The sequence below is a fragment of the Synechococcus sp. UW106 genome, assembly GCF_900474015.1.
Lineage (GTDB): Bacteria > Cyanobacteriota > Cyanobacteriia > PCC-6307 > Cyanobiaceae > Parasynechococcus.
Map to the genome: position 1 here is coordinate 1 of NZ_UCNV01000011.1, position 52,774 is coordinate 52,774.

Genomic DNA, 52,774 nt, shown 5'->3' on the forward strand with positions numbered 1-52,774 from the left:
AACAAACGATTCAGATCAACTGAATCGGAAAGCCCCCTCTCACGAGGGGGCTTTTTGTTGGGCATTGACCGGTCAAAGGATCAGGCCAACAGCCTTAAAGCACGACACGATCACTCCCTCTATTGCCAGTGAGTTTGGCGATGCAGGATGTTTTGAAGGATGATTTTTTGTTAATCGCTGGGTCTTCTGGTTAGGACTCCTTGTGCAGTGGACCCTAAGGCTCAACATTGTGTTGTCTTTGTCCATGCCTGGTGTGGCATGCGTGGTTAGTCAGGAGCGCGAGCTGCTTCGCTCTCGGTGGTGATTGCTAAGACAAGAGAACTTGCATGATCCTTCCCATGACCTGCGGCGATATCTTTCGGATCATCATTGCTCTGCTCATCCCACCTCTGGGGGTGTTTACCCAGGTGGGGCTTTCACGGGCCTTCTGGATCAACCTTGTGATCTATCTGTTTGCTGTGGGCGGCCTTGGTTTCCCTGTCTTGTTCGGCATGTGGCCAGCCGCAGTGATCCATGCCTTGTTTGTGATCCTGACACGCAAGTGAATAGGGCGTCAGCAGTTTGGCTCTGAACAGATCTCTGCTTCGCTGGGATCTTCCAGTTCCTCCTCATCTACTTGCATTGGTGCAAGTGCAGTGTCGACTTCGTTGAAAATCTGCTCCAGGTCAAAGAGGCTTTCGTCCACCTCATTGCCTTGCACCACACTTACGTTGATGCGTTGCACCTGCATCTGCAGTTCAAGGCCCTGGAACTGCCATGAAAGCTTGGAGTTGATGTGGTCTTGAATTTCTTGAACCTGTTTGTAGCTCGGCGTCGTCGGATCGGTCACACGCACAACCACCTGAAGGGTTGGGGCCTGGTTTTGTTCCCAATAATTAGGCCAGTCGAAGACGATTTTTTCGAGTTCTAGTGCTTCGTTAGCACCAAAGGTCAACGTCTCATTCTTGAGGTAGTAGCGGATATCTGATTCAATCTGTTCTTTGGCTGCCTCCTGCTTGAGTTTGAACAGGTGTCGCTCATACCTCTCATAGAGTTTTTGACCCACCAGAACGGCCAAGCCCACGGCTAACAGCACTGGCAGGCGTGAGCGTCGCCGGCGTCTGAGTTTCTCGCGGAAATACGGCTCTCGAATCGCCAGCACACTGATTCCACCAATCAGAATTCCCAGCAGGTTGGCGGCATAGAGAAGTGCAGCCCCTTGAGCGCCGCTCATATCCTGGGCGGAGAGCATCAATCCCATCACGCACACCGGTGGAACCAGAGCTACGGCGATGGCTGTGCCCGCCATGGAACTCACGGCACCAGGATTCACCTTGGCGTAAGTCGCGACAGCACCCGCTGCCAGCGCGATCCCCAAATCGAGAATATTGGGTTCCAGTCGAGCTGTGACCTGTTCAGGCAGGGCCTCCGCTAAAAGCAACCCTTGGCTTCGTGCGATGAGGCCCAATCCCATCGACAGGAGCAGGGTGATACCTGCACCAGCTGCAAGGGTGATCAGGGATCGGGACAGCAGCCTGGCTTGCCCGATCAGAACAGCAAACACCGCCACTCGCAGCGGCAGGATCCAGGGGGCAACGACCATGGCCCCGATGACCACAGCGGCGTTGTTGGCAAGCACCCCCAAGCTGGCGATCAGGCTGGCGCCAATGGTCAGAACGATGAAGGATTCGTTCAGCCGTGCTTCGCCGTCGTAACTGCGGAGCAGTGCGTCAAGACGATCTTCCTCTTCGAGAAGCGATTGTTGATCAACCACCACGGCTGTCGTTCCATCAGCTGCGACGCCCCACAATTACTGGAGGCGTGCTGCCGTTGCTGCCCGGAAGTGCCGGTACCACTTCCGTTTGCCCATCCCATTTGTCGAGGAACAGTTTGTAGAGCACTTGGTCGTCAAGGCTGCGATTGAGCGTGTCGTAACGGAGGGCTTCCTGTTCAGCGATCTTGACTTCGGTCTGGGCGCGGAGCAGTTGCTGCTCTGCAATCTGCTTCTGCTCAATGGCGGCGCGATATTCCTCGGCGATCTGCAGGCCTGTGAGGTCCAGACCGCGGACTTCCACGTAATCAAATTTGTCGAGCTCTTCCGCCACAGTTCTCTCTACCAATGCGGAGATGTCGTTCCATTCGGTGGCAATGGTGACGAGCTCGTATTGGGAGAACACTGACTTCAGTGCTTTCAGCAATGACGGCTGGATGATGCGGGGGTAGATCTCACGGTCGTTACCGGCGATTGTCCGGTAAATCCGTCCGGCTTCATTGGGACGAACGGCGTATTTCACGGTCGCGGTGGCCTCAATGACTTGGAGGTCCTTAGTGAGGGTGGCGAATTCTTCTGGTTTGACCTGGGTGCGCACATCAAAGGGGTACACCGCTTGAACAAACGGGACCTTGAGATTGAGACCAGGCAGACGCGATCCTCCGCTCACCTTGCCCAAGGTGGTGACCACGGCAACTTTGCCGGCCGGAACGATGAACAGGGCCTGCCCCATTAACAACAATGTGCTGAGAACGACGGCGACCAGAACGGCGAGGCTGTTGGCGGGGTCGTTGATCCGTCTAGGGCTTTGCATCCTTAGGCATGTACTTGTGCTGATGATGTCGGGTTTGGGCGTGCATCGTTGCCTCAGTGCCTGGTTTTCCACTGAATCGACACCGTCTGGAATTGACTTTCAGGATTCATTGAATCAGCAACCTTCCCAAGACTGGAGAAATTTGGAGAGGATGAAAATACTCAAGATTGTTGATATTGGTGCTGACTCTGATGGTATAATTAATACTCTGTGTGATCAGCATGTTTGATGAATTTGAGTTCACCGCTTCTGATGGTGGTGCGCTTAATGCCTGATTTAGTCCATTCATCTCAAGTATTGGCCTGGTGCCTGACTGCTTCTTAGTTCATCCAGAGTGATTTGAATGCGCTTGGATATGCATCGCGCATGGTGATGGAGGTTTCACGGATGAATGTGATGCACGCCTTTGATCCGTCAAACACTTTTGCTTTGATCATCATCTCTATGGTTTGTTGGAGTGTTTTTCCTTCTCCGAGCGCACCATCGATGATCTTCACCGCCTTGGTGGGTTCACAACGACCGAGCTCCTCAGCGCGGGAGGCAGACGAGAGAACACTTAGGGCAATCGACAGCAGCAGCAATCCGATGAGTGCCCGCATTTTGCCTGAATGTTGTACTGGCTGGATGGAGCCTATGGGGTGTAGATGGATTGATCTGACTCCTTTCTGGTGGAGTTGTCTCAGGATGTCACTGGATTGCTTCAGTGCTGAAGCGGTAGTCGGCTCATTGAGCTCAGATCGCCAAACACGGTGATCATCTCAACGCCCTGCATGCTGGCCAGGACAAGCTCCTTGGACTTGAAGGCCGTTAACACTGTGTTGGTTTGTCGTTGAACAAGCCATAAAAAAACCTCCGTTGAACGGAGGAATAGACCAAGTAATCCCCATCACCTGGCGTTTCCATAAGTGTAGTGCTTCTCGTTAAGTTTGTGCAGCTGATCCACCACACCTAGTGGGATCAACCTCACGGCGCGCCACCTCTTGGGGGATTTATCCACAGGTTGGTGGAAAAGTCTGTAGAATTTTGTTGTCGCCGATTCTTTAAATGGCCTGCAATTACTAGGCCGTTCAGCTAAGCTGTGGATATCCCCATCACCCGGCCGCCCGTTCGAGGCGGCTTTTTTGTGTCTGCCCTGTCAGTCTGGGCCTGTATTCCACAAGCCCCATGACGGTGAACCGTGAGCAGGCCAGGGACGCACTGGCGACACTTCTCGAGGTTTTCGCAGGGCCGAACTACTCCGGTGCTTTGCGCGATGGCGATCTCACGACCCGACTCGAGCGATGCACAGGCTGGGTTAAAGCTGAAGCATCAGAGGCAGCATCCCTGATCGAATCTTGCGTTCCCCATGGCAAGCCGATGCTTGCTCAGGCCAAGCAACGACTTGCTGCTCTTCAATCGTTGAAGACTCTGCAGGAGGTTGCTATCCATCATTTCGGCTCGCTGGACGATTCCTGTTGATGGTCGTCAGTCGCGACGCAGCCAAGGGGAAGCATTGCTGAACCAGTCTCCGAGATCATCTTCTGGGTGCTCGGGATCTTCTGGATGGCGTTGCCCCAGGTCGAGGTCGGCGATCAAACCGTCGAGCCCGTGTTGTGCACCTTCCCGTTGAAAACGTTGCGCTCTGTTCACCCATGTGCTCACGCTGCGATCGCGCTCGGCAAATTTTTGAAGGTAAACACGTTCCTGGAGAGACACGAATTGTCCCTGGGCCAATCGACTGCAGATGTCTTGAAGTTTTAATCGTGTTGATGTGGTCAGCATGATCAGTTCACCTTTCTCAGGTGATAGGGAGTTCCTTTGTTGGCTTCAGTGACTCAAGACACCCTTTCTGGCACTGGGGAAGGACCTGGTTTTCATATCCTGACGGGATGGATCACGATGAAATCCCGAGCCTGACGCCGATCCCATCGCATACGTCCTGCTTGGAACGATGTGGAACTCTCTTGTGTCCTCAGGACGATCCAGCATTGTTTGGCTCAGCAGATGCTGACCTGTATTTCGATCCCGTAGGTCGGCCGCGTTTTTATGTGATGCGGATCCGCCGCCGTCCGCCTTTTCTCAAGGCGATGACGCGACATCATCGCGTGAGTCAGTGTTTGGGGTCTGCAGATGCACAACCCTGGTGGCTGGCGATGGCCCCCTCAACGGATCCTGGCTGTCCGCCTTCTGCGACCTCCATTGCCCTGATCAAGTTCCAACCTGGTGAAGCATTCAAGCTTCATCCGGGAACTTGGCATGCCGGACCCTTTATTCATGAGCGATCGGCTTTGTTTTTCAACCTCGAATTAAGAACGACCAACGAAGACGATCACAATTCTCTGTTGTTGGGGCAGTCGTTGCATTTGAAGTTGATTTGATCGCCCAGAGCTGTAACAGGGTGAACAGCAGAAAAGAGCCTCCATGGCCTAATATTTATTTGTAGCTACTGCTACAAACGTTCACTTCGCTGCACGGCGAAGCGCAGTTCGACTCAGGGCATGGAACGGGGCCTGAGCTTTCTACGAGGAACACCATGAATGCTCTTCAGCTCCTGAAAGAGCGCGAGCTACGCGCGCAGCTCCGCAACTACTCCAAAAAGGCAGTGGCCCGCGGATCTGAATCAAGTGATTACACCTCCGCTCATCTCTCTCCGGTCAAGCTGGCTAAAGAGAAAGCCTTCTCAACCCAGTTGAAATACAGAGGGGTTTCTTACGAAGCGATGCGTGCCAATTGGCTTTGATCCTTGTTTCATTCAAGGAATGACGCCCCGCCTCGGCGGGGCTTTTTGTTTGGATGGTCAGACTTCGAATTCAAGTTGACAGTGCCATTTGATGTCGCGACCACAGGATCAATGTCCTATCTGGATGTCAGAGATCAATTGCCATCGATTGATCCCGAAAATCTCTCTCCGCAAGATGTTCTGACCATTCTTCTTCATCTTTTCCATCAACAGCCCGGTTTTGTTGATCGTGGCCATGAGGTGAACAACAAAGAGACGGCGTGGGTCAATGGTTTTCTTTTTCGCCTTCATAATGATGCTGCTACTGAACGGCTCTCCATCGAAGAGCTTGGCTCAAGCGTTGACAAAATCTCTGCTTTGCGCTGATTACAACAGCTGATCAAGCGATCCCAACGAGTTTCTGTTGATCCTGCTCATGATCGGCATGGCCCTCGAAGCTTTGTGAAGTTCGAATGGATGTCATGTTTGCGGTTCAGGAGTTGACAGTGGATGGTTGGTCGAATCGTGCGGAGCATTCCTCCAAAGACAATGCGTTTTGGCATGCACGTGCCCGTAGTGATGCTGATGGGCACACGTATAGATTGATCAGCGAGGAGAAGCATGTCGTTTGCCTGCTCACCAGCCGCGGTTCCGAGTGCTGGGAGCTCGACTGACGTCGTCCTCAGGCTGTCGGGTGCTGTTAGGTGTCGTCAGTACTTCGATCTGATGTGCTGCTTTGATCGCTCTGCTCGGGCATGATCGTTGCATGACTGACGACACCCAACAGACGCATCCGCTCTACGCCATTGATCGTGACCAAATCGATGCTGTGTTGGGTCACGATGGCGAGCCAGGCCCTCAGCAGCTGACGACAATCGCTTCATTATTTTCACGGTATGCGGAATTTCCTGGAGCGGATGACATCCGCGATGACCTGCAGAAATGCCTCACGCTTTGGGGGCTGACTCGCGAAGACCTAAACATCAAGACACGAGAGATCTGGAGAAGTGGGTGGCGTCCAGGGCAGGACCCTGTCGCTGAGGGTGTTGGCTCGGGGGCGGATGTTGAAGATACGGAGACTTGATGTATCAAGCATGAGAATATGATTCATTCATGTCTATGGGCCGTTGTTATCAAACCCTGCGTGCTGGTTTGGTAATCGAAACAAGAATGTGCTCTAAAAATCTCTTGTTGTTGTGAAATGAATTTTCCAAACTCATTGTTTGAAGTTGTGCTCAGTATTTGGATCGCGAATGTATTCTGATGGCCCCATGAGTCATGCAACTCGACGGGATGTGTTCCTGTCTGCAATGTTGATGGAATACTTTTGATGATATCTGCGTGGAAGGTGCTGTCGGATTTGCCAAGATTTAGTTCGGGAGTGCGATTTAAGGCGCCCCTGCGATTTTTCTTGAATTGAAACTGGCCTATCATTGAAGAGTGACTGGTGCAGTAGAAAAATAATTTTCCAGATGATGCGAATTTTTGGCGATGCTTTTTCTCGAAGGACAGTGTGAAATCCTCTTTTCCGGTGATTCCGTTGTCAAATCTTCCGTCACCTTTGAGCTTGATCTTGTTCGAGGCTGGCTGCTTAAAGCCCTGGTCGCTGATATAAAAAGAGTGGGATGACGGGTTGTTCACTCTTCTGAAGCAATATTTTTTATTTGGGTTCAATTTAAATGTCTCGATTGCCCTCTCTTTTGCCTTCAAAATTGTAGAATGGGTCAGAAAAGCTGCCTCCGCTAACGAAGATATTTACGGTTTTTTGCGACTTGACTGCAAAGAATTGACTGTAGATTTAGCTCCTGGGTTTGACTGTTCTTTCATGTATCTGTATCTGTTGCAGTGACTTTAAAGGGCTGGGACGTCCGACTGCTTGGTTGTATTTTTGACTTGTATGAGCGTGCCGGGTGGGGAGATAGGGCCAAAGAGGAAGGCCGCCCTTCCCGATGGAAAGACGGCCTGGCTCGCTCGTTTGTGCATGGTTCAACCCATCACTTCAGAAAAGAGAGAGGGTCGAAGCTTCTGGCTCGAGGCGCCCTGGGGCCATGTGCTCTAGGTGTTGGGTCGTTTTCTCCGAGGGCACCTAAGGCGGTGCAAGTGGAGCGTCGATTGGCGTGGCGGACCATTGCGCGCCTACCAAAGGACCAACCCAGGTCATGGGTGAGACTGTTGGAGCAGGGGCCAGAAAGTCAGTCTGCTTCTGAAAACTGCTCGGTTGGACCGTCGTCTTTCATGAACGCCTCCGATCTCGATGCACTCAGTTTTGTGCTTTGAGGGCACAAAGTCATCGGCATTAAGGCGCATTGCCTTGATGGGGTGGGTCATCGATTGTTGGGGTGGCATGCCTAAGCAGGCGTTCCCTAGGTTTTTCAGTGTGGGCGGGGACGCCTTCAGCTCTGTCTCGAGACCCCAAGCAAGCTTGATTTGCCATGGCGAGGGTTGATTGATCAAGGGACTGGGTGTTGAAGAGCGATCAGTCGCTTAAGGCATTTCCCTTGTTTTTGTTTAATCCTGGTTTGCTTGTCGTTGCGTTCTTGCTGCCTGGTTTTGTTGCAGCTTTGACGGCGAGAGAGGCTTCGAGGTGCTGCAGGTGGGCTTCGCGCAATGCAGCTGAGATGTCCAGGGTGTGGTCAGTCATCGATTGGCGTTCCAGGCAGCATGCGCGGAGCACGTGGCTGCCTTGAGTGGGCCTACAGGGCTGAATGATCTAAACGTTAGGAAAGCGTCAATGGAGCACAAGCTGTCGACAGACCTCGGTCTGGACTTCGACACATCACTGGGCTCGACCTGTTGATCTACCAGGCCTCTCAGCGTTGTATCGAGGCCTGTTCTGATTCTGTGAGGTACTCCTCGATGAGGGGCGAGCAATCGCCACGCTGAATGGCTGCGATCTCACGTTCGATGTTCTGGATGAAGAGCTGGTTCCCGTTCTTCTTGGCCACCGCAAGCACACGGTTTAGGCGTTCCAGTTCGCTCTGCTGCTCGTCGTTCATGTTTTGGCTCATCATCCCGACCCTCAACCTGACAGAGATTGCTCAAGCCATCTGTGCGCATTGGCTTGATGTGTTGCTGATCTCTACAGATCTTCAGGCCGGTTGCTTACGTCAAGAGCCGCCGCTCATGCCGCCTCTGATGCCGTGTCGTCATACAACGCTTTGAGTTGGTCGAGCTCAACCATCAGATATTGAATTTCCAGCCAGTCTGTCGAAAGGTCAATGGCGGTTTCCAGGCGGTCAATTTGACGCTTGAGAAGCTCCGGCATCGCGCCAAGTTGCTGAATGGTTCTCATGTAACCGTGCTTCACGCTTGACGCAAGATGACCTGCTGACAAGTCATCTTGCGCTGTCTTGCTTCGGACTCGAAACCGTTGATTTGTCGATTCAAGATCGACCAGCTCTTGTTTTGTCGCTGGTGCGGTAGTGGTCTCCACGAGCTTCTTCGCGTCAGGTGCAGCTTTTGCGGTAGTTGGTTGCGTAGGGGAAGACATATCCACATTCCATCCCCTTGAGTTTCTCCACCGCCAGGTAAAGGCTGTGCGTCAAGTGGCACTGATTTTCGGCATCGCACACCAGGAATTGGCCTGCTTCAGTTTTTTGATGGATGAGCCTCGTGGTGTCTGCACATTCAGATCTGCTGGGGGCATCGCACTTGATTAAGATGCTCTTGTGTCATGGCCTTGGTGGCTCTCGTCTTGGGGTAGTGAATGCAACGTTTTCAGGCCTTCGTCGCTTCGCACTCTGCAAACACGCCGTCACGACCGCAGAGGAAACCCTGGAGTGGGCAAGTGCTGTTGCCGTTAAATCTTCATTTAACTCATCGACTACCCAGTTTTAAAAGCTTTTCTAGCTTCAGTGCTTTTAATAGTTTTAATCCCCATACTGCTGGAGCAGGTCGGACTATTGCCTGCTCAACTTGTAATTGATTGCGGTTGTTTTTTGAGTCAGTCATGATTACTAAAAGGAGCTGTGATGGCAGCTCCCCTATGGATCCCGATAGACCAAAGCAAAGCTATGCGATTTCTCGAATTAACACTGATCAATGTATAAAAGTTCAGCGAGAGAGACTTGCCTTCATGAAGCTGGGTAAGCAAGCTCGCATCGATGTTGACGCCGTGGCGCAGCACTGGGATGCCGGACCTTAGTCATGCAATGCTTCGGACATCTCTTGTTGAGCGAAATGGCCAAGGGCTACTGGAGCGTTTCTGGCGCAATCACCAACCCTGAAGGAATGGGGGCGTACATCTCAGCTGCCGAGCCCTATCTGGCTAATTGCGGAGCGCGATTTCTCTGCAGAGATCTCCAGACGGATGTTCGCGAAGGCAATGCAGGACATCTGACCGTGATCATCGAGTTCGAATCACTGGCCGCAGCGAAAGCTGCCTATGAGGCGCCCGAATATCAAGAGATGCTCCAGCTTCGTCAACCCCACAGCAATGTGTCGCTTTCGATCCTTGAAGAAGGTGATCGCGCCGCTCACTAATGAGAGGCGTCGTCGGGGAGGCAGGACTTTCTTTCAGTTCTGTTGCAACCGCGACAGGCGGTAGGGACGGGGAACGGGAATGATCCTCTTAGTCACCTCAAACCGATGGGATTCCTCGCTGTTGCAGGCTGCATGCTCCTAGCCACTGCCATGTCCGCAGCTTTAACCAGCAAGCCTTCTAAAGCCTGAGGTTGGGAGGGGGCGAGCTTGGCGGCGGCCCCCAACAGATCAGGCCAGCTTCACAACGAAGCGCTGAACAGACCTAGGACCAGCCTAGGTTTTTTTGTGCTCATACGTACCAAGCATTAACGCCTAATTGGGCGTCGAGTGGATGCAGCGCAACGCCATTGAGGCGTTGAACAAGATGTTGAACAGGCTGGCGACGGTGTTCACCACCAGTGAGATGGAGCTCTTCTACGGCGTCAGAATGGCGGCATGGACACGACCAACAATCTGCATTCATGGCATGAGGGCCTGCGTCAGCCAATGGGAGGTGACCCTCTGCATGAACCCGTCATGGCGGCGATCCACGGCTACAGGTTCAACGATGAGTTCTGGCGTCTTAACGACCAGGGCTATCCAGAGCCTTTGTTGGAGCCCATCCTCGGCCGATGGGAACAGCTGCACGATCCAGAGGATTGAACCTGGCGCAAGTGCTCACTACACAGTGCTCACTAAAAAGTGCCATAACGCCAACCTGACTCCCCCCGTTCAGAAGAGGAGTCAGCTTTTGCTTCGGCGCCCAATGGCAAGGGTTAGGCCATTGGATGGAGGTTTCCTGCGGCGGGAACTTCCTTTAGCAGCTTGGGTTGAAGCAAGGGGGCGTTGGCTTCAGATGACGCGGAGACGCGGTTCAAATGAGCAACGGCAAGGTTGCGAAGTGAGATTGCGCTGATCTGACTCCTCCCCTTCATAAGAGGAGTCAGGCTGTGCATTGCTGTGTCGGCGTTTAGGACGCTGTTCTGACTCCTCCGGTTGAGAAGAAGAGTCAGCTGACACTCAGCGCCCAATGGTTATTGGAGGAACCATTGGATGGAGAGCTCGAAGCTCCAAAGTCACCATCACCCCGGTCATGGTTTAGGTGCCGTTCGAATGAGGCGATGGCAGCGACCAAATGAGCGGCAACGACGTTGTGGCGTTGGTTTTCACCCCCAGTCCGATCGGCACAAAAAAGCCGGGTTGTCACACCCCGGCTCATGCGCAGATGAACCTTTTGATCGGCTGACATCCGACGCTCTGCTGGTTCGTGTCTGCTCCCTCAGCCTGATGGTCGATTAGTTGAGGAGTTCCGTCTCGTCGGCCAGCCTCTTATTGATGTGGCGGCGAGTTTCTGCAACGTGGCGATGCTGCGCCCACAACTCCATCACGAACTTGGCGAGCCGTTCCTGTCGCTTCCCTGGCTGCTCAGGCAGCGAAGGGTCCTGCTCTGTCACTTCTGGAAATCCAGCGTTCATCTAGATCGGCTGCTCGTACTCAACCCCTAGCTAGATCCTCCATTCAGGACCACATTCCAATGAGAAGCCCCCGCCAAAGGCAGGGGCCACGGAACGCGTTCAGGAGTGTCACCTTGTTTCCACTCCCGTGAGGCGATCCTCCTCACAACTTCAAGCTGGCAAAGCTACTGGCACTGTGACAACAAAAGTGGACAGCTGCTGACTCGTCCAGGCCATCAGCCCTGCTGGTCCGCCGCCTCTTCCTCTGATCGCAGAAATCTCTTGCGTTGAGCCGATTCCAGGCCGGATGTCTCTGCTGTTTCGCGATTAGGTGTGTTGGTGCTGCTCTTCTCGTCCTGCTGCGCAGGTTTGTCGAGCCCCATCAACAGGGGGTGAATTCCTCTTCGGCTCATTTGTCGTTGGTCGTTATTCAGATCTCGCGTGGTGGCGTTCCGGCCCAACCGCGTGGGATGACGCTATCGACACTTGCGTCGTTCTGTTGGCCTCTGTCTGTTGGCCTTGGGCGGGTGCTGGTCAAGGGGGGGGCGCTTGCACGATCCCGGTGCGACGAGGTCGCCTCAGAGAGTTGCTCGCTATGAGCCCCTAGTTCGTTGGGGGGAGCGACGGAATTTGCAGCGACTTTTCAGGCAGTTTTCGGTATCCGGAAAATCTGCTGAGAGTCAGTCCATTGGTATCGCTGGCAACTAACGAGATGCCTGCCGACCCATAAGTGGGAGAACTCCCAACTGCTCACAAATGTCGATCACGGTGAGCTGTTCTTTCTGTTTGACGAAGGCCGCGAAGCTCTCTACTGGTGGCCGACGAATTAACTCTCAGTGCTATCTGCGATCTTGTCGCGCCAATCAGGCCCCAGCTCTGTGGCCAGATCCTGCTCAACAGAACGGAGGTAACGCTTCCGTTGAGCTGACTCCCAACCCAACCATTTGGGAGCTTGCTTTCGCTGTGTACTTGTCATGCTCAGAGAATCTCAGATCGTTAACCCCATGTGGGTTAAGAGCAGGTTCTTGCCTGGGGAAGCTTTGTCAGCCACTTGCCAACCAGCTCAGCAGCACCCATCACACCCTTAAGTGCATAGGAGGGGGCAGCTCCTCAGGAAGACAATGTCGGCTCGCCATTGGCAGATGTACTCCAGCTTCACCCGCAGCCCATCCAGGTCAACCAAATGCTGTCGCATGTGCTGCTGAACATGGACATGCTTTTGAAGCAGCCTTATCCCCCGCCCAAAAAAAATTGGGTTGAAGCGCCCGCACTATTAGCCATTGCTCTGCTTGCAAGGGCTTTCACCCCGCTTCAACTTCACCCACATCGCCTTTTCAAGAGCCGTGAGTTTTGGACAGGTTTCATTGAGCACTTCGAGGGCACGAGACTTGGCATCCCGGATGTATCGCGTCGTCCGGTCGAGTTCGTCAAAGGCCATAGCTATTTAATAGGTGTGGCTATCAAGTTAAAAACTCTGAATAATGCGACTTGCATCAAGTGACACAGAATTGACTCCCCCTGGAGGGATGCTGTGGAAGATCACCTTAAGAAGATGCTATCGATGTGCTGCTAACAAAAGCTTCGCCGCGAATGCTCGACGTTGATGAATTCAAGAAGACCCTTCAGGGTTCATGCCAGTGGCATGCTGATAGTGTTTCCCTAAGGCGTCACTGGCCCGGTGGTAAGTCGGTTTTGCAGTCAATTTGCAGCCATGTTTAAGCGGCTATACGTTGTTCAATGGGTGTGAAGTCCCATCCAATCGGTGACTGCATTTGATTCAGCTTTCGGTGCTCTTCGAATAGATCTTCAATTTCCCTGCAAGCTGTGCAGTATGCCGCCCAACCAATCATTCTTCGTGGATTTGCTCGCCCACGCTTGTCAATTGCTTGGTCAACGGTGACTCCTTCTGTTTCTGCTTGTTCAAATGCGCTAAGCAATGGAATTTGTGCATCTAGAACCTTTATGTCGAATCCTTGAAGCAATTCTTTGGCTTTTTCTGCTGCAGCTTCCTTGCGTGAATCAACTTTCACAAGTAGTGCAGCGTAGGGGATCTTGTATTGCCTCAGCATCTGTGACATTTCAACAGTTAATTCGATTGATCTGCTCTGCGTAGTAGTGGGCAGCAGAATGAAATCGGCTCCCTCTACTAAATTTTTCATTTCTTCTTCGTTGCTGCTTGCTTGTCCATCTGTGACAATAATCTCTGCCAATCGAGTGGCTTTGGCTGCTGCTTCAATTGGCACGACTGGGCAGGGCAAAAGTCCTCTTGCGCCATAAGCAGTGGCCGATCTATTGCGGTCGGCATCAACCAGGACTACCCGTTTTTGTTGATGGCTCCAGGTTGCTGCTATGTGAACGCTGCTACACGTTTTGGCAACACCACCTTTCTGGCCAAAAACAGTGATGAACATCACGCAGCGACTAATGACTCCTTAAAGGATCGCGTTTTTTTTCTGGAAGGCAATACGTGGGTTGTTGCTGCTTCCGCGATGAAAGCGTCAGTCAGATTCGGCTCCCCAAGTCATTTTCAGACAACACAACGGCCTTCCTTAAGAGGTATGGGCGACTGTGGGCTTCGTCTGCGAACTGCCAAAAAAAAGGAGAGGTCCCACCCTCTCCCTTCACGACGCATCACCCCCTCGCCAAAAGGGAGCGATTACACATTGACGTAAGAAATACCTATTAGTGGTTGCCATGACGACCAAAAGAGTACTGAGGTCAGGAACCCACGAAAAAGGAGGCTCCCCATGCCCTCCTCTGGTGACCTATTCGCTCCTCCTTGAAGGGGGGGGCTGACGGTCGCTATTCAACGGCTCCTATCCCATCGGTAGAAGAGTCCATTGGTTAGTCGTTCCGGAGATTCCTCTCAGGTGAAACCACCGGTCAATTGACCATGTCGTTCCTGGGGCAATGACGTCGTAACCCTGGGCTTGATCGGCTAAACGTGTGTCTTTTTCCTGAACTGATCGATTTCTTCGCGGTTTGGTCAGAACAACCAGGCCCCCAACAGCACGCCGATTACCAGACCTTTCAGCCAGACCAATGCAGCCATCTGGTACTCAGAGAGACCGAGCTTTCCCTTGATCCAGAAGAAGACCTTCTTATCTGCGAAGACGACAGCGCGGACCGGTTTCCACGGAGCAAGACCATTCAGACGCCAGCTCATCAGTATTTGAAAGCAGTTAATCGGTATATAGCGACGGCCCTCATCAATCAACCAGTTGAGGGAAGGCATTCACCGCCAACACCTCAAGAAGCGGTGCAAGCTCTGGGCACCCACTTGGCAGAAGGAGATTTGCTGGGCTCCAGAAGCGGGATGAAGCCAGGAAGCTGATCAATGAGTTGCTGGGTTGTTGAAAAACTGACAACCACCTGAGGTTCAGCTCGACAGATTGCATGGACGAGCCATGCAAAACAAACCGAGCGAATCTTTGGAAGTTCTTGCCGCAATCGTCGTCACTGCGGGGCTGCTTGGCGGAAATATGCTGCTGTTTGCACCCCTCCGGACAGACAACAGGGTTACGCCTCCAGCTCCTCCAGCGCGCACTGCTCCCGAAGCTCTTTCAGTGTTTTGGTGAACAGCCGTAGACGTTGTGGGCTCTATGGCTGAGACCAATAGGCAGGAGCAGCACCTGAAGAAGCGGCGCAAGCTTTGAGCACTGATGTGGCAGAAGGAAGGGGCTTGTCTCCTGCGCCGCGATGCTGCTGAGCAACGCCGGAAAGAGCTTTTGCGGTTGGGCTGGTCAGCTAATGACCTTGCATGGGGTGCAGAGGTTGAGCCCTAACTCCCCGGAATAAATAAACCCCGCCATTGCTGACGGGGTGGAGTGTGTGTGAGGTTTTATAGGGAGATAGATAGCGACATCACCACTCCGTCAATCTCCAATCCAGACCTGTCGTCATCACATGACGCCAGCCCAAATTCAGCCTGCGCCTGATCTGCGCTAATCGCACCGTGTCGCCCTTCTGCAGCTAAATCACCACACACCAAGGCAACGAGATTTCATAGCCATTGATAATCCGCTGAAAAAAAGATTTGAACTATCAGGTCGACGTGTTGCGACACCTGCTTCGAATCGCAGTATTTGGATGTTTTTTACCCATTCATCATTGAATGCTGATATTGATTTTTTTATTGGCCTCGTCACCCCGATCACAGTGAAGTTGCAGAAGTTCTGGGTCTCCCTCTAAGAAGTCATCTCTGACTTCTTGCCACCCTTTTTGCTCGGCCCTGACAACGCTTATGGGCATTGCCATCAAGATCACTTCAAAAACGAGCAGGGAGGACTTCCAATAGCCGCGCTTGAAATCTTCGATAGGGGCTTTCATGTGGTCTATTCCGAATGGCTGACTGCTCTCATCGTGAGCAGAGATTTCAGGCCAGGCCACAATTTTCACCACACCCTCGGGCCCTTGCCCACCTTCCACTTGGCTCGCCACCACTGCACCCCATACCTCACCGCATCCAATGAGTTGTTCTCGCAATCGTCAGCAATGCGTTCCACATCTCGCGGATGACGGGGCAATGTCGGCCAGGTCGCCATTAACCCCTCACAGGCCTTCGTCCACAGCAGCCACGGCGTCTCCAGATCACGCCCCGCGGCCTGCAACATCGTCCTGACCAATGCCAATCCATTGGCCTCCCGTTGGTTCATCTTTCACGCCCTCACCAACGGACACCCAGCAGCCTTGAAGTCGCCCGTCGTTGACCCCCGATCACTCAGTGCAAGGTGAGTGCAAATGCCTGAGCGCATGAAAAAACGGACCCCGGAAAGCCCGAGATCTCTTGGTTTAACTGACGCCCCCTGATGGATTCGAACCATCGACCGACTGCTTAGAAGGCGTTGGATTGCTTCGCCCAAATCCATCGCAATGACTGAGTTTTAAGTGGTGCTGGTTGGGTTGTTAGAGCCAGATCTAGAGCTGGATTGGCGACGGTTGAGCAAGCAGCTCTAAATCCAGTGAGAGCAGCTGCCTTGGCCGCGTCTGGCTGGGATGTTCGGTGTGAGGCACTGCCTGGAAAGAAGTCGGTCTATCCATTGCGTAGGGGGCCTTCCATGCCAAAACTGGAAGCCTGCAGCGGGGCGCCCATGCTTTCAACTGAGCCAATGATCGACGCGATGGATGCGGTCATGGATGAGTTGGAAGTGCATTTCGGCCACCTGAGCAACCCGGAGCTGTCCCTGCTCGATCGCGATGCCATCGGCCGGGATGCTGCTGAGGGGGTGCGCCGGGGGCTGACCGTGATCGGAATCCACCAGTTCGTGCTCAAAGTTCAGTTGGATGATCTGCTGGTGGCGAGCTTCCCAGTGGCGAGCTGATGGCTGAACCGAGCAAGCCAGCTGTTTCGAAAGCCAAGACAAGCCTTGGGCAGGCTGGCCTGATCGTCCTGCTGATCCTTGCGATAGGGACTGGGATATGGCTCAACAGGACGGCATGGCGCCATCGACGTCTGATGTGGCAGATGCAGGCTGCTGTCATCGCTGGCGGGGTTGGCTTCGTCGCTGGACGCTTGACCGCTGGTAAAGGGTCTGATGACTAACCCCGCAGAACCCGCCCAAGCGAAGCCGAGCAGGCCCCGGGCTCTGACCTGCACCGAGATGATGAACGGCGGCCGTCAGCAGATGGATGAGGCCGAGCACGCCCGTGAGCAACAATTGCAGCAGCGGGTCGAAGACCTGGAGAAGGACGTTGATCGGCTGGAGCAGTCCCTGGCGGATGAGGGCACTAACTCCACTCAGCTGGGTAAAGCCGTGTTTTAGTCGCACTCAATCCGGGAGTGCTCTCAACGAGGTGCTGTGCAGCCCACATTCCTCTGACGACGCGGCAGACGCCTTCTTGGTCGCAGACCCTGTAGTACTCGAAGCCATGTGGAGCTGTGGTGAGTTTGGTGGCTCTCATGTTCTTTATCCCGCTAACCCAATAAGTAGGCGGCAAGGCGGGTCTTGGTTCAGTAGCTCGAGACAGGATGTTCTACTCGTAATAAAACCTTGGTTGGCTTAACGATCGCGCCTGGCTGAAGTAAAGCTCTTAAGCCGTTGCTTTAGAAACGAAAGTCATGACATGGACTGCAATTGCGACGGCGCCGCTGAAGTAGGCGACCTTCGCGTGGAGTCCTTTCATTCAGCCTCGATCTGTCGTGTGAGTCAGCTGATTTTTCTCTGGCCGATGGCTAAGGCTTAATGCCTAAATCCGCCCCAAAGAGAAAGGCCGCCCCTCCCGATGGAGAGACGGCCTAACTGGCTCGTTTATGCATTGCAGTCGACCTAGTCAGTACGTGTTGCCTTTGGGGATCTCCTTGGCAATGGGACTGAAAGAGGTAGGTCGAAGCATCTGGCTTAAGGCAACCCTGGGGCCATTTGGACCAGGTGTGAAGCGTGACTCCTACGGGGCACTTAGACGAACGATGCAGAGGAGTGTCGACTGATCAGACGCACATCAGTGTCGTCAAAGACGAGGCGCTCACGGTTGGGTTGAAAAGTTGGAGCAGGGGCCAGAAAAGTCAGGCTGCTTCTGCGATTTGCTCAGGTGGAGTGTCGGCGGTCATGGGCTCCTCCGATCTCGATGCACACACTCTCGGCAGCCGTGGATCACCCGGCAATCAGCTGTCGTGCTCATTGCCTTCTGGGGCGAATCGGTCGATTGTGGGACCGGCGTGCTGACTGCTGGCTGTGTTTCGTCTCAGTACAGCGGAAAGGCGTTTCGCCCTGACTTCCTTTGCCGTAAAGGTGGCGATCTTCTGGCTTGCTCAGTTGGTGGTCTGCGTGTTGGATCCACGGCGGCTGGTATGCGGTGTCGTGGAGAAGGGGTTTTTGCCCTGCCTCATCAGCTTTGCGGTGATGGATTTTCTGGTGATCCCGCAACTAAGGCGTCGCTGGGACCACTAGCCCCGTTGCCAGATCAAAAACTACCTGGCTAGTGCGTAAGTACTTGTATGGGTTGCCATGCAGGATGGCTTGCTCATCGACCGGGATGGGTTCTTGATCTGCCGATTTCACCGTGACGAGAAGGCTTGGATCCGCGATCCACGGGTGTTCGTCGATCACGGCCGGGAGATGCCTAACGGCCAGCCCGCCCTGCTTAAGCGGCGGGAATACCTGCGCCGCGATGCTGCAGAGCAACGCTGGAAAGAGCTTTTGCGGTTGGGCTGGTCAGCCACTAACCCTGCCTGTGGTGCTGAGGTTGAGCCGTGATGGTTCAGACCTGCTGTGAACGTATTGCCCTGGTCAAGTCTCGGTATCCCGACAGTGCTTCAGCCAGGCAAAAAACATCTGACAATCCCCCCGAGCTTTAAATGAAAGTGGCGCGTTTTCTTCTAAGGGACGGGAACAAGGTTGGTGCGGAGGTTTCCCCTGAAGGGCTAGAGGTCTTCACCTACACGGATCAGAAGGGACATCAGGTCCACGCATTGGCAACGGTCAAAGCCGAAAAGGAGTTCCTTAAGCAGATCCCCTCAAAGCTGCTGCCCTTGTACTTGCGCATGGAGCAAGCTCTCGCGAGAACCGTTGGTCGGAGCTGATTCCTCCGGGTGGGATAAGCCCTTGAGTTGCACCTGGTCATCAACGTCAGGAGCGCTGATCACAGCCTGGTCACACAAGTGCATCAACTTGAGGTCGGCGAGAGGAGCTCAGCCCCTGGGACTGACACCACCAGGGGTCTTTCTTGCCGCAGCGGAGGGGAGGCTTACGGCTGCCTCCTTCTCCCTGGCCACTGACCCTGCATGGGGTGCTGAGGTTGAGCCCTGACTCCCCGGATATAAATAAACCCCGCCTTTTCTGGCGGGGTGGAGGGTATGAGGTTTTGTCGGAAGATGGATGGCGATAATCGCTGTTTCCTACTTAACCTCAATTCCAGGACGTAGTGAACCTGATGATGAGCCTCGGTAGACTAAATCTTCTGCTTCGAGCTCTGTAGTTTCTAGGCTTGTTGAGAAAGGGAACTTTTCCATTGCCGCTGCAGTGCTAATAGTGATTCCGAGCATTACAAAGCAGGAAATTATTAGTGCTGGATGGATGTCATTATTTTTAGCCATTATGAGTCAAGTGTTTAGTGGAGAACCATGGCCCCGCCTCGCTGAAGGGGCGGTTATCAATGGTGTGGCTGTCGGAGCTGTTCCAGGTGGTCCAGCCGTTCTCGAGCCTCTAAATCGGGCATTGACATCACCCGCTTCATCAGGCTGTGTCTGTAGACGTTTAGCCTTCTGCAGCCCCTGAGGGGTTCCATCAGTCGGTCATAGAGATGGGCTTTTGCGGTGGTTCCTGTCATAGTGTTTTCGTTCGTAGTTATCTAGAAGTTCGAAGAGCAGTTCTGTGGTCCCAATCACTGCTGCAATAACGGCAATGGAGATCATGACTATCTTGATGGTGGATAAGGTTTTGTCGGGAGATGGATAGCGACAGCATCAGCGCCCCTTGCTTTTCCCTGGCTGGTCTCGTATCGCTTTCAGCCTTTGAGACCAGGCATCAGGCTTCCTAACGATTAACCCTGATCAATAGCAAGTTGTCCGGACACCACCCAACCCATCACTCCTGGCTCTACAGCGCGTACTCGTGTCGTTACTTCGAATCCTGTAGCCGCCCAATCCATCATCTTTGATGCGCATGCCTCCGGAACATTGATAACCACCAATACCGTCCGACCTGCAGTTTTGACTTGATGCAATGCCAGGATTAGCAGCAATAAATGCTGCACCAAGTGCTGCAGTAATACCAGCAGTCAGAAGTTTTTCAAATTTGAGGTTCATTTGATTCATGTGATGTCTGGGACTCTCGACCCGTGAACACACCATCTCCGTTTCAGCTGGGAATCAACTCCCCCAGCCGAGGGATTAATTCGGCGGGCTTTCTCCCCCATTAGGGTTGAGCAGGGCACCCGCCCGAAAGAGGTGCCCTCCCCTGCAGGAGATTCCCTCAGGATCACGGATTTAGGAACCGGCCCCCTGCTGTGGTTTGGTTTTTTCCTGACGCCCCCTGATGGATTCGAACCATCGACCGACTGCTTAGAAGGCAGTTGCTCTATCCAGCTGAGCTAAGGGAGCAAGCGATCTCATTTTGGCAGGCTGCTTCAGGCGGGCTGGATTTCCATGCCTTGTGCCTCCTAAGGTGATGAGCTGTTGGTCGGCATCAATGGCGCCGCGTCGTCTCAGCAACAGCGAAAAGCAGGATCTGGTCGGTCGCTACAAGGCCGGCGAGTCAACAGCTGCTTTGGCTGAGGCCTTCGGCTGCAGCCCCAATACCGTCAGCCGTACGGTGAAGTCACTGCTGCCAGCTGATGCTTATGCCGCGCTGAAAGCCAATCGCCTCAAGGGATCGACGGCCTCTTCCCAGGTATTCCCCGTCATTCAGGCTGAACCTGAGCCCCCTGCTGTTGCATCCCCACAGAAGGAGCTCGAGGATGACTCCCTCACAGGTGATGAAAGCAGTCTGGCCCTGGATGATGCTGATGATTTCGGCGAGGACGCTGAAGAAGAGCTCAACGAAGATGACGACATCGGCATCACTGAGACCTTCACAGAGCTCGTGCCCCTCGTCGGTGTTGGCGACCTCAGTGATCGACCGCTGAATCAGGCGCAACCGTTCAGTGTCGATTTGCTTCCTGACAGCGCCTACATGCTCGTCGACAAGGTGGTTGAGCTGGATGCCCGGCCCCTCAAGGAGTTTCCAGAGTTGGGCTTCTTGGATGACGCCGAGCAGACACGCCAGGGGCTTTGTCTGTTTGCGAGTCCTCGAGAGGCCAAACGCCAGTGCGGTCGGAGCCAACGGGTGATCAAGGTCCCCGATACCGCTGTCTTTCAGCGCACCAGTAGCTATCTGCTTGCCCGAGGCATCACACGGCTGGTGTTGGATGGAACGCTGATCGCGCTTGACGCCTGAGCGATCCAGCTGAACACCACTAATCGAATCGATCGCGTTGATCGGGAAGCAAGACAGCGGTGCTTGTTCCGCCACTGATCACGCCAATCACCAGGGCTATCCCCACGAGAAAACCGGTGGGAAGAGGAACGGAGCGCTGACCCCCAAGCTGCAGCGCTTGGCGATCCTGAAGGTTCTGCGCTCCAAGGCAGAGCAGCAGCAGCAGCAGCAGACCACTCCCCAGGCTGATCAGCAGAAGACGCAGGCGAATCAACACAGCACAACCGTCGACAGGCTCAGTTTGACGTGCCCTGGTGCAGGAGGGAATACAGCCGTCGTCTTGACAGGCCTGTGGCCTGGGCCAGTTGCCGTGCCGCGTCACTGGCGGTTGCGCCGGCATCCTGCAACGCCTGTAGTTGCTTGAGCAGGTCACTGTCGTCGGGTTCCTCCGGCTCTGCCGGTTGTGCCCCCCCCAGTACAACAGTGCATTCCCCCTGGGGAGGATGATGCTGAAAGTGCTGCAGGGCTTGTTCCACCGTCGGCCCTACCTGCTCTTCGTGGCGTTTGGTCAGTTCTCGTGCCACCTGAAGGGCACGGCTCCCTCCGCAGTGTTGCTGAAGTTCCTCGAGCAGCGTGATCAGTCGGTGTGGTGCTTCGTACAGCACGGTGGTTCGGCTTTCGTTGCTGATGGCTTCGAGGCGGGCCCGTCGCTCCTTCCCCTTGGCAGGCAGAAATCCTTCAAAGCAAAAGCGTCCGCTTGGCAATCCACTGCTTACAAGAGCAGTGGTGGCTGCGCAGGGGCCTGGAATACAGATCACCGGATGGCCGGCCTGGTGCGCAGCGGCCACCAGTTCTTCACCGGGGTCGCTGATGCCAGGCAGGCCTGCATCACTGATCAAGGCGAGGCTTTGCCCTTCAGCTAGAACATCCAGAAGTTGGGGCAAGCGTGTGCGGGTGTTGTGCTGATGAAAGGACACCTTGCGGGCGCTGGCGCCAAGGTTGCTCAGCAGCTGTCCGCTGTGCCGCGTGTCCTCACAGGCGATCACATCGACGTTCCTGAGCAGATCGCGGGCTCGCGGGGATAGATCCCCCAGATGACCAATGGGGGTGCCCACCAGATAGAGGCTGCCGCCGCTTGGTTCATCCCGCTGCATCACAATGGCGAGCGCCTGCATTGATCATGATGCCCAGCTCTGCCGTTCTCCCCTCCGGCGTCAACCAGGAGGCTCTGCTGACGGAACTTCGTCGCCTCAGCTGGGGAGCAGCCGACATCTTGCGGGCCTATGCCCGCGGTGAGCAGCCCCCTCACGGTTTTCCCAAAGCTTTGAGTGTTGATGACGGCGGAGAGGGGCCGGTTTCTGCGGCTGACCTGGCCGTGAACAAGTGGTTGCTGGATGGTCTGTCCAGTTCCTTTGCGGATGCTGACTGGACGCTATTGAGTGAGGAGACTGCTAAAGAGCAGCTCACTGAAGGCCAACCACTGCCTGCAGAGTGGCTCTGGATCCTCGACCCCCTGGACGGCACCAAGGATTTCCTGCAGGGCACAGGCGAATACGCCGTTCATCTGGCTCTGGTGCGGGGGCGGCGCCCCGTTCTTGGGGTTGTGCTGCTGCCGGAAGCCGACGAACTCTGGATCGGTATCGTCGGCGAAGGAGCATGGTGTGAAGACCGCCAGGGTGAGCGGTCGCCGGTTCGCTTCAGCGACAGAACCGCGGTTTCGGATCTGATCCTGGTGGCCAGCCGCAGCCACCGCGACGACCGTCTGGTGAAGCTGATTGATGCCCTCAATCTCGGCGGTTCCAAAGCAGTGGGCAGCGTTGGCTACAAGGTGGCCACGATCCTCAGGGGCGAGACCGACCTTTACGTCTCCCTATCCGGTAAGAGCGCTCCCAAGGATTGGGACATGGCGGCTCCGGAAGCGGTGCTGCTGGCGGCCGGTGGTCGCTTCACCCATGCGGATCAGGCCGACCTCACTTACAACACCGGCGATGTTCGGCAGGCCGGCTGCCTGATCGCCAGCCATGGAAAAGCCCACGCCGAGCTCGGAGAGCGTGCGACGCGGGCCATGGACGAGATTGATCCCGGCTTTCAGGTCTGAGACCTGATCAGCTGAGCGGTGCTACCGGGGTGGGCTGAGGCTCCACCTCGGAGGTTTCTCCGGCCTGGGGCACACCGCGCAGGGTGAGGTTGATGCGTCCGCGGTTGTCGATTTCTCGTACCCGCACGGTGACTTCGTCGCCCACCTTCACGACATCCTCGACCTTTTCCACCCGCGCTTCGGACAGCTGGGAGATGTGAATCATGCCTTCCTTGCCAGGAAGGATCTCCACAAAGGCACCAATGGGGATGATGCGGGTGATCGACCTGGAGAACACTTCGCCTTCGTTGACCTTGCGCGTCAGGCCTTCGATGATCTTCTGGGCTTCCTCAGCTGCAGCACCATCGTGGGACGCTATGGTCACGATGCCGCCGTCCTCGATGTCGATTTTGGTGTTCGTGCGTTCGGTGATGCCCTTGATGGTGCGTCCGCCGGGACCGATCACGGTGCCGATCAGCTCAGGATCAATCCTGAAGCTGAGCAGGCGTGGGGCGTGAGGAGAGAGGTTGTCCCGCGGAGTGTCGATCGCCTCGAGCATCTTCTCGAGGATGTGGAGTCGCGCCGGGCGTGCCTGGTTGACGGCTTCGGCCACCGTCTTCACTGGCAGGCCGGTGATCTTCATGTCCATCTGCAGGGCTGTGATGCCCTTTTCGCTTCCGGCCACCTTGAAGTCCATGTCGCCGAGGAAATCCTCGATTCCCTGGATGTCGGTGAGGATCCGCACCTCATCGCCCTCCTTGATCAGACCCATGGCAGCGCCACTCACAGGGGCCTTCAAAGGCACACCAGCGTCCATCAGGGACAGGGTGCTGCCGCAAACAGAACCCATGGAGGTGGAGCCATTGGAGCTGAGCACTTCGCTCACCACTCGCACCACATAGGGGAAGGTGTCCTTCTCAGGTAGAACCGGAAGAATGGCCCGCTCGGCCAAAGCTCCGTGGCCAATTTCACGACGACCGGGTGAGCGCATCGGCCGGGTCTCACCGACGGAGTAGGGAGGGAAGTTGTAATGGTGCAGATACAGCTTCTCGGTGTTGGGATGGAGGTCGTCCATCTCCTGGGCATCGCTGGGAGTGCCCAGCGTTGCGGTGGACAGCACCTGGGTCAGTCCGCGCTGGAACAGACCTGAGCCGTGCACTCGGCGCGGCAGGACTCCGGCCATGGCACTGATCTGACGCACTTCGTCGAGGCCGCGTCCATCGACGCGCTTGCCGTCCTTGAGGATCTGTTGACGCATCAAGGTCTTGGTCAGCGCCTTGAAGCTGTTGCCGAGCAACTTCGAGCTGCTGGCCAGAGCCTGGCGGACGGCATGGTCGTCCTTGAGGGCTGCGATGGCTTCTGAAACCTCGCTCTTCACTTTCTCAAGGGCTGTATCCCGTTCCTCCTTGCTCTGATCAAATTTGCTGAGGACAGCGCTGATGGCTTTCGTGCACTGCTTTGCCAGATAGGCGGGAACTGTGCTGTCCTGTTCGGGGGTCTCCGGCTTCACCTGGGTGATGCCCAGATCCTTGAGGAGTTGCTCCTGAGCCTTGATGAGTTCGCAGATCGCTTCGTAGCCGAAATCAATCGCTTCGATCACGTCCTGTTCCGGCAGTTGGTTGGCACCGGCCTCGACCATCACCACGCCGTCAGGGGTTCCGGCGACCACGAGGTCCAGATCACCCCGTTCAATCTCCCGGTAACTCGGATTGAGGACGAAATCGTCCCCCAGCAGACCCACGCGCACCGCCGCCATTGGGCCGTTGAAAGGGATGCCTGCCAGAAGTGTGGCAATGGAAGCGCCCGTTACCGCCAGAACATCGGCGGGGACCCTTTCATCGAGAGACAAGCAAGTGGCCACCACCTGCAGGTCATCACGCATCCAGCTGGGGAACAAGGGCCGCATGGGGCGGTCAATCAGCCGAGCCGTGAGGGTGGCCCGTTCTGGTGGGCGGCTTTCACGACGCATGTAGCTGCCGGGAATGCGTCCAGCCGCATAGAGGCGCTCTTCGTAGTCGCAGATCAGTGGCAGGAAATCAATGCCCTCACGGCCCCCGGAACGGGTTGCTGTGACAAGCACGGCGGTGTCGCCACACTCCACCAAGACGGATCCTCCCGCCTGAGGGGCAAAGCGCCCGGTGGTCAGTCGAATCTCACGTCCGTCAAAGGAGATCGACTGGGTTTGTCCTTGCACGACGTCTTATGTCCTTTTGTCAATCCCAAGTCTGACATTTCATGGCTGCTCTTCACAAGAAAGGGGAGGTCAAACCTCCCCGTGACAACGCCATGGCGAGAAATGGATCACCAGCTGGACTTGACCACGCCGGGCAGTTCTCCTTTATGGGCGCGCTCACGAAGCTGGTTACGGCAAAGGCCGAAATCCCTGTAAACACCGCGGGGCTTGCCAGTAGCCCAGCAGCGGTTGCGAACACGGATGCGTGCACTGTTGCGGGGGAGAGCCTGAATCTTGCGGTGGATCTCCAAACGATCCATCGGATCTTCGGCTGCATTAAACGCTGCCATCAGTGCTGCGCGCTTCGCCGCATAGCGCTCAACCATTTTCTTGCGCTTCACATCGCGAGCGATCATCGACTTCTTGGCCATGCAGCGGGGGCAGCGAGCGATTGAATCGTCAACGATACACGGGCGCCCTCTCTGCCTCAGCGACCTATCAATTGCTGAACCACGGGCAGCTGACTGGTGTCACGCACGATCAGCACAAGGGTGAGACCCACCAGAAGAAGAAAACCAGATTGTGCAAAGGCCATTTGAATCCGTTCCGAAACAGGACGACCGCGAACGGATTGGATCGCAAGCATCATCATCTGCCAGCCATCGAGCAGTGGCAGAGGGAGCGAATTGAGCACCGCCAGATTGATCGAAATGAGTGCTGAGAAGAGCACCAACCCCGATCCCCCCTGCTGACTGAGCTGAGCCCCCATTTCAACGATCTTCACCGGACCACTCACCTGGCCTGCTGTGGCTCTGAAGTTGGTGAACAGACCGGCGTAGCCACGCACGGTTTGCTGCAGCAGTTGGGTGAACTGCGAGCCGGTGGTGAGAAGGAGTTCCCCGGGATGATGCACTGGGCGCATCGCTCCGCTGATATTGGCCTGCAGTTGGGCCCCGATTTTCCCCATGCCCTGCTGATCGTCGGGGATCAGTTGAACGGTGGTCGTCTCGTCCCCCCGTTTTCGCTCCACACGGATGGATTGTTGCGGTGCTGCTTTCACATCCCGCACCATTGCCTCGACGCCGCGTTGCCCTGCAGTGAGGGGTTTGGTGTTCAGACTGAGGATCTGGTCGCCGGCACGGAGGCCGGAGCGGGCGGCGGCCCCACCGGGTTGCACCTGAACCACCAGGACCCCCGGTTCCGGCGCGGCAGGGACACCGACAAAAGCTGCCTGACCCAACAGCACCACCAGAGCCAATGCCAGATTGGCCATCACTCCCGCTGCAACCACCAGGGCTTGCTGGGGGATCGGCCGGTTGCGCAGCAGATCCGGATCATCCGCCTGGATCGTGCTGTCCTCGTCGTCGTCAGGGAAGGCGACGAAGCCACCCAGGGGAAACAGCCGCAGGGCATAGGTCACACCGCGCCGCTGCCTCTTGAGCAGTGCAGGCCCGAAGCCGATCGAGAAGCCGCTGACGCGGATGCCCTGGAGCGTGGCTGCAAGGAAATGTCCTGCTTCATGCACCACGATCAGCAGAGCAAGGACCAGGAGGGCCGCCAATACGTTCATATCCCCGTCAGGATTCTGATCGGATCATTCTGGCTGGAGTCGCTCGCGGCCGACGTAAGGCACTAGGGCTTTGGGCAGTAGAACGCTGCCGTCTGTCTGTTGGCCGTTCTCCAGCAGGGCCGCCATGGTTCTGCCGATGGCCAGACCGCTGCCGTTCAGGGTGTGGACCAGTTTCGTTGCCTTGCCTTCTTTGGTGCGGATGGAGGAACGTCGCGCCTGGAAATCGCCACAGACGCTGCAACTCGAGATTTCCCGGTAGGCACCCGCCCCAGGCAGCCAGACCTCGAGGTCGTAGGTCCGGCGCGCTGAGAAGCCAAGGTCGGCGGTGCACAGGTCTAAGACTCGATAGGGGAGCTCCAGGGCTTGCAGCACAGCTTCTGCATCAGCGGTGATCTGTTGGTGGGCGTCCTCGGAGTGATCCGGATGTGCAAACCAGTACAGCTCCACCTTGTTGAACTGGTGCAGGCGAATCAGGCCTCGGGTGTCGCGGCCGTAACTGCCGGCCTCACGGCGGAAACAGGGGCTGTAGGCGACGTAGCGCAGCGGCAGTTGATCCGCCGGGATGATTTCGTCCCGGTGGAGGGAGGTCACCGGCACCTCGGCGGTCGGTGTCAGCCAGAGGTCGTCATCCGCGCAACGGAAGCTCTCCTCAGCGAACTTGGGCAGCTGTCCCGATCCGGTAAGGCTGGCGCTGTTCACAAGCACCGGGGGCAGCACTTCCCGGTACCCCTTGCTCCCATGGAGGTCGAGCATGAAGTTGATCAGGCCACGCTCCAGGCGTGCTCCCTGGCCCAGCAAGGTGACGAACCGGCTCTGAGCGATGCGGACGGATCGTTCGGTATCGAGCAGCTGCAGGCGTTCAGCGATCTGCCAGTGCTCTTCCAGGTTGTCTTCAACGCGTGGGCTGCCCCAGCGGCGCACCTCAATGTTGTCCTCCTCACTGCGCCCGTCAGGGCAGGCTTCGGCCGGCAGGTTGGGGAAACCAAGCAGCTGTTGCTTGAGCTCACTCGACAGCTGCTTTTCCTCGTCCTCAAGAACCGCCACCTTCTGCTTGATGGCATTGCCCTTTTGGCGCAGTTCGGCGACGTCCTCGCCTTTGGGATCAGCACCTGCCTTGATCCGTTGGCCGACCTCTTTGCCGATCTGGTTGCCTTCCGCCTGAAGGCTGCTGCGTTGTTGCTCCAGATCACGCTGCTGCTGAGCGATCAGCTGCAGTTTGGTGAGATCAACCGCCTTACCTCGTCGCCCCAGTTGCTGGGCGATCGTTTCGGGGTTGTCACGCACAAGGCGCTGATCGAGCACGGTTTCAGGGGGGTCAGCGCCGGCAGCCTATGGCAGGCCGTTTCAGAGCACCTGGCCAACCATCACCGCTGCGATGCCTGAAAACAGGGTGATACCAAGGGCGGTAAGGGGGCTCTGACCCTGGGCAACGGCCATGGTGGTGATAACACCAGCGCCCAGGCAGGCCACACACAGCTGGGTGGCGATGTCGTTGTGGCGCTCCACGGGGGTCAGGCAATTGGTTGGACCGTAGGGAGAGCGCTGGCTGTCGCCTTGATCAAGCGCCAAGTTCGTTACGCCGCGTCAGGCTTCGTTACCTGCAGCAACAGAGGCGGGGCGGGCGCGGCCGCCGGCCGCCCACTGTTTCAGCTTCTCCAGCTGTTCGCTGGCTGTTCGTGAGAGGGGGATCAGCTGGGAGGCGGCACCAATCAGATCCGGTTCCGTCAATTCACGGTTATCGGCAAAGGCCAGGTGCATCGCCTCGATCACGGTTTGCTCCAGTTCGGCTCCAGAGAACCCTTCACTGCGGCTCACCACGGTCGCCAGGGGAAGCTTGAGCCCAGGTCGTCTCTGTTCCAGATGCAGCTGAAGGATGCTGTTGCGTTCAGCGCTGCTGGGCAGATCAAGCATAAAAATCTCATCGAAACGCCCCTTGCGCAGCAGCTCTGGTGGAAGTTTCTCGACGCCGTTGGCCGTGGCGACGACGAACACCGGTGACTGTTTCTCCGCCATCCAGGTGAGCACGTTGGCCAGAACCCGCTGGGTTGTGCCGCCATCGCTGCGGCCATCTCCCCCGAAGCCCTTGTCGATTTCATCGATCCAGAGCACGCAGGGCGCCATCGCTTCAGCGCGTTGGATCATTTCGCGGGTGCGTGCCTCGCTGGCCCCCACCAGACCTGCGAACAGACGTCCTACATCCAGACGAAGCAGGGGCATGGACCAACTGCAGGCGATCGCCTTGGCGGTGAGTGACTTCCCTGTTCCCTGGGGACCAACAAGCAGCACCCCACGGGGGAGAGGCAGTCCGAAGCGCCGTGCATCTTCCGAGAATGCCCTGTGCCGTTGTTGCAGCCAGGTTTTGAGACCCTCGAGGCCACCAATGGCTTCCGTGCCCGCGTCGCTGCGGCAGAACTCCAGCACCTCACTGCGGGCGATGGTCTGGCGTTTTTCCTCGAGCACGTCTTGAAGATCGTCCGGCCCCAGCTGGCCGCGGCGGGCCAGGGAGCGGGCAGCGACCTGGCGAACCCGCATCTCACTGAGCCCACTGCAGGCCTGCGCCAGTTCATCCAACACATGAGCTGGGAGGGGACTGCCGCTGCTGGTGCTGATGCTGCTGATCAGTCGGCGCAGGTCGTCGTTGTCGGGAAGGGGGAGATCCAGAAGGGTGAGGCTTTCTTCGAGATCGCCTGGGGGTGTCCATTGCCCACAGCACAGCACCAGAGTGTGTGGTGTAGTGCGTAGCGATCCTTCGAGATTGCGCAGCATCCGGGCGACGCCGGGATCATCGCAAAAGCGATGAAAATCCTTGGCGAGCAGCAGGGTCGGACTGCCCGCATCCCGTTGCTGGAGCCACTGCAGCATGGCCATCGGTTGACGACTTCCCTGGCCGTCGGCATTCACTGGCCCGCTGATGCCATCGATGAAATTCCAGCAGACCAGCTGGCGTGCAAGTCGCTGAGCGGCTTCTCCCAGCAGGTTCTCAACCCGTGCTTCCTCGTTGCTGCGGACCCAGATCAATGGCGTGCGTGCACGTACCAGAAGGTCGATCTGGTGTCCCCAGGCTGCACTGCTCATTGCTGCTCCATCTGCTGTTGGAGCTGTTGAAGGGCCTGCCAGCGGGGATCAACCTCCTTCGATGTGGAGTCTGAGAGCACTGGCTTCAGGTTTAGGCCAGGTGGTCCTGGACAGTGATCACCGCAGTGATTCACGACGGGCAGCATCAGATTGAGCTGCTCGAACGCCCATTGCTGGGGATCGAAGTCGCCGCGTGGATCGAGAACATCCACCAGACCTTCCATCTCGGCGACCTCTCCAGAATGCTCTAGCTGGTCGGCCGTTGGTGGGGCTGCGCCCAGCCAGATCAATTCAGAGGGGGTGCAGCTGAGGTTTTGATTGAACTGGTTCAGACAGCGATCGCAACAGAGGGTCACGATCGTGCTGAGTTTCCCCTGAACCGCCAAGACGTTGCCGCGGTGCTCTGCTGAGACATGGCCTCGCACTGGAGTGAGAGAGGGGAGCTGATCGAGCTCTCCCTCAACCTCCCAGACCTTCGGTGTGCCCAAGGCCCGGAGTTCCTGGAGGGGAACAGGCTCCAGTGCCTCGATCACTTGCCCTTTGGTTCAAACGGCAGCCGTGAACCGCCCGAAGTGGCCGAAACCGTCACCGTTTTCTGAGCCATTTGCTGGTCCAGGATTTTCTGGAGATTGTCGGGCAGTGCCTCTCTGCTGAGGATGAAAGTTTGCAGGCCCTGGAACACATTGGCGATCAGCATGTAGAGCAGAACTCCGGCGGGGAGGGGGAAGAACAAAAACATCCCCGTAATCATCACCGGGGTGATTTTGTTTGCTGTGGACTGCTGGGGGTTGGCAGGCATCCCCATGCCCGACAGCAGTTGGGAGATGAACAAGGTGATGCCGAAGCCGGCAACAAGAATGGCGATATCCCAATTGATCGCACCATCGGCATAGAAGCCGACCTGGCCCAGGGCTTTGATGAACAGGAAGCCGCTGCGGGCTGCCAGTCCTGGAATCTTCGCTTCAACGGTGGCATCGCCGGCGGCGATTGCCTTGATCGTGCCGTCATCGCTGACGCTCACGATGTCATCACCCTTGGTCACTTCCCACCTCGGGGCGAAGCGTCCAGAGTTTTCAACGTCGGTGAGAACGTCACTGAAGGCTCGACCATCCTTCGTGTGAAGGTTCACCGTGGCACTGTCGCCAACGCCGATCTTTGTGCCCCGGGGCAGGCTGGCAATTACCGGCACGTGGTCGGTTTCGCCAATGAAGATCGAATGGCTGGCGCTGTTGAACGGCTTGGGTTCAACCGCAGCGATCTGGTCCGCCGGCATCACCTTCATGTTCAAGGTGTACGGAACGTCCGCGAACGGCGAACCCCGCAGCGTTGCAAACAAAGCGAACAGGATCGGCATCTGCACCAACAGCGGCAGACATCCCGCCAGGGGGCTGCCGAATTCCTTCATCACATTGCCCAGTTCCTCTTGCTGCTTCTGAGGGTTGTTGGCAAACCGGCTCTTGATTTCAGCCTGGCGTTTCTGAATCACTGGCTGAGCGATACGCATGCGCCGGGCGCTGCGAATCGATCCTGCGCTCAGGGGATAGAGCGCGATCCGAATGACGAGAGTGAGGGCGACGATGGCCAAGCCATAGCTGGGCACCAATCCGTAGAAGAAGTCCAGGATTGGAATCAGCAGGTTGTCGGAGATGTATCCGATCACGTTGAAGAAACGGGGGGGCGGGACTTTGTGAGGCCAGTGTGCATGAACAGCTGCACTCAGGCGGCGAAACCTTCAGTCGATTTCTGCTGGGCATTTGCAGCCCGGCTGCTGATTCGCTCGAGGATGTAGGCCTCCACCTCCCGGAAACGAGGCATCGAGCGCATTTCGAGCCTGGCGCCATCCTGTAGAACCAACACCATGTCTCCCCAGGCGCCAAAGCCTCTGGGAACGGTGCGGACCTCGGTGATCTGGGAATAAACCACTTGGGTTTTGTCTTTTCCCATCCAGCCGCCCGTCACCGAGATCCTGCGACTGGTGATGCGGAAGCGCAGCCACAGGGCACGCACAACGGCGCCGATGGTGAAGGGAAGACCAATCAGCGTGAAGCCGAGCAGAATGTTGAAGATCAGGTCTCCGCGGGCTGGTCCACCGTCGTAGTGGACATCTTCCTGAATGCTGGTCATGGATCCAGTCCGGCGCTTCTCAGAAGACTGTCGCATTCTTCGAGCAACTGTGTGGGTTCGGCTTCCGCGGCTTCTGGACGAAGGCTGATCAAAAGCCAGCGCCCTGCCAGATCGCTACGTCGTTCGAAACGTCGACGCAGGTGCGTGTGCAGAAGTCGCCTGAGACGGTTTCGCTTGACGGCGCGCTTGCTCACCTTGCTGCTGATCACCAGAGCGCAGCGGCAGGATTGATCCTGGATGCCCCGCATCTCTCGACGAAGCAGATTCGAGTCTCCTGCGGCAACGCGCAGAACCATCAAGGTTCCGTGTTGGCGTTTTGAGGATCGATGCAAGCGGTTGAAGCATCGATGCCCGCGCAATCGCATGGATGCGGGAAGGACCATCAACCAATCCTGCTCGGTGGGCTCGAAGAAGGGATGAACCCTCTGGATTCATCCCCAACGATCAGGCTGCGAGACGAGCGCGGCCGCGTTTGCGACGTGTACGGATCACGCGACGGCCGGTGTGGGAGCGCATGCGTACACGGAAACCCGAGACGCGCTTCCTCTTGCGGCTTGTTCCTCCGAGGGTGCGCTTAGTCATGGACGTCTCCTGGCTACCGGCCGATCTGAATCTGGGATTTTATCAGTCAGTCCACATCAATCAGCCAGCTGCCGCGGTAGCCAGACATCGGCACATCTCCGGGAGCCTGCACCAGGGCGTTGAACTGATACATGCGCTTCCCCTGGGGATTGAACAACTTGATGGAAAGCGAGTAGTCGCCGTCTGAAGGCAGCGGTGTATCGGGGAAGACTTCAATCGCTGTCTGGTCTTCGTTGACCTGGATGACAGCTGGGATCTCTTCGAGGCACTTGCTCCGGCTCATCATGCCGCCAACGGTGGTACGGCACAGGCGCATGCGGTGGGGTTTCAGCTTGGCGTCGAAGTAGTCCGGCACGGTGACGGTGAGTTTGAGGATCGCTGTCTTGCGGTCCTTTTCACGCAAGGTCAGAAACCATTCAGAGCGGTCGCTTTCGATGTTGGAGGTCTGGTAGTAGTACAGCTTGCGGTAGTCGCGGTCCGTGTCCCAGCGGAATTCCATCAGTCCCGGAGTGCCCTGGGCGTGCGCGGTCTGCTCTGAAATGCCGGCCAGTGTTGAGCCAATCAGCAGAGTCGCTGCTGTGCCGGCTCCAGCGAGCAATCGTCTTGTAGTGGAACGGGCCATAGGGAAAGTCTCGTTAAAGGGATTCTCCTGAGTCCAATCGCTGGGCGGCGATTTCAGGGGCCGGAGGGTGATCTGTCAGTTGTGACCAGATCTATCTGGTCGCAGCCGCTGTGCGTCGCCTTGATAGGGGTGCATGGGTGTCTGGTCCTGAGGGATCCAGGCGTGGGCCAGGACACGGATGCAGCGAGGGAGATCTCCTTGGACGGCCATTTGTTGGCAGTCCAGCAAGGCCACCGTGTCCCAGCCAGGGCGACGCCGGGCGATGGCGGCTGGGAAGCAGGCGTCCAGGTCGGCCGTAACCGAGAAGGTCACTGACACCAACTGGTCTGGGGTTAGCCCATTGCGATCCACCAGGGCGTCCATCAACGCGCTCACAGCCGCTTGGATGGCGTCCGTGCTGTTCTCCGTGCAGGTGGTGGCCCCACGCAGGCCTCTCAGAACAAGTTGAGAGCTGGTCATGGACGGTAAAGCCATAGCACCTGACCGCTTCCCATCAACTCGATCGACAGGCGCTGCTGAAGTTGATGCAGGAGCTGGGATCCCGGCAGCAGACCGCTGAGTTTTCGGCGTTGTTTGCCCAGGGTGACGGGACGGATGTCGTCCTCGTCGAGATCTGCCAGCTGCGCCGCGAGGCGCCGGGCATGGTCTTCGTCCCCGAGTTCATCAACCAATCCCAGGGCCTGCGCCTGTTCACCGCTGAACACCCGTCCATCGGCGAAGCGCTTCACCGTCTCCACCTCAAGGTTTCGCCCCTTCGCCACAACGCCCACAAATTGGCCATAACTGCTGTCGATGAGTTCCTGAAGCAGAGTGCGTTCCGCATCGCTGAGCGGGCGATCAGGGGAAAGGATGTCCTTGAACGGACCACTTTTCACTGTGTCGAAGCGAATTCCAATCCGTTCGAACACCTTGGAGAGGTCGTTCCCCCGCAGGATTACACCGATCGAACCGGTGATCGTGCCTGGATTGGCAACGATCTTCTCCGCTGCGACGCCGATGTAGACACCACCGGAGGCGGAGATGTTGCCAAAGCTGGCCACCACGCGACAGCCCTGTTCTCTGAGCCGCAGGAGGGCCGCATGAATTTCCTGGCTGTCTCCAACCGTGCCGCCTGGGCTGTCAATTCGCAGCAGCAAGGCTGGAAATTCCCTCTGCTTCACCTCCCGCAGAGCTTTCAACACCCGCTGCCGGGTGGCACCCGTAATGGGGCCGTCAACAACGATGCGAGCCATTCGTCGTCGGGATTTGCGCCGCCAGGGCCAGAACATGTTGCGCATCTGCATCACTCCAGATCTTAAAAAGAGCACCCAAGCGCCCATTCATGCCGTCACTGCGACTCTGGTTTCTGATGGTGCTGCCCTTCGCGCTCTGGGGAACCGCCATGACTGCCATGGCTCCTTTGCTCGATAGCGCTGGCCTATGGCTTGTCGCTGGCTTACGACTGGTTCCAGCAGGTTTGGCCCTTCTGCTCTGGGGGCAGTGCACCGGCCGTGGCCTGACGATCGATTCGCGCGACCTAGTTTGGTTCGTCCTGTTCACCTTGGTGGATGCCACCTTGTTTCAAGGGCTTTTGGCGCGGGGGTTGGAGGGGACTGGTGCGGGTCTCGGTTCTGTCTTGATTGATTGCCAGCCTCTGCTGGTGGCCTTGATGGCTCGCGTTCTGTTCACGGAGTCGATCAATCCCATCGGCTGGATGGGGCTGGCCATTGGTCTGGCAGGCATCGTCTGCATCGGTTTGCCCGCTGAGCTGCTGGGTCACTGGTGGCTGCTGGCTGACCCGCCATTGGTGCAGCAGCTGTTTCAGCCCGGCGAGGGCTGGATGTTGCTGGCGGCCGTCGCCATGGCCGCTGGAACGGTATTGATTCGCTTTGCCTCACGCCACAGCGATCCGGTCACCGTGACGGCATGGCACATGTTGCTGGGGGGACTTCCTCTGCTTTTGGTCCATGCCCTGCAGCGAACTGATGCTGGTCTGGCCTGGACGGCAACAGACTGGACGCGTATGGGCTACGCGAGCCTTCTCGGAAGCGCTTTGGCCTATGGGCTGTTCTTCTGGTTCGCCAATCAACGCGATCTCACCAGTTTCAGCAGCCTGGGATTCCTGACACCGGTTTTCGCGCTGGCCACCGGAGGTTGGTTGCTGGGCGAGCGCCTTGATCTGCTCCAGTGGATTGGTGTTGTGATGGTGCTGGTGTCGGTGATCTTCGTGAGTCAAAGGCGAAGAATCTGGGAGCCGCTGTCGATCACGGACGCCTCTTCATGACGGCTGCTCAGCTCCACCTTGTCGTTGTCAACACGCCAATCGGGGCCCTCGGCAGTGGCGAGGGAGGTGGTGTGGAGCTCACCCTGCGATCGCTGGTTCAGGGGCTGGTACGGCGTGGTCACAGGCTTACCGTTGTGGCCGCCAAAGGCTCAACACTTCCCGACGATTGCAGCGGTGTTGAGTTGCTGGAGGTGGAGGGTGTGAATCAGCCGAGCTGGCAGCACGTCGCAGAGCTTGCACCGGTCGAGATTCCCCGCAACGGTCTTTTGCCTGCTCTCTGGGAGACCGCCCTCGATGCAGGTCAATCAGCCGATGCCGTGATTAACGGTGGCTACGACTGGCTGCCGATATGGCTGACGCAACGGGTCAGCGCCAAGCTCTTTCATCTCATCAGTATGGGGGATGTGGCTGCGGTGATGCGCGATGTGATCGAAGCCGTCGCGGCCTGGGACCCGCACCGCCTCGCTTTCCATACGCAACGCCAGGCGGCTGATTTCCACCTGCCGGGTCCCGCCAATGTTGTGGGCAACGGATTTGACTTGGCCAACTACACCTTTCAGACGCAGACGAATGGCCCCCTTGGCTGGGCTGGGCGCATCGCTCCGGAAAAGGGGCTGGAGGATGCGGCTGCTGCGGCCGCTGCCCTGGGAGAACAGCTTCTTGTTTGGGGGTTGCGAGAGGATGAGGTCTACGCCCGGCAGGTGCAGTCGAGTGTTCCTGAAGGCACGATCGATTGGCGCGGTTTTCGATCGACCACAGAGCTTCAGCACGAGTTGGGGCGCTGCCGCGCTCTGGTCAACACACCGAAATGGAATGAGGCCTACGGCAATGTTGTGGTGGAGGCCCTGGCCTGTGGTGTTCCGGTTGTCGCCTATGACCGCGGCGGACCCGGAGAGCTGGTCTGTTCAGGCCGCACGGGCTGGCTGGTTCCTCCCGACGATGTCGATGCTCTTACGGAGGCCTTGCGACATGTCGGCAGAATTGAGCGCTCCGCCTGCCGCAGCTGGGCTGAGGCCCATGCCTCCTGTGAGGTCTTTAGCCAGCGTGTTGAAGCCTGGATTCGAACAGGACTGATGGCGGATGTCAGCATCACTTCTAGGCGCTGAGAGTTCCTTGTCGGTCAATGTTTCAGGACGACAGCGACGCCAGGTTCTGGCGCTTGTTCTGGCCCTGGGACTCGTGATCACGCTCTGGCGGCTGGGATCCACCGGCGTCGTGGATGAAACACCGCCATTGTTCGCAGCAGCGGGGCGGGCCATGGCCGACACCGGCGACTGGCTGACGCCTCGGGTCAACGGCTTGCCTCGTTTCGATAAACCCCCCCTGGTGTACTGGCTGATGGGGTTCGGCTACTCCCTGCCCGGACGTGAAGTTTGGGATCCCCTGGGCAGTTGGGCGGCACGACTTCCTTCCGCCTTGGCCACGGTCGGGCTGATGCTTGGCATCGCTGATACCTTGCTGCGCTGGCCGTTCCCCGGTGATGCGCGTCCCCGCTGTACAGCTCTGATTGCATCGCTGGCATTTGCCTTCTCGCCCCTGGTGCTCGTCTGGAGCCGCACCGCGGTGAGTGATGCCCTGTTGTGTGGCCTGCTGGGTCTCAGCCTGTTGCTGCAGTGGCGTCGTTTTGCCGCCCCTGAAGAGGTGGCGTGGTGGCCGGCTTGGGTGATCCTCGGTTTCGCGGTTCTGGCCAAGGGGCCGGTTGCTGTTGTGCTTTCTGGGATCGCTCTGTTGATGTTCGGTGCGTTGCGACGGGATCTCGTTCAACCCTGGCGGAGACTGCGACCGTTGCCTGGGTTGTTGCTGACGGCCCTGATCAGTCTTCCCTGGTACGTCCTAGAGCTGCTGGTGGAAGGACAGCCTTTCTGGGACAGCTTTTTCGGCTACCACAATCTTCAACGGTTCACGTCCGTGGTGAATGATCACCTCCAGCCTTGGTGGTTTTTCGGCCCGGTAATGCTCGTGGCTGCGCTGCCCTTCACGCCATACCTGTTGTTGGGGCTGGCGCGGGTGCCTCGATCGCGGATTGCACCGGAGCATTCATTGCAGCAATTTGCTGCCTGTTGGCTGTTGGCGGTTCTGCTGCTGTTCACCACAGCAGCCACAAAATTGCCGAGTTATTGGTTGCCCGCCACCCCTGCGGCGGCCCTTCTAGTGGCCCAGGCCACGCTGGGCTCATCGCGTTGGCAACGGCTGGCCTGGGGCACCAGCCTGGCTCTGATCGCCGTCCTGGCTGGTGGCTTTTGGCTGGGATCGCTCTGGGTTCCGCTGATCGACGATCCAGAGATGCCGACGTTGTCGGTGGATCTGTTGGCCAGTGGTCTTTTGGGACATGCCGCCATCTGGTTCAGTGCAGCAGCCACTCTTGGAGCGTTGCTTCTGCTGCAGCGACGCTCCGCTGGTCAGGCGTTGCTGGCCATGCAGGCCTGCCTCCTGGGCTTTCACCTCACGGCTCTGGTGCCGATTGCCGAACTTGCAGACCGTCTGCGTCAGCGTCCGGTCCGCGATGCTGCTGCATTAATGCTGTCGCAACAGCGCAGCGGAGAACCAATGGCCATGGTTGGAGCCATGAAGCCTTCGCTGCACTTCTACACAGGACAGGTGATCTTGTATGAGGGGCAGTCCGATGGTGCCCTGGTCAACATTGCGGATCGCCTGGCCCATGAACAGCGGCGGGGCTGGCGGGGATACCCCCTCGATAGCCAGGGGGCCTCTAGCACCGTGCTCGTGCTGATCGATCGCGGGACGGCAACACGTGATCACTGGAGCGACCTGCAGCCTGAGCGGCTGGGACGCATTGGGATTTACGACGTGTGGCGTCTGGACCGCAGTCGCCTTGAGCAACGGGCACAAACCCTGAAGGCCGACGGCGTCGATGCCGACTGGCGGGAGCCGCGTCCTGAGCGTTTCTGAGCTGTAGAGCTCTATGACTCAGACAACGTCTGACGGTGGCAGAACCCGCAGTGCCCCCAGAGCTTCATTTCGCCGTTGGGTGCCGGTCTGCCGCAGTCGGGGCAGACCCCCATCCCATGGACATCGGTGCGACTTGGATGCTGGGCCCAAATGCTGGCTTCGCTCTCCAGAACTGGGGCTTGAGGTGAATGGTGTTGTTGGATCCGCAGATCACGCACCGCATGGCCGGCCTGATGCAGGGCGCTGATCAGTTGGGGCCGGTTGTAGAGGAGAGCCTGGCGCCATTGGGGATGGCTGGCTCCAACAGTCAGCACTCCACGTTGGAGTGATAAGGGACGGCAGTGCGGAGCCAGTTGGGCACCTGCTACCCGGGGCCAGTCCTGCCACAGTGCGGCCAGATGATCGTCTTTGCGCCACTCCCTCTGAAGCGCGCCCAGACAGGTTTTCAAAGGTTCTGCAGGCGGCGGGGGCGCTGATTGGAGCAGTTCCAGGCCTGGCAGACGCCGCCGTTGGGAATCAGGTGCAACCGCCATGGCTTAATCCTAGGCAGAACCATTTCGAGAACCTCGCTAATCTCAGCGCGTCTGAGGCCAAGTAATGGGTTTCTTTGATCGGCTGAGCAGGCTGGTTCGCGCCAATGCCAACGCTGCTGTCAGCGGTATGGAGGACCCGGCCAAGATCCTCGACCAGTCCGTCTCCGACATGCAGGCGGATCTGGTCAAGTTGCGACAGGCCGTTGCTCTCGCGATTGCAAGTCAAAAGCGTTTGACCAACCAGGCTGAACAGGCCGCTGCCCAATCGAAGACCTGGTACGAGCGTGCCGAGCTGGCTCTTAAAAAGGGAGAGGAATCCCTCGCTCGTGAAGCACTCACCCGTCGTAAGACCTTCCAGGAGACGGCGACGTCACTGACATCCCAGGTGCAGGCCCAAGACGGGCAGGTGGAATCCCTCAAGAAGAGTCTGGTCGCCCTCGAAGGAAAAATCGCCGAGGCCAAGACCAAAAAAGACATGCTCAAGGCTCGAGCGCAGGCCGCCAAGGCTCAGCAGCAGCTGCAGAGCGCCGTCGGCAATATCGGCACCGATTCAGCCATGGCTGCCTTCGAGCGGATGGAGGAAAAGGTGGAGGCCCTGGAGGCCACAGGTCAGGCCGCGGCTGAGCTGGCTGGATCTGATCTTGAGAGCCAGTTCGCAGCCCTGGAAAGCGGTGGTGGCGTTGATGAGGACCTCGAAGCGTTGCGCGCTCAGCTGAAGGGAGGCCCTGAAGCGGTCGCTCTGCCGGCGGCCGATGCGGCCGAGGCTGTGAAGCCAGTGCAGGTGGAGGAAGTGGATGCCGAGCTCGAAGATTTGAAGCGATCCATCGACAAGCTCTAACCATCCGGGGAAAGTCATCCGGTTTTCCATAGGATCTGATCAGTCATTTGAGTGCCTTGGCTGGAGCTGTTGCCGATTTCACCGACGCTGGTTTTGAAAGTGAAGTGCTGAAGGCTTCCGGCACTGTCCTTGTGGACTATTGGGCTGCCTGGTGTGGTCCCTGTCGACTGATCGCCCCTCTTATGGATTGGGTCGCTGATGCCTATGGCGATCGCCTGAGCGTTGGCAAGATCGAAGTTGATGCCAATCCGAATACCCGTGACGCCTATCAGGTGCAAGGGATTCCCACGCTGATCCTCTACCGCGACGGTGAGGTGGTGGCGCGGCATGAAGGTGCCATTGCCAAAGCGCAGCTGCAGTCCTTCCTGGATGCCAACCTCTAAGCGGCTCGCGTCGCTGGGTAACGCCGTTTTCGCCCGCGTTGATGCTGCCAAGCATGCTTATCGGGTCCAGGCGTCGTCATCTGAGCGTCCAGATCTGGTGGATCTATCCATCGGATCGTCCGATCTTCGGCCACCCACGGCCCTGCTGGAAACGATGGCCTCAGCGGTCATGGATCCCAGCAGCGGCTCCTATTGCCTTCAGACCGGTCTGAGGCCTCTGCATGCCGCCGTCGCGGACTGGTGTCGCCATCGCTTCGATGTTGCTGTGGATCCCGAGCAGGAGGTTCAGTTCCTGGTGGGATCCCAGGAAGGAACCGCCCATCTGCCGCTGGCGGTGCTCGATCCAGGTGACGCTGCCCTGCATCTGGACCCCTGTTATCCATCCCACACCGGTGGGCTGCATCTTGCGGCAGCTAGTACCAAGGCCTTGCCGCTTTCCCCGGAACAGGATTGGCGACCGGATTTGACGGGCCTCACCTCCCAGCTCTGGGATCAGCTCAAGTTGTTCGTGCTGGGCTATCCCCACAACCCTTCAGCGAGGGTCGGGGATCAGGAAGACCTCAACCGCATCATGTCCACCGGTGCCCGGCACGACGTGGTGATTGCTCACGACAATCCCTATGTCGATCTCGCCTTGGATGGCCAGCCTCCCTGCCTGTTGCAGGCTCCGAAGTGGAGGGCGTCTGGCATTGAATTTTTCTCCCTGTCGAAGGGCTGGTGCCTTGGAGGGTTCAGGCTGGGTTTCGCGGTTGGCGCAGCACCAGTGATTGCCGCATTGCGTCGCACCAAGGCTGTCATCGATTTCAATCAGAGCCTGGCTCTCCAGCACGGTGCGATCAAGGCGTTGCAAGCCTTCCCCGATTGGCCGCAGCAGTTGCATCCGATCTATCGCGAGCGCAGGGATCGTGTGGTGGAGACCCTCACGGCACGTGGATGGTCGGTTCCATGTCCAGAGATGGCGATGTACCTGTGGTTCCCCTTGCCTGCCGCGGCCCGTCGTCAGGGCTGGAATGATGAGGATGCCGCCAGGGAACTTCTCCAGCGCAGCGGTGTCGCGCTAACCCCAGGGTCGGGTTTCGGTGCCGGCGGCCGCCAGTGGCTGCGTATGGCGCTGGTGCGGCCCGTCAACGAACTGGTGGAGGTCGCATCGCGTCTTGCGGATGCAATGGATGACTGATCGATGGATGACCCAGCATCGACGCCCTCAACGGGGTGGTGGTCGTTTATTGGCGATCTACCGCCGTATCGCAGGTTCATCAGCGCGCCCATGGACCATTCGTCGGGTGCCTGTGTGCAGCAGTACAGAGGACTTGCTGGCGGGTTGGTTGCGGGATCAGCCCTCGTTGACGGGGCCGCGCGCTGTGATCGCCACCCACCAGCGCAGGGGAGTTGGCCAGTTGGGTCGAACCTGGCTTTCCCCTGAAGGTGGTGTCTGGATCAGTGCCGCTTTGCCCTGGAGGAGTCATGCGTCTGGTCAAGCCGGTCTCCTTGGCTTGGCGCTGGCACTGTCAGTGACGCAACGGCTTGAGCGGCGGGGCCTTTCGATTCAGATCAAATGGCCCAATGACCTGCTGGTTCGGGGTCGCAAATTGGCCGGTCTTCTTCCGGGGGTGGTGCAGCGTGGTTCCCAGCTGCGTTTGCTGCGCATCGGACTGGGCCTGAATGTGCGGAATCCTGTTCCTGGTGAGGGCATTGCCCTGCGGAGGCTTGAAGGGCAGCAGGCTGCGGATCCGACCCGTTGGACAGCGGAGGTCCTGCTTGCCTTGGATCACTGTCACGGCCTTGGAGGCGATGGTGCCTGGTGCATCGATGGAGTTCAGGCCCGTCTCTGGTCGGATCAGCTCCTTCATCCTCAGGATGGTCAGATCTGGCAAATCACTGGTCTTGAAAACGATGGTGCTCTTCGGTTGCGTCAGGGTTCAAGGACCGAAAGCTGGCGACGCTGGCCCTGAGTTGCACCGCCGTCCATAGGATTTTCCTAGACGATGTCTCATCCAGTGCTGAGCTGGTTAGCGGCGATCTGGATGCTGATCCCACCAGCGGCTGCTCAGGGTTTTGACCAGTCTCTTGATGCTCTGGAGCGCCAACGGGTGATCACTCCCCAGGAGCGCAAGATGCTCCAGCGCGGTGGTGCTCCAGCGGTTCCCATGGGCCCCAGCCGTTTCGAAGACGCCTGTCGCAGTGGGGCTCTGTCGCGTCGTGAGTGTGCCTCCGGTGTGGCTAGGCGTTCGCCTGGGGCACCATCCTCTGCCCGTGTTCGCTTGATCCCCTCCAAGCGGCCGCTGCGTATTCCCGTGTCAGCGCTTCTCGCCCGCGATGGCGGCAGATTCCGGTTGGAATCCGTCTTTGCGGTCACGCCGCGTCCTCTGCCAAGCCCTGGAAATGGCGATAGCCGACTGCTCTTCCCTGTCGCTGGAGACGCCTTCAAAAGCAGTGGGTTTGGCTGGCGTCTGCATCCCATCCTGGGGAGTTGGCTGATGCATGCCGGTCGGGATTTCGCGGCACCTGAGGGGACTCCTGTCGTGGCGGCTCTCTCGGGCCAGGTTTTAACCAGTGGTCTTGCAGGGGGCTATGGCGTCGCCATCGAACTGGAACATGCCGATCCATTGCGTCGCACGCTCTATGGCCACCTCTCGGAGATCTACGTACGACCCGGTCAGCAGGTGCGCCAGGGAGAGGTGATTGGACGTGTTGGCAGCACAGGCCTAAGCACGGGTCCGCATCTGCATTTCGAGTTGCGCACACCATCGCGGGCTGGTTGGCAGGCCGTTGATCCAGGGGATTTGGATTTGTCCTCTGTGATGAGTCTCGAAAATGATCCTGTCTCGGTGCTGCTTGGCCAGGTGTTGCGCAGCCTTGAACGGCAGCAGCCTTAAGGGCACCTGAGCGAAAAACAGTTCTCAGCTCGATTGTTCCCTGAGGATGAATCCAACGCCGCGGACGGTGTGGATCAGGGCTGGAGCATCGTCCAGTTCGACTTTTTGACGCAGATAGCGGATGTAGACATCGAGGAGGTTGTCGTCTCCATAAAAGTTTTCTCCCCAGACCCCATGCATGATCTCCTGACGTTCAAGCACCCTGCCGGCACCTCGCATCAGGAAATTGAGCAGGTCGTATTCCTTCACGGACAGTTTGATGGCTCGATCGCCACGATTCACATCCCGGGTCCGGGTGTTCATGGAGAGGTCGGCGACCTGAAGAACTTCGTTGACGTCGGATCCATTGGCAGGCCCTGAGAATGTTTCAGCGCGGCGGTGCATTGCACGCAGCCGTGCCATCAATTCGTCGATGGAAAAGGGTTTGACCAGGTAATCATCAACACCGGCATCCAGAGCTTTGACCCGATCGGTGATTTCGTCGTGCCCTGTGAGCATCAGGATTGGGATGGTGATTCCCCCGGCTCGGATGCGCTGACAGATGTCGATGCCGCTGAAGTCCGGCAAGTTCCAATCAAGGATGATCAGGTCGGGAGCAGGTTCGGAGCGGCTGCGGATCAGGCCGCTCGCTCCATCAGAAGCGACATCAACGTCATATCCCTCAACATCAAGCTCTAGACGAAGCAGATCGGTCAGTTTGTGTTCGTCGTCAACAAGAAGGACACGGAGACGGGGCTGGGATTCCAGTGACCTCCGGCCTCAAAACCTCACCCCACTCTAGGCACAGAAAGTAATTTCAAGGATTTTGCCCCTACATTGAAATTGGCTGCTTTTCGGGATGTCGTCACCAGGAGCCTGGACACAGGATCGAATCCGAGCACTTCGAGAGCAGGAAGACCTCCCGTTTGTTCGTGCTGATGCTTCGGGAATCGTGCAGGAAATCAACGAACCTTTTAAGGCCGTTTATGGCTGGACCGAAGCAGCTCTACTCGGTCAATCCCTCGGTCTGATCCTGCCTCCAAGCTTTCGCGATTCCCATCACGCCGGGTTTGCTCGTTTCAAACTGACGGAGGTGTCGAAGGTGCTGAATCACCCGTTGAAACTGGCAACGTTTTGCTCGGATGGCCATGCCATTGAGAGTGAACATTTCATCGTGGCTGAGAAACACGATGACGGCAGCTGGTCGTTTGCAGCAACGCTGCGACCCTTGATGGAATCGAGCTGAGATGAGCCGTCTGGCATGAACAGCTCAGCCTCCTCTTCGTCATCCTCAAGTGACAGTGAACTGATCGCGCAATTGCGGCAGTCCCTTGGAATGCTGCAGGTCGCTTTCGATGCGGCCAGCGAAGCCATGGTGATCGTCGATGTGGATCGCAGGATCCATTGGGCCAATCAAGCCTCTGCTGAACTGTTCGTGGGAGGGGTTCCGATTCAGGTGGTCAATCAAACCCTGGCTGATGTTCTGAAGCTCAGGCCCTTGGATGCTCACGCCAAGACAGCTCTTCAGCTGTTGGATCCTCAGATGCCTTTGCCGCGAACCTCTGGAGAGAGTCGTTGTCATGTGCTGTCTCGGGATGGAGATGGTTCACAGGTGCAGTTGTTGCGTTGGCGGCCGGTCGAGTTGATTCAGTCGTCGTTCCTGTTGCTGTCGTTGCGCGACCTCAGCCCTGAGGAACGGGCTCTGGTTCAGCAGCAGCGCTTCATGACCGATCTGACCCACGAGCTGCGCACGCCCCTGGCAATCGTGAGCGGAAATCTGCAACGGATGGCTCGGTTGAAGAACCTTCCCAACGCAGTTAGCTCCCGCCTCACGATGGCCCGAGAGGAAATGGCCCGGATTCAGAAGTTGCTCGGTCATCTCTCGCTGCTCACGCGCCTGGAGGTGGATCCGGATCTGGTCTGCTGTGGCGACCACCCCTTGGGGCCTCTGCTCCAGCGCTGGTATGACGCCTCCCTGGAGTTGGCTCCGCATCTCACGCTGCAGGGTCTGGAATGCGGGGATGACGTGGTGGTCCAAACCGATCCAAGGGCCTTGATGCTGGCGTTGGATCAGTTGCTCGACAATGCTCGCCAGCACGGCGATCGCTCTATGCCGATTGAGCTCAACCTTGCTGGGGGCGATGGGCTGGACCACTGCATCCTGGAGTTCACCAGTCAAAGCCTTGATGCCCCTGTGGCTTCCGAGGATCTGGAACGGTGGTCGTCACCTTTTTTCCGGGGCAAGCCTGATCGGGATGGCCACAAGGTGGAGGGCCCTGGTTTGGGGCTCGCCTTGGCGCGCGAACTGGTTAGTGGGTGTGGAGGAATGCTGACCCTCCACCAGCAGTCTTCATCGCAAGGAACATCCACGATCGTGCGGTTGCTTCTCAGGCTCAGGACATCGACGGCATCCGGAGCAGTTGCGGCAGCTGTTCGAACAGATCCGGCTTAAGCACGTAGGCCTCTGCTCCGTTGGAGAAAGCCTCGCGTCGCTTGTCGTCATCATTGAGAGCTGTCACGATCACCACCCTTTGGGCTGGTCCTGAGGCTGCCTTCAGCTGCAGCTGTTTCAGACAGGTCAAGCCGTCCATGCCCGGCAGCATGAGGTCCAACAGCACCAGATCAAAGTTGTCGGAGCCTGCTGTGTTGAGGAAATCTTCTGCGGAACCGAAGCTGGTGCAGTCGTGCCCCTCATCGGTGATTTCAGCGCAGATCAGCTGCTGAATGCGTGGGTCATCTTCAACGAGTGCAACACGAAGAGCCTTAGGGGTCTCCTCCATTACCACTGCAGCATTGCACTCATTGTGATCATCACCTGAGCACCCGACCATCCTGGAATTGCGCAATCCGCTGCGCTCGGGCCGCAACATCGTCCTCATGGGTGACCATCACCAGGGTGATGCCCTGCTGGTGAAGTTCATCAAACAGCTCCAGCACCTCAGCGGTGGTGCTGGAATCCAGGGCGCCAGTGGGTTCGTCCGCCAGCAGAAGGCTGGGGCGATTGATAATGGCTCTGGCGATGGCCACTCGTTGTTGCTGCCCTCCGGACAGCTGGTTGGGCTTGTTCTCAAGACGCTGCGCCAGGCCAACGCGGCTTAGGGCCGCTTGGGCGCGCTCAATGCGTTCGTCCTTCGGAACTCCCGCGTAGATCATCGGCAGCATCACATTCTCCATGGCGCTGGCATGACCGAGGAGATGGAACTGCTGAAAGACAAATCCAAGCGAGCTGTTACGGACGTCCGCGAGGGCATCGTCGTCCAACTGTTCAACGGCCACTCCATTCAGCCGGTAAGTCCCACAAGTGGGCCGGTCGAGACAGCCAAGAATATTCATCGCCGTGCTTTTTCCGGATCCACTGGCTCCCATCACCGCGAGGTAATCCCCCTCACGGACGGTGAGATTCAGTTGATCAAGTGCTTTGACCTCGAGATCACCTGATCCATAGATCTTGCTGATTTCATTGAGTTCAGCGACTGCCGCTTTTGATCCCTTAGCCAAGGCCTTTCAAGCTGGACAGAGCGATGGCTTGCTGCAGCAGTGGTGTGCCTGAAACTGCTGTGTTGGCCCACTGGAAGAGGGGGTTGGAGAGGATCCCTCCAACAGCGGTGATCGCTACACACCCAATCAGAGCAACACGCAGAGGCTGCATGCCCATCAAGGACCAGTTGACCTCTGGGTAGGCCTTGACGACATCGGAAGCTTCTTGGGGCTCCTTCACCACCATCATCTTGATGACGGAGATGTAGTAGTAAATCGAGACCACAGAAGTGACCAGACCCACCACCACCAACAGGTATTGGTGGTTCGCCCAACCGGCAAAGAACAGATAGATCTTTCCGAAGAAACCAAGCATCGGTGGGATTCCACCCAGGGAGAGCAAACAGAGGCTCAGGCCAAGAGTGATGAGGGGATCTTTTTGGTAGAGGCCTGCGTAATCCGAAATCCGATCACTGCCCGTACGGATGGAGAAGAGAATGATGCAGGCAAAGGCCCCGAGGTTCATAAACAGGTACGCCGCCATATACAGAACCATCGCGGCGAAACCGTCTTCGGTGCCGCAGACCATGCCGATCATCACGAAGCCGGCCTGGCCGATGGAGCTGTAGGCCAGCATTCGCTTCATTGAGGTCTGTGCCAGAGCCACCACGTTTCCGAGGGTCATGCTCAGAACGGCCAGCACTGTGAATAACAGCTTCCACTGGCCATCGAAGGCACCAAAACAGCCAACGAGGATGCGGAGCGCCAACGCAAAGCCCGCAGCTTTGGAGCCCACGGAAAGGAAAGCCACCACAGGGGTTGGAGAGCCCTCGTAGACGTCAGGAGTCCACTGGTGGAAGGGAACAGCAGCGATCTTGAAGGCAACTGTGGCCAGTACAAACACCAATGCCAAGGCGGCGAGAGGAGTGGTGCTGGTCTGCAGGGCGAGTCCGATGGTGTCGAGGCTTGTGCTGCCGCTTAGGCCGTACAGCAAAGAGGAGCCATAGAGAAAAACAGCCGCAGCTGCCGAACCCACCAATAAATATTTGAGCGCTGCTTCGGAGCTGCGGGCATCCCGCTTCATGTAGCCCGACAGCAGGTAGCTGGCTACCGAGAGCGTTTCCAGTGAAATGAACACACTCACCAGATCTGTTGCGCCGCAAAGCAACATCGCGCCGAGTGTGGCGGCGAGAAGGATGGCTGCGTATTCGCCAACAGGCGTACCGCTCTTCTCGGCGTAGCGCCAGCTGATCAGCAGCGACAGCAGGGTGGAGAGGGCGATGACAGCCCTGAAGGCCACAGCAAGGTTGTCGGCGAGAAAGGCCCCGAGGAACGAGGGCTCGAGGGGCGCATTCCACTGCAAGGCCAGCAGGACAAGGGAGCTGCCCAGGCCGAGATAGCAAATCGGGGGTACCCAGCGTGTGGCGACCTTTTCACCGGCCAGGTCCACCAAGAGGGTGGCAATCATCGCCAGCAGCACTGCACCTTCAGGCAGTACAGCGGAGGCATTGAGAGAGAGATTCAGCAGCTCACCAGGGGCGGCCATGGCCTGGGTGGCGAGCAGGAATGCACCCATGTCGGGCATGGCAGCCTGGAACCGTTGCGCTGCGGCGACTGTAGCGGCGCTTGACGCGCAGACGGACATGCAGAGAGATGCTTGGTGCGATAAAGAAGAGGAACGGTTCACTTGCCGCTAGTGGCGCACACCCTCGTCATCGTTGAAAGCCCCACGAAGGCCAAGACCATCCGTGGCTTCCTTCCCAAGGGATTCAAAGTTGAAGCCTCTATGGGGCATGTCCGCGACCTTCCCAACAACGCCAGCGAGATTCCGGCATCTGCCAAAGGGCAGAAGTGGGCCAACCTTGGCGTGAATACGGAAGCGGATTTTGATCCGCTGTATGTGGTCCCGAAGGACAAGAAAAAAGTGGTTCGTGAGTTGAAAGACGCCCTCAAGGGTGCTGATCAGTTGCTGCTGGCAACGGACGAAGACCGGGAAGGAGAGAGCATTAGCTGGCACCTGCTGCAGCTTTTGGCTCCAAAGGTGCCTGTGAAGCGGATGGTGTTCCACGAAATCACCAAGGAAGCCATCGGCAAAGCGCTTGATCAGACCCGCGATCTCGATATGGAGCTGGTCCACGCCCAGGAGACCAGGCGCATCCTCGATCGGCTTGTGGGTTACACCCTTTCTCCTCTCCTCTGGAAAAAGGTGGCCTGGGGGCTCTCCGCCGGACGTGTGCAGTCCGTTGCGGTTCGGCTTCTGGTGCAACGGGAGCGGGCCCGCAGGGCCTTCCGCAGCGGAAGTTACTGGGACCTCAAGGCCAAGCTCGAGCAGTCGGGCAGTGCCTTTGAGGCCAAGCTCACTCATGTGGGTGGACAGCGCATTGCCACCGGCAACGATTTTGATGAAAGCACCGGTGGGCTGAAGGCGGGCAGTGTCGTTCGGCTGCTCAGTGAGAGCGAGGCCAAGGCGTTGGCTGAAACCGTGCGATCGAACGCCTGGACGGTGGATGCGGTGGAGGAGAAGCCCACCGTGCGCAAGCCTGTGCCCCCCTTCACCACGAGCACTCTTCAACAGGAGGCCAATCGCAAACTGCGGCTCTCAGCGCGGGAAACCATGCGCTGTGCCCAGGGCCTCTACGAACGGGGCTTCATCACTTACATGCGCACCGACTCGGTGCATTTGTCTGATCAAGCGATCAATGCATCGCGCAGCTGTGTTGAGAGCCTTTACGGCAAGGAGTATCTGAGCAAGGGGCCGCGGCAATTCAGCACCAAAGCCCGCAACGCCCAGGAGGCTCACGAAGCGATTCGTCCCTCAGGCGAAAGCTTCCGCACCCCCGGCGAAACCGGCCTCGATGGGAGAGACCTGGCGGTCTACGAACTGATCTGGAAGCGCACCGTTGCCAGTCAGATGGCCGAAGCAAGGCTGACGATGCTGTCGGTGGATCTCAGTTCAGGAGAAGCCAGTTTCCGATCCAGCGGCAAGCGCATTGACTTCCCCGGTTTCTTCCGTGCCTACGTGGAGGGAAGTGATGATCCGGATGCAGCACTTGAAGGTCAGGAAGTGTTGTTGCCGGCGCTGAGCGTTGGGGATGCACCAAAGCCGAAGGCTGTTGAGCCGCTGGGTCATCAGACCCAACCCCCGGCACGGTTCAGCGAGGCTTCCCTCGTGAAGATGCTGGAAAAAGAGGGCATCGGTCGGCCGTCGACCTACGCCTCGATCATCGGAACGATCGTTGATCGTGGTTACGCCACGCTCCTGGGCAATGCACTCACCCCCAGCTTCACCGCTTTTGCTGTGACGGCGTTGCTGGAGGAGCATTTCCCCGAGCTGGTCGATACCAGCTTCACCGCTCGGATGGAGAACACTCTGGATGAGATCTCCCACGGCAAGGTGCAGTGGCTTCCCTATCTGGAGGGCTTTTATAAGGGTGATGAGGGTCTTGAAACCCAGGTTCAGCAGCGGGAAGGGGACATCGATCCCGGTGCATCCCGCACCATCGACCTCGAGGGTTTGTCCTCCGTGGTGCGCATCGGCCGTTTTGGCGCCTACTTGGAGGCCAAGCGCGTCAGCGACGATGGTGAGGAGGAGCTGATCAAGGCCACCTTGCCCCGGGAGATCACCCCGGCTGATCTGGATGAAGATCAGGCCGAACTGATCCTCAAGCAGAAGGCTGACGGCCCCGAATCCATTGGCGAGGATCCCGAAACAGGTGACCTGGTCTACCTGCTGTTCGGTCAGTACGGCCCTTATGTGCAGCGGGGGCAGGTGAGTGATGAAAATCCCAAGCCCAAACGCGCGTCTCTTCCCAAGGGACAGAAGCCTGAGGACCTCACCTTGGAGGATGCGCTTGGACTGCTGCGGTTGCCGCGTCTTCTGGGCGAGCACCCGGATGGTGGGCGCATTCAGGCGGGGTTGGGCCGCTTTGGCCCCTACGTGGTTTGGGATAAGGGCAAGGGCGAGAAGGACTACCGATCCCTGAAGGGCGATGACGATGTTCTGGGGGTGGGACTGAGCCGTGCTCTTGAGTTGCTGGCTATGCCCAAACGTGGTCGGGGTGGACGCACCGCCCTTAAAGACCTCGGCAAGCCGGATGGTAGTGATGAAACGATTCAGGTCTATGACGGCCCCTACGGCCTTTATGTCAAGCAGGGCAAGGTGAATGCTTCGCTGCCGGAAGGCAAGGGTGCTGATGATGTGACCCTCGAGGAAGCGGTAGAACTGCTCGCCGCCAAGGCAGCCTCGAAAAAGGGCGCGCGCAAAACCGCCGCCAAAAAAACAGCGGCAAAGAAGCCAGCAGCCAAAAAGCCTGCGGCGAAAAAACCCCCCGCCACCACAAAGACCGGTCGTCTTAGGGCCAGTGCGGTGCGAGTGATCAAGCCAGCTGAAAACTGATGCCCCGTCTGCTTTGGATGCTGCCCGTAGGGCTTCTGCAGGCCTGTGCAGGGACACCGGTCGCCGAGCAGTTGGAACGGTCCTTTGCGGCGCCTGAAGACAGGCCGATGCAGGTTGCGCCAGTTCAGGCTTCCAAGACCAGCCCAACGGGGGACCGTTCCACTGGATCGGCACCTGAGGCTGCATCACCTGCCGAGCCGAACTCCCCAACCCCAGCGATCTCCGCTCCTGTTTCTCAGGATTCGCAGGAGACAGTGCAGGAGACAACACCTCGGCCAACTGCATCACAACGTCTGCCCCAGGCGCCTTACCGGATCACCATCCGTTTGGCAGGAGCCGATCCCGCGGCTCCTGCCGAGGCCGTCACCCGAGCTCTGCGTGAGGCGGATGTCGGCTTTGCGGTTGAACGGATTGAGCGGGTCGAGCCATGACCGCAGAATCCCCCCGGTTGAGTCGCCAGCAGGCACTGAGGCTGGTTGAGGGGGCTTATCTCGCTGCTGCGACTGGTCTGATTTGGCTGGCTCTTTACTACCTTCCGGTGGGTGGTGCTCTCTTCCGCCTGGCCCTTCCTCTTCCACTGATCCTGCTGCAGTTGCGCCGTGGCAGCCGCTCTGGTGCCGAAGGTCTGCTGCTTTCTGTGCTGCTGCTCACAGCGCTGATGGGTCCATTGCGTGGCCCACTTCTGCTGTTCCCTTACGGGCTCCTATCACTGTGGCTGGGCTGGAGCTGGTGCCGGGGTTTCAGCTGGTGGCTGAGCTGGTCGGGCGGAGTCGTTCTTGGAACAGCAGGCTTCCTGGTCAGAGTTGTGGTGCTCTCGTTGCTGGTGGGAGAAAACCTCTGGGTCGTCATTACCCGTGCAGGTTCTGCTCTGCTCGACCGAGTGATCGTGGCGCTTCATCTTCCGATCACCCCCGATCTAATCCAGGTTCAGTTGATGGCGCTTCTCTTGGTGGTGGTTCAGGAGGTCATCTACGTCCTTTCGTTGCATGCTCTGGCGTACTGGATTTTTCCCCGCCTGCGATCACCGATTCCGGAGCCTCCGAGGCTGCTGCATGGACTCGTTGCCCTCGACCCCCTCTGATTCGTCCGTGTTGCCCCAGGGCTGTCAGCAGCTGGGACGTCTCGGAGCAAGCCCTCTGCATGAGGAGTCCCTCCATCCTTGGACGTCCAGGGATCAACTAGTGGATCTGTTATTGGTGCTGGCTGCCACGCAGACGGCGGAGCATGAGGGAATCTCTGCCGCAGGCTCCACTGCGGCCTCGCGTCGCTTCACGGCCCTTGCTGATGCAGAGCTCCTGATCCACGGGCCGGCTGGGCAGCGCCGTTGGCCTCTCCCGCCGCTGCCCGCTGGTGTCTCCCCCGCCCTGCTCAGCCACGTGGCGGCGCGCCGATTGAAGTTGAACCCGCAGGTGGCGGCCCTCGGCTTAACGCAGAGACCCAATTTCCCCCACCTGGAGATTGAAGCCCTGGATCAGGGGCCATCGGCGTGTCTGTCGAGCGGAGCGGCGATGCCGTTGCCGCGGGTGCAGCACCTTTGGCGACGTGGAGAGCTCTTGGGCAGGCGGTTGCAACGCCCCCTGGTGCTCGCGGAATGTGTTCCGGGAGGGACCACAACCGCTCAAGCGGTGCTGACGGCCCTCGGCGTGGAGGTCGCCCATCTGATCAGCGGCAGTGCACGTCACCCCCCTCAGCAGCTCAAGCAAGCGCTGGTGACGGGAGGGCTGCAAAGAGCATCTCTCGGCGCGCATCCTGCCCCCGAGCAGATTCTTGCCGCTGTCGGTGACCCCTTTCAGGCCTTTGCCTCAGGGGTGTTGGTGGGAGCCGTGTCGTCGGGACAACCACTGTTGCTGGGTGGGGGTTGCCAGATG

At 57.8% G+C, this 52,774-nt stretch carries 67 protein-coding genes and 1 tRNA gene (1 of these 68 cut by a window edge); 32 read left to right on the forward strand and 36 right to left on the reverse strand.

All coding sequences use genetic code 11. The features are described from left to right. The first annotated feature begins 338 nt into the window (after positions 1-338). Positions 339-545: a YqaE/Pmp3 family membrane protein gene (locus DXY30_RS11025; RefSeq protein ID WP_115095003.1), complete on the forward strand. Its 207-nt coding sequence runs from the start codon at positions 339-341 to the stop codon at positions 543-545. An 8-nt stretch (positions 546-553) separates the two neighbouring features. Here the strand turns inward: DXY30_RS11025 and DXY30_RS11030 are convergent, their stop codons facing one another. The 3 genes from DXY30_RS11030 to DXY30_RS11040 all read right to left on the reverse strand — a co-directional run bounded on the left by DXY30_RS11030 (position 554) and on the right by DXY30_RS11040 (position 3,163). After that, positions 554-1,756, reverse strand: coding sequence for a DUF389 domain-containing protein (locus DXY30_RS11030; protein WP_170951240.1), 1,203 nt, complete (start codon positions 1,754-1,756; stop codon positions 554-556). A gap of 13 nt (positions 1,757-1,769) precedes the next feature. Further along, positions 1,770-2,564: a prohibitin family protein gene (locus tag DXY30_RS11035; protein WP_115095005.1), complete on the reverse strand. Its 795-nt coding sequence runs from the start codon at positions 2,562-2,564 to the stop codon at positions 1,770-1,772. 320 nt (positions 2,565-2,884) lie between these two features. Further along, positions 2,885-3,163, reverse strand: a complete 279-nt coding sequence (locus DXY30_RS11040; protein ID WP_115095006.1) for a hypothetical protein — start codon at positions 3,161-3,163, stop codon at positions 2,885-2,887. Between the two features lie 565 nt (positions 3,164-3,728). Between DXY30_RS11040 and DXY30_RS11045 the strand changes: the two genes are divergently transcribed. Next, on the forward strand, positions 3,729-4,022 hold the full coding sequence (locus tag DXY30_RS11045; protein WP_115095007.1) for a hypothetical protein: 294 nt from the start codon (positions 3,729-3,731) through the stop codon (positions 4,020-4,022). Between the two features lie 6 nt (positions 4,023-4,028). Here DXY30_RS11045 and DXY30_RS11050 read toward each other — a convergent pair whose 3' ends face one another. Beyond that, positions 4,029-4,325, reverse strand: coding sequence for a hypothetical protein (locus DXY30_RS11050; RefSeq protein WP_115095008.1), 297 nt, complete (start codon positions 4,323-4,325; stop codon positions 4,029-4,031). 107 nt (positions 4,326-4,432) lie between these two features. On the opposite strand from DXY30_RS11050, the gene DXY30_RS14330 reads away from it, so the two are divergent. The 5 genes from DXY30_RS14330 to DXY30_RS11075 all read left to right on the forward strand — a co-directional run bounded on the left by DXY30_RS14330 (position 4,433) and on the right by DXY30_RS11075 (position 6,346). Then, a complete protein-coding gene (locus DXY30_RS14330; protein WP_115095009.1) occupies positions 4,433-4,921 on the forward strand; it encodes a hypothetical protein in 489 nt (162 codons plus the stop codon). Between the two features lie 155 nt (positions 4,922-5,076). Next, on the forward strand, positions 5,077-5,283 hold the full coding sequence (locus tag DXY30_RS11060; RefSeq protein ID WP_115095010.1) for a hypothetical protein: 207 nt from the start codon (positions 5,077-5,079) through the stop codon (positions 5,281-5,283). A 111-nt stretch (positions 5,284-5,394) separates the two neighbouring features. After that, on the forward strand, positions 5,395-5,649 hold the full coding sequence (locus DXY30_RS11065; RefSeq protein WP_170951241.1) for a hypothetical protein: 255 nt from the start codon (positions 5,395-5,397) through the stop codon (positions 5,647-5,649). Positions 5,650-5,735: 86 nt separating this feature from the next. Then, complete coding sequence (locus tag DXY30_RS11070) at positions 5,736-5,936, forward strand: hypothetical protein (protein WP_244281381.1); 201 nt, start codon at positions 5,736-5,738, stop codon at positions 5,934-5,936. A gap of 92 nt (positions 5,937-6,028) precedes the next feature. Further along, complete coding sequence (locus tag DXY30_RS11075; RefSeq protein WP_115095011.1) at positions 6,029-6,346, forward strand: DUF3288 family protein; 318 nt, start codon at positions 6,029-6,031, stop codon at positions 6,344-6,346. A 23-nt stretch (positions 6,347-6,369) separates the two neighbouring features. Here the strand turns inward: DXY30_RS11075 and DXY30_RS11080 are convergent, their stop codons facing one another. The 4 genes from DXY30_RS11080 to DXY30_RS13680 all read right to left on the reverse strand — a co-directional run bounded on the left by DXY30_RS11080 (position 6,370) and on the right by DXY30_RS13680 (position 8,695). Then, entirely contained in the window at positions 6,370-6,972 is a 603-nt protein-coding gene (locus DXY30_RS11080) for a hypothetical protein (RefSeq protein ID WP_137006851.1), read from the reverse strand. Positions 6,973-7,738: 766 nt separating this feature from the next. Then, a complete protein-coding gene (locus tag DXY30_RS14205) occupies positions 7,739-7,903 on the reverse strand; it encodes a hypothetical protein (protein ID WP_170951242.1) in 165 nt (54 codons plus the stop codon). Positions 7,904-8,072: 169 nt separating this feature from the next. Next, a complete protein-coding gene (locus tag DXY30_RS11100; protein ID WP_115024146.1) occupies positions 8,073-8,258 on the reverse strand; it encodes a hypothetical protein in 186 nt (61 codons plus the stop codon). 125 nt (positions 8,259-8,383) lie between these two features. Then, positions 8,384-8,695, reverse strand: coding sequence for a hypothetical protein (locus DXY30_RS13680; RefSeq protein WP_137006853.1), 312 nt, complete (start codon positions 8,693-8,695; stop codon positions 8,384-8,386). A gap of 713 nt (positions 8,696-9,408) precedes the next feature. Here DXY30_RS13680 and DXY30_RS11115 point away from each other — a divergent pair. Together DXY30_RS11115 and DXY30_RS11120 are read left to right on the forward strand one after the other, a co-directional pair. Then, positions 9,409-9,744, forward strand: coding sequence for a DUF1330 domain-containing protein (locus DXY30_RS11115; protein ID WP_244281382.1), 336 nt, complete (start codon positions 9,409-9,411; stop codon positions 9,742-9,744). A 435-nt stretch (positions 9,745-10,179) separates the two neighbouring features. Then, positions 10,180-10,386 carry a hypothetical protein gene (locus DXY30_RS11120; protein WP_115095017.1) on the forward strand — a complete coding sequence of 69 codons (207 nt, stop codon included), beginning with the start codon at positions 10,180-10,182 and terminating at the stop codon, positions 10,384-10,386. A 632-nt stretch (positions 10,387-11,018) separates the two neighbouring features. Here DXY30_RS11120 and DXY30_RS11135 read toward each other — a convergent pair. Further along, positions 11,019-11,198, reverse strand: coding sequence for a hypothetical protein (locus tag DXY30_RS11135; RefSeq protein ID WP_115024138.1), 180 nt, complete (start codon positions 11,196-11,198; stop codon positions 11,019-11,021). Positions 11,199-11,413: 215 nt separating this feature from the next. After that, positions 11,414-11,638, reverse strand: coding sequence for a hypothetical protein (locus DXY30_RS13685; protein WP_137006855.1), 225 nt, complete (start codon positions 11,636-11,638; stop codon positions 11,414-11,416). 674 nt (positions 11,639-12,312) lie between these two features. Between DXY30_RS13685 and DXY30_RS14210 the strand changes: the two genes are divergently transcribed. Then, complete coding sequence (locus DXY30_RS14210; RefSeq protein WP_170951243.1) at positions 12,313-12,678, forward strand: hypothetical protein; 366 nt, start codon at positions 12,313-12,315, stop codon at positions 12,676-12,678. 214 nt (positions 12,679-12,892) lie between these two features. Here the strand turns inward: DXY30_RS14210 and DXY30_RS11140 are convergent, their stop codons facing one another. The 4 genes from DXY30_RS11140 to DXY30_RS11155 all read right to left on the reverse strand — a co-directional run bounded on the left by DXY30_RS11140 (position 12,893) and on the right by DXY30_RS11155 (position 15,832). After that, positions 12,893-13,588, reverse strand: a complete 696-nt coding sequence (locus DXY30_RS11140) for a ParA family protein (RefSeq protein ID WP_115095020.1) — start codon at positions 13,586-13,588, stop codon at positions 12,893-12,895. 575 nt (positions 13,589-14,163) lie between these two features. Beyond that, entirely contained in the window at positions 14,164-14,412 is a 249-nt protein-coding gene (locus DXY30_RS11145) for a hypothetical protein (RefSeq protein ID WP_244281383.1), read from the reverse strand. 872 nt (positions 14,413-15,284) lie between these two features. Further along, positions 15,285-15,575, reverse strand: coding sequence for a hypothetical protein (locus DXY30_RS11150; protein ID WP_137006857.1), 291 nt, complete (start codon positions 15,573-15,575; stop codon positions 15,285-15,287). Then, positions 15,572-15,832, reverse strand: coding sequence for a hypothetical protein (locus tag DXY30_RS11155; RefSeq protein ID WP_115095023.1), 261 nt, complete (start codon positions 15,830-15,832; stop codon positions 15,572-15,574). Before DXY30_RS11155 ends, DXY30_RS11150 begins: the two co-directional genes overlap by 4 nt. Positions 15,833-16,267: 435 nt before the next feature. Between DXY30_RS11155 and DXY30_RS11160 the strand changes: the two genes are divergently transcribed. From DXY30_RS11160 to DXY30_RS11185, 6 genes are all read left to right on the forward strand, one after another. Further along, positions 16,268-16,498 carry a hypothetical protein gene (locus DXY30_RS11160; protein ID WP_137006859.1) on the forward strand — a complete coding sequence of 77 codons (231 nt, stop codon included), beginning with the start codon at positions 16,268-16,270 and terminating at the stop codon, positions 16,496-16,498. Continuing rightward, the gene (locus DXY30_RS11165) at positions 16,498-16,719 is read left to right on the forward strand and encodes a hypothetical protein (RefSeq protein WP_115095025.1); all 222 of its coding nucleotides are present in this window, start codon (positions 16,498-16,500) and stop codon (positions 16,717-16,719) included. Before DXY30_RS11160 ends, DXY30_RS11165 begins: the two co-directional genes overlap by 1 nt. Beyond that, positions 16,712-16,939: a hypothetical protein gene (locus tag DXY30_RS11170; protein ID WP_115095026.1), complete on the forward strand. Its 228-nt coding sequence runs from the start codon at positions 16,712-16,714 to the stop codon at positions 16,937-16,939. Before DXY30_RS11165 ends, DXY30_RS11170 begins: the two co-directional genes overlap by 8 nt. Positions 16,940-17,848: 909 nt before the next feature. Further along, positions 17,849-18,064, forward strand: coding sequence for a hypothetical protein (locus tag DXY30_RS11175; RefSeq protein ID WP_244281384.1), 216 nt, complete (start codon positions 17,849-17,851; stop codon positions 18,062-18,064). Between the two features lie 57 nt (positions 18,065-18,121). Beyond that, on the forward strand, positions 18,122-18,370 hold the full coding sequence (locus tag DXY30_RS11180) for a DUF1651 domain-containing protein (RefSeq protein ID WP_115095028.1): 249 nt from the start codon (positions 18,122-18,124) through the stop codon (positions 18,368-18,370). 101 nt (positions 18,371-18,471) lie between these two features. Then, positions 18,472-18,696, forward strand: coding sequence for a hypothetical protein (locus DXY30_RS11185; RefSeq protein WP_115095029.1), 225 nt, complete (start codon positions 18,472-18,474; stop codon positions 18,694-18,696). Positions 18,697-20,140: 1,444 nt separating this feature from the next. Here DXY30_RS11185 and DXY30_RS11190 read toward each other — a convergent pair. Beyond that, a tRNA-Arg gene (locus DXY30_RS11190) sits at positions 20,141-20,214 on the reverse strand. Between the two features lie 88 nt (positions 20,215-20,302). Here DXY30_RS11190 and DXY30_RS11195 point away from each other — a divergent pair. Then, a complete protein-coding gene (locus tag DXY30_RS11195; protein ID WP_115095030.1) occupies positions 20,303-21,049 on the forward strand; it encodes a helix-turn-helix domain-containing protein in 747 nt (248 codons plus the stop codon). 19 nt (positions 21,050-21,068) lie between these two features. Here the strand turns inward: DXY30_RS11195 and DXY30_RS11200 are convergent, their stop codons facing one another. Next, the gene (locus DXY30_RS11200; RefSeq protein ID WP_115095031.1) at positions 21,069-21,305 is read right to left on the reverse strand and encodes a hypothetical protein; all 237 of its coding nucleotides are present in this window, start codon (positions 21,303-21,305) and stop codon (positions 21,069-21,071) included. Between the two features lie 19 nt (positions 21,306-21,324). Then, positions 21,325-22,182 carry a 16S rRNA (cytidine(1402)-2'-O)-methyltransferase gene (gene rsmI / locus DXY30_RS11205; protein WP_115095186.1) on the reverse strand — a complete coding sequence of 286 codons (858 nt, stop codon included), beginning with the start codon at positions 22,180-22,182 and terminating at the stop codon, positions 21,325-21,327. A gap of 26 nt (positions 22,183-22,208) precedes the next feature. Between rsmI and DXY30_RS11210 the strand changes: the two genes are divergently transcribed. Further along, entirely contained in the window at positions 22,209-23,126 is a 918-nt protein-coding gene (locus DXY30_RS11210; RefSeq protein ID WP_115095187.1) for a 3'(2'),5'-bisphosphate nucleotidase CysQ, read from the forward strand. A gap of 7 nt (positions 23,127-23,133) precedes the next feature. On the opposite strand, the gene DXY30_RS11215 is transcribed toward DXY30_RS11210, so the two are convergent. From DXY30_RS11215 to sppA, 14 genes are all read right to left on the reverse strand, one after another. Then, positions 23,134-25,299: a polyribonucleotide nucleotidyltransferase gene (locus DXY30_RS11215; RefSeq protein WP_115095032.1), complete on the reverse strand. Its 2,166-nt coding sequence runs from the start codon at positions 25,297-25,299 to the stop codon at positions 23,134-23,136. 107 nt (positions 25,300-25,406) lie between these two features. After that, positions 25,407-25,709: a 30S ribosomal protein S14 gene (gene rpsN, locus DXY30_RS11220; RefSeq protein ID WP_115024129.1), complete on the reverse strand. Its 303-nt coding sequence runs from the start codon at positions 25,707-25,709 to the stop codon at positions 25,407-25,409. A gap of 56 nt (positions 25,710-25,765) precedes the next feature. Next, complete coding sequence (locus DXY30_RS11225) at positions 25,766-26,848, reverse strand: RIP metalloprotease (RefSeq protein ID WP_115095033.1); 1,083 nt, start codon at positions 26,846-26,848, stop codon at positions 25,766-25,768. 24 nt (positions 26,849-26,872) lie between these two features. Then, positions 26,873-28,150 (reverse strand): serine--tRNA ligase, encoded by a 1,278-nt coding sequence (serS, locus tag DXY30_RS11230; RefSeq protein ID WP_115095034.1) that lies wholly within the window; start codon positions 28,148-28,150, stop codon positions 26,873-26,875. Positions 28,151-28,192: 42 nt separating this feature from the next. After that, complete coding sequence (locus DXY30_RS11235; RefSeq protein WP_115024124.1) at positions 28,193-28,417, reverse strand: hypothetical protein; 225 nt, start codon at positions 28,415-28,417, stop codon at positions 28,193-28,195. A 15-nt stretch (positions 28,418-28,432) separates the two neighbouring features. Further along, positions 28,433-29,923, reverse strand: a complete 1,491-nt coding sequence (locus DXY30_RS11240; RefSeq protein WP_115095035.1) for an AAA family ATPase — start codon at positions 29,921-29,923, stop codon at positions 28,433-28,435. Beyond that, on the reverse strand, positions 29,920-30,456 hold the full coding sequence (locus DXY30_RS11245; protein WP_115095036.1) for a DUF177 domain-containing protein: 537 nt from the start codon (positions 30,454-30,456) through the stop codon (positions 29,920-29,922). Before DXY30_RS11245 ends, DXY30_RS11240 begins: the two co-directional genes overlap by 4 nt. Beyond that, positions 30,453-31,583, reverse strand: a complete 1,131-nt coding sequence (gene yidC / locus DXY30_RS11250) for a membrane protein insertase YidC (protein ID WP_115095037.1) — start codon at positions 31,581-31,583, stop codon at positions 30,453-30,455. Before yidC ends, DXY30_RS11245 begins: the two co-directional genes overlap by 4 nt. 56 nt (positions 31,584-31,639) lie before the next feature. Then, positions 31,640-32,047, reverse strand: coding sequence for a PH domain-containing protein (locus DXY30_RS11255; protein WP_115024118.1), 408 nt, complete (start codon positions 32,045-32,047; stop codon positions 31,640-31,642). After that, entirely contained in the window at positions 32,044-32,430 is a 387-nt protein-coding gene (locus DXY30_RS11260) for a ribonuclease P protein component (protein ID WP_115095038.1), read from the reverse strand. The genes DXY30_RS11255 and DXY30_RS11260 overlap by 4 nt, the downstream gene beginning before the upstream one ends. A 61-nt stretch (positions 32,431-32,491) precedes the next feature. Further along, positions 32,492-32,629 carry a 50S ribosomal protein L34 gene (gene rpmH, locus DXY30_RS11265; RefSeq protein ID WP_115024114.1) on the reverse strand — a complete coding sequence of 46 codons (138 nt, stop codon included), beginning with the start codon at positions 32,627-32,629 and terminating at the stop codon, positions 32,492-32,494. 46 nt (positions 32,630-32,675) lie between these two features. Next, on the reverse strand, positions 32,676-33,251 hold the full coding sequence (locus tag DXY30_RS11270) for a DUF2808 domain-containing protein (protein ID WP_115095039.1): 576 nt from the start codon (positions 33,249-33,251) through the stop codon (positions 32,676-32,678). Between the two features lie 75 nt (positions 33,252-33,326). Then, positions 33,327-33,710, reverse strand: coding sequence for a chorismate mutase (gene aroH, locus DXY30_RS11275; RefSeq protein ID WP_115095040.1), 384 nt, complete (start codon positions 33,708-33,710; stop codon positions 33,327-33,329). After that, positions 33,707-34,519, reverse strand: a complete 813-nt coding sequence (sppA, locus tag DXY30_RS11280) for a signal peptide peptidase SppA (protein WP_115095188.1) — start codon at positions 34,517-34,519, stop codon at positions 33,707-33,709. Before sppA ends, aroH begins: the two co-directional genes overlap by 4 nt. A 53-nt stretch (positions 34,520-34,572) precedes the next feature. Between sppA and DXY30_RS11285 the strand changes: the two genes are divergently transcribed. The 3 genes from DXY30_RS11285 to DXY30_RS11295 are packed head-to-tail and all read left to right on the forward strand — an operon-like array spanning position 34,573 to position 38,424. After that, the gene (locus DXY30_RS11285; protein ID WP_115095041.1) at positions 34,573-35,514 is read left to right on the forward strand and encodes a DMT family transporter; all 942 of its coding nucleotides are present in this window, start codon (positions 34,573-34,575) and stop codon (positions 35,512-35,514) included. Further along, on the forward strand, positions 35,511-36,620 hold the full coding sequence (locus DXY30_RS11290; RefSeq protein ID WP_115095042.1) for a glycosyltransferase: 1,110 nt from the start codon (positions 35,511-35,513) through the stop codon (positions 36,618-36,620). Before DXY30_RS11285 ends, DXY30_RS11290 begins: the two co-directional genes overlap by 4 nt. Beyond that, the gene (locus tag DXY30_RS11295; protein WP_115095043.1) at positions 36,595-38,424 is read left to right on the forward strand and encodes a glycosyltransferase family 39 protein; all 1,830 of its coding nucleotides are present in this window, start codon (positions 36,595-36,597) and stop codon (positions 38,422-38,424) included. Before DXY30_RS11290 ends, DXY30_RS11295 begins: the two co-directional genes overlap by 26 nt. Positions 38,425-38,435: 11 nt before the next feature. On the opposite strand, the gene DXY30_RS11300 is transcribed toward DXY30_RS11295, so the two are convergent. Next, on the reverse strand, positions 38,436-38,957 hold the full coding sequence (locus DXY30_RS11300; RefSeq protein ID WP_115095044.1) for a DUF721 domain-containing protein: 522 nt from the start codon (positions 38,955-38,957) through the stop codon (positions 38,436-38,438). Between the two features lie 64 nt (positions 38,958-39,021). On the opposite strand from DXY30_RS11300, the gene DXY30_RS11305 reads away from it, so the two are divergent. From DXY30_RS11305 to DXY30_RS11325, 5 genes are read left to right on the forward strand one after another with little or no spacing between them, the layout of a single operon-like run. Next, positions 39,022-39,795, forward strand: a complete 774-nt coding sequence (locus tag DXY30_RS11305; protein WP_115095045.1) for a PspA/IM30 family protein — start codon at positions 39,022-39,024, stop codon at positions 39,793-39,795. Positions 39,796-39,851: 56 nt separating this feature from the next. Beyond that, positions 39,852-40,178 carry a thioredoxin gene (gene trxA / locus DXY30_RS11310; RefSeq protein WP_170951245.1) on the forward strand — a complete coding sequence of 109 codons (327 nt, stop codon included), beginning with the start codon at positions 39,852-39,854 and terminating at the stop codon, positions 40,176-40,178. Continuing rightward, positions 40,165-41,355: an aminotransferase class I/II-fold pyridoxal phosphate-dependent enzyme gene (locus DXY30_RS11315; RefSeq protein WP_115095047.1), complete on the forward strand. Its 1,191-nt coding sequence runs from the start codon at positions 40,165-40,167 to the stop codon at positions 41,353-41,355. Before trxA ends, DXY30_RS11315 begins: the two co-directional genes overlap by 14 nt. 7 nt (positions 41,356-41,362) lie before the next feature. Beyond that, positions 41,363-42,130: a biotin--[acetyl-CoA-carboxylase] ligase gene (locus DXY30_RS11320; RefSeq protein ID WP_115095189.1), complete on the forward strand. Its 768-nt coding sequence runs from the start codon at positions 41,363-41,365 to the stop codon at positions 42,128-42,130. 33 nt (positions 42,131-42,163) lie between these two features. Next, positions 42,164-43,054 (forward strand): M23 family metallopeptidase, encoded by an 891-nt coding sequence (locus DXY30_RS11325; RefSeq protein ID WP_371638806.1) that lies wholly within the window; start codon positions 42,164-42,166, stop codon positions 43,052-43,054. A 24-nt stretch (positions 43,055-43,078) separates the two neighbouring features. On the opposite strand, the gene DXY30_RS11330 is transcribed toward DXY30_RS11325, so the two are convergent. After that, positions 43,079-43,801, reverse strand: a complete 723-nt coding sequence (locus tag DXY30_RS11330) for a response regulator transcription factor (protein WP_115095048.1) — start codon at positions 43,799-43,801, stop codon at positions 43,079-43,081. A gap of 91 nt (positions 43,802-43,892) precedes the next feature. Between DXY30_RS11330 and DXY30_RS11335 the strand changes: the two genes are divergently transcribed. Both DXY30_RS11335 and DXY30_RS11340 read left to right on the forward strand, forming a co-directional pair. Next, a complete protein-coding gene (locus DXY30_RS11335) occupies positions 43,893-44,279 on the forward strand; it encodes a PAS domain-containing protein (protein WP_115095049.1) in 387 nt (128 codons plus the stop codon). A 15-nt stretch (positions 44,280-44,294) separates the two neighbouring features. Beyond that, entirely contained in the window at positions 44,295-45,485 is a 1,191-nt protein-coding gene (locus DXY30_RS11340; RefSeq protein ID WP_115095050.1) for a PAS domain-containing sensor histidine kinase, read from the forward strand. Here the strand turns inward: DXY30_RS11340 and DXY30_RS11345 are convergent. The 3 genes from DXY30_RS11345 to DXY30_RS11355 are packed head-to-tail and all read right to left on the reverse strand — an operon-like array spanning position 45,427 to position 48,095. After that, positions 45,427-45,813, reverse strand: coding sequence for a response regulator (locus DXY30_RS11345; protein WP_115095051.1), 387 nt, complete (start codon positions 45,811-45,813; stop codon positions 45,427-45,429). The two genes, DXY30_RS11340 and DXY30_RS11345, sit on opposite strands and share 59 nt — an antisense overlap. 31 nt (positions 45,814-45,844) lie before the next feature. Beyond that, complete coding sequence (locus DXY30_RS11350) at positions 45,845-46,531, reverse strand: ABC transporter ATP-binding protein (protein WP_115095052.1); 687 nt, start codon at positions 46,529-46,531, stop codon at positions 45,845-45,847. Beyond that, the gene (locus DXY30_RS11355) at positions 46,524-48,095 is read right to left on the reverse strand and encodes an NAD(P)H-quinone oxidoreductase subunit N (protein WP_115024090.1); all 1,572 of its coding nucleotides are present in this window, start codon (positions 48,093-48,095) and stop codon (positions 46,524-46,526) included. The genes DXY30_RS11350 and DXY30_RS11355 overlap by 8 nt, the downstream gene beginning before the upstream one ends. Before the next feature lie 111 nt (positions 48,096-48,206). Here DXY30_RS11355 and topA point away from each other — a divergent pair, with 111 nt between their 5' ends. The 4 genes in view from topA to DXY30_RS11375 are tightly spaced (each overlapping or abutting the next) and all read left to right on the forward strand, a layout consistent with a single transcriptional unit that may run on beyond the window. After that, positions 48,207-50,906: a type I DNA topoisomerase gene (topA, locus tag DXY30_RS11360; protein WP_115095053.1), complete on the forward strand. Its 2,700-nt coding sequence runs from the start codon at positions 48,207-48,209 to the stop codon at positions 50,904-50,906. Next, entirely contained in the window at positions 50,906-51,337 is a 432-nt protein-coding gene (locus tag DXY30_RS11365) for a hypothetical protein (protein ID WP_115095054.1), read from the forward strand. Before topA ends, DXY30_RS11365 begins: the two co-directional genes overlap by 1 nt. Beyond that, on the forward strand, positions 51,334-51,987 hold the full coding sequence (locus DXY30_RS11370; RefSeq protein WP_115095055.1) for a DUF2232 domain-containing protein: 654 nt from the start codon (positions 51,334-51,336) through the stop codon (positions 51,985-51,987). Before DXY30_RS11365 ends, DXY30_RS11370 begins: the two co-directional genes overlap by 4 nt. Then, positions 51,959-52,774 carry the 5' portion of a nicotinate-nucleotide--dimethylbenzimidazole phosphoribosyltransferase gene (locus DXY30_RS11375; RefSeq protein WP_115095056.1) on the forward strand. Its footprint extends 384 nt past the window's final position, so 816 of the gene's 1,200 nt are visible here — the first part of the coding sequence; its start codon is at positions 51,959-51,961; its stop codon lies off the right edge, out of view. The genes DXY30_RS11370 and DXY30_RS11375 overlap by 29 nt, the downstream gene beginning before the upstream one ends.

Bases quoted from the DNA above. Each gene is read 5' to 3' on its own strand.
- DXY30_RS11100 (WP_115024146.1), bottom strand. From the start codon at position 8,258: ATGAACGACGAGCAGCAGAGCGAACTGGAACGCCTAAACCGTGTGCTT.
- DXY30_RS11140 (WP_115095020.1), bottom strand. From the start codon at position 13,588: ATGTTCATCACTGTTTTTGGCCAGAAAGGTGGTGTTGCCAAAACGTGT.
- DXY30_RS11315 (WP_115095047.1), top strand. From the start codon at position 40,165: ATGCCAACCTCTAAGCGGCTCGCGTCGCTGGGTAACGCCGTTTTCGCC.
- DXY30_RS11115 (WP_244281382.1), top strand. From the start codon at position 9,409: ATGCAATGCTTCGGACATCTCTTGTTGAGCGAAATGGCCAAGGGCTAC.
- DXY30_RS11320 (WP_115095189.1), top strand. From the start codon at position 41,363: ATGACCCAGCATCGACGCCCTCAACGGGGTGGTGGTCGTTTATTGGCG.
- DXY30_RS11290 (WP_115095042.1), top strand. From the start codon at position 35,511: ATGACGGCTGCTCAGCTCCACCTTGTCGTTGTCAACACGCCAATCGGG.
- DXY30_RS11255 (WP_115024118.1), bottom strand. From the start codon at position 32,047: ATGACCAGCATTCAGGAAGATGTCCACTACGACGGTGGACCAGCCCGC.
- DXY30_RS11065 (WP_170951241.1), top strand. From the start codon at position 5,395: ATGTCCTATCTGGATGTCAGAGATCAATTGCCATCGATTGATCCCGAA.
- DXY30_RS11300 (WP_115095044.1), bottom strand. From the start codon at position 38,957: ATGGCGGTTGCACCTGATTCCCAACGGCGGCGTCTGCCAGGCCTGGAA.
- DXY30_RS11040 (WP_115095006.1), bottom strand. From the start codon at position 3,163: ATGCGGGCACTCATCGGATTGCTGCTGCTGTCGATTGCCCTAAGTGTT.
- DXY30_RS11365 (WP_115095054.1), top strand. From the start codon at position 50,906: ATGCCCCGTCTGCTTTGGATGCTGCCCGTAGGGCTTCTGCAGGCCTGT.
- DXY30_RS11270 (WP_115095039.1), bottom strand. From the start codon at position 33,251: ATGGCCCGTTCCACTACAAGACGATTGCTCGCTGGAGCCGGCACAGCA.
- DXY30_RS11195 (WP_115095030.1), top strand. From the start codon at position 20,303: ATGGCGCCGCGTCGTCTCAGCAACAGCGAAAAGCAGGATCTGGTCGGT.
- sppA (WP_115095188.1), bottom strand. From the start codon at position 34,519: ATGTTCTGGCCCTGGCGGCGCAAATCCCGACGACGAATGGCTCGCATC.
- DXY30_RS11180 (WP_115095028.1), top strand. From the start codon at position 18,122: ATGCAGGATGGCTTGCTCATCGACCGGGATGGGTTCTTGATCTGCCGA.
- DXY30_RS11240 (WP_115095035.1), bottom strand. From the start codon at position 29,923: ATGAGCAGTGCAGCCTGGGGACACCAGATCGACCTTCTGGTACGTGCA.
- DXY30_RS11285 (WP_115095041.1), top strand. From the start codon at position 34,573: ATGCCGTCACTGCGACTCTGGTTTCTGATGGTGCTGCCCTTCGCGCTC.
- DXY30_RS11155 (WP_115095023.1), bottom strand. From the start codon at position 15,832: ATGAACCAACGGGAGGCCAATGGATTGGCATTGGTCAGGACGATGTTG.
- DXY30_RS11135 (WP_115024138.1), bottom strand. From the start codon at position 11,198: ATGAACGCTGGATTTCCAGAAGTGACAGAGCAGGACCCTTCGCTGCCT.
- DXY30_RS11145 (WP_244281383.1), bottom strand. From the start codon at position 14,412: ATGCCTTCCCTCAACTGGTTGATTGATGAGGGCCGTCGCTATATACCG.
- DXY30_RS11335 (WP_115095049.1), top strand. From the start codon at position 43,893: ATGTCGTCACCAGGAGCCTGGACACAGGATCGAATCCGAGCACTTCGA.
- rsmI (WP_115095186.1), bottom strand. From the start codon at position 22,182: ATGCAGCGGGATGAACCAAGCGGCGGCAGCCTCTATCTGGTGGGCACC.
- DXY30_RS11225 (WP_115095033.1), bottom strand. From the start codon at position 26,848: ATGAACGTATTGGCGGCCCTCCTGGTCCTTGCTCTGCTGATCGTGGTG.
- DXY30_RS11185 (WP_115095029.1), top strand. From the start codon at position 18,472: ATGAAAGTGGCGCGTTTTCTTCTAAGGGACGGGAACAAGGTTGGTGCG.
- DXY30_RS11340 (WP_115095050.1), top strand. From the start codon at position 44,295: ATGAACAGCTCAGCCTCCTCTTCGTCATCCTCAAGTGACAGTGAACTG.
- DXY30_RS11370 (WP_115095055.1), top strand. From the start codon at position 51,334: ATGACCGCAGAATCCCCCCGGTTGAGTCGCCAGCAGGCACTGAGGCTG.
- DXY30_RS11160 (WP_137006859.1), top strand. From the start codon at position 16,268: ATGCTTTCAACTGAGCCAATGATCGACGCGATGGATGCGGTCATGGAT.
- DXY30_RS14330 (WP_115095009.1), top strand. From the start codon at position 4,433: ATGGATCACGATGAAATCCCGAGCCTGACGCCGATCCCATCGCATACG.
- DXY30_RS11170 (WP_115095026.1), top strand. From the start codon at position 16,712: ATGACTAACCCCGCAGAACCCGCCCAAGCGAAGCCGAGCAGGCCCCGG.
- aroH (WP_115095040.1), bottom strand. From the start codon at position 33,710: ATGACCAGCTCTCAACTTGTTCTGAGAGGCCTGCGTGGGGCCACCACC.
- DXY30_RS11165 (WP_115095025.1), top strand. From the start codon at position 16,498: ATGGCTGAACCGAGCAAGCCAGCTGTTTCGAAAGCCAAGACAAGCCTT.
- DXY30_RS11075 (WP_115095011.1), top strand. From the start codon at position 6,029: ATGACTGACGACACCCAACAGACGCATCCGCTCTACGCCATTGATCGT.
- rpmH (WP_115024114.1), bottom strand. From the start codon at position 32,629: ATGACTAAGCGCACCCTCGGAGGAACAAGCCGCAAGAGGAAGCGCGTC.
- DXY30_RS11355 (WP_115024090.1), bottom strand. From the start codon at position 48,095: ATGCCCGACATGGGTGCATTCCTGCTCGCCACCCAGGCCATGGCCGCC.
- DXY30_RS11025 (WP_115095003.1), top strand. From the start codon at position 339: ATGACCTGCGGCGATATCTTTCGGATCATCATTGCTCTGCTCATCCCA.
- DXY30_RS11305 (WP_115095045.1), top strand. From the start codon at position 39,022: ATGGGTTTCTTTGATCGGCTGAGCAGGCTGGTTCGCGCCAATGCCAAC.
- DXY30_RS11070 (WP_244281381.1), top strand. From the start codon at position 5,736: ATGGATGTCATGTTTGCGGTTCAGGAGTTGACAGTGGATGGTTGGTCG.
- rpsN (WP_115024129.1), bottom strand. From the start codon at position 25,709: ATGGCCAAGAAGTCGATGATCGCTCGCGATGTGAAGCGCAAGAAAATG.
- DXY30_RS11050 (WP_115095008.1), bottom strand. From the start codon at position 4,325: ATGCTGACCACATCAACACGATTAAAACTTCAAGACATCTGCAGTCGA.
- DXY30_RS11210 (WP_115095187.1), top strand. From the start codon at position 22,209: ATGATGCCCAGCTCTGCCGTTCTCCCCTCCGGCGTCAACCAGGAGGCT.
- DXY30_RS11345 (WP_115095051.1), bottom strand. From the start codon at position 45,813: ATGGAGGAGACCCCTAAGGCTCTTCGTGTTGCACTCGTTGAAGATGAC.
- DXY30_RS14205 (WP_170951242.1), bottom strand. From the start codon at position 7,903: ATGACTGACCACACCCTGGACATCTCAGCTGCATTGCGCGAAGCCCAC.
- DXY30_RS11045 (WP_115095007.1), top strand. From the start codon at position 3,729: ATGACGGTGAACCGTGAGCAGGCCAGGGACGCACTGGCGACACTTCTC.
- DXY30_RS11260 (WP_115095038.1), bottom strand. From the start codon at position 32,430: ATGGTCCTTCCCGCATCCATGCGATTGCGCGGGCATCGATGCTTCAAC.
- DXY30_RS11325 (WP_371638806.1), top strand. From the start codon at position 42,164: ATGTCTCATCCAGTGCTGAGCTGGTTAGCGGCGATCTGGATGCTGATC.
- DXY30_RS11060 (WP_115095010.1), top strand. From the start codon at position 5,077: ATGAATGCTCTTCAGCTCCTGAAAGAGCGCGAGCTACGCGCGCAGCTC.
- DXY30_RS11120 (WP_115095017.1), top strand. From the start codon at position 10,180: ATGGACACGACCAACAATCTGCATTCATGGCATGAGGGCCTGCGTCAG.
- DXY30_RS11035 (WP_115095005.1), bottom strand. From the start codon at position 2,564: ATGCAAAGCCCTAGACGGATCAACGACCCCGCCAACAGCCTCGCCGTT.
- DXY30_RS11295 (WP_115095043.1), top strand. From the start codon at position 36,595: ATGTCAGCATCACTTCTAGGCGCTGAGAGTTCCTTGTCGGTCAATGTT.